Raw genomic sequence first — 55008 nt, 5'->3', positions numbered from 1 at the left:
GCCTGGCTGAGCGCCGAGCGCCGGGCCGGCGACAAGACCGTGTCGGCCTATCGCCGCGACGTTCATGATTTCATTGCCTTTGTCGCTGTCCATCGTGGCGAGCCGCCCAATCTCGCGGCGCTGGCGGGGCTGCGCCAAAGCGATTTCCGCGCCTGGCTGGCGCGCCGCGCACGCGACAAGCTGGCCCGCACGTCGACCGCGCGCGCGCTCTCTTCGGTGCGCGGCTTCTTCCGCTTCCTCGACCGGCGGGGCCTCGCGGCCAATGCCGCCATCGCGCTGGTACGCACACCGAAGCTGCCGAAGTCGGTGCCCAAGGCACTGTCGGTGGGCGACGCACGCGACCTGCTGGCCGAGATCGACGCCGACGCCACCATCGAATGGATCGTCCGCCGCGACAACGCCATCCTGACCTTGCTCTACGGCGCCGGCCTGCGCATCGCCGAGGCACTGTCGCTGACCAAGCGAACGGTCGAAGGCCTGTTGCGCAACCGGACCGCCACGCTGGCGATCACCGGCAAGGGCGGCAAACAGCGGATCGTGCCGCTGCTGCCGGCGGTCACGACGGCGCTGGCCGCCTACCGTGCCACCTGCCCGTTCCTGGTGTCGGCCGAACCCGACGATCAATTCTTTATCGGAGCGCGGGGTGCGCCGCTCGACCCCGGCGTGGTCCAGCGCGCCGTGCGCCGCCTGCGGGTGCAGCTGGGCCTGCCGGAAAGCACCACACCCCATGCGCTGCGCCACTCCTTCGCGACCCACCTGCTGGGCGCCGGCGGCGATTTGCGCACGATCCAGGAGCTGCTGGGGCACGCGTCGCTGTCGACCACGCAGCGCTACACCGATGTCGATGCCGCCCGGCTGGCCGCCATCTATCGCGCCGCTCATCCGCGCGCTCGCAGCGGCGGATAGGCTTGCGGAAATTGCGCAAACCCCGGCAAGCGTCCCCGGGGACAAAATCGCCTCAGCGAAACGCGTGACAACAATGACAACAATGACAACAATTCGGCGACATCACCGTCCACCTCTCGGTCAGCCAGCACCACCGCGGCCCAGATAGGAACGGCCGCGACCGGCGACAACCGGAATGAAACTGTTTTTCGCCGGGATCACACGCCGATGTAGCGATGCACGGTGTCGGCGTCGCGGGTGAGGTCGGCGCTGGTACCGGACCACACGGTACGGCCCTTCTCGAGGATGACATGGTGGTCGGCCAGGCGCTTGAGCACCTGGATGTTCTTGTCGATCAGCAGGATCGACTGACCCTCGGCCTTCAGCCGCTCGATGCAGCGCCAGATCTCGCCGCGCACCACGGGCGAGAGGCCCTCGGTCGCTTCGTCGAGGATCAGCAGCGTGGGGTTGGTCATCAGCGCACGGCCGATGGCCAGCATCTGCTGCTCGCCACCCGACAAGGTCGCGGCGCTGCGCTCGGCATAGCGTTGCAGCGGCGGGAAGAGATCGTAGACGCGCTGCAGGGTCCAGGGCTGCGCGGCGGGGCGCCGGTTGGCCGCCGTCGCCACGAGGTTCTCGCGCACCGTCAGCGTCGGGAAGACATGGCGGCCTTCCGGCACCAGGCCAATGCCGCGACGCGCGATCTTCTCCGGTGCGGTGCCGCCGATCTCGGCGCCATCGAACGTAACAGTCCCGGCGGAGGGGCTCATCAGCCCCATGATGGTGCGCACGGTGGTGGTCTTGCCCATACCGTTGCGGCCCAGCAAGGTGACCACCGCGCCATCGGCGATGTCGAGCGTGACGTCGAACAGAACCTGGCTGCGGCCGTAAGCGGCGGCCAGATGGCGCACCGCCAGCATCAGCTGTCCCCCTCGCCGAGATAGGCCGTGCGCACCTCGGCGTTGTCGCGGATCTGCTCCGCCGTTCCCGTCGCGATGATCCGGCCGTAGACCAGTACGGAGATGCGGTCGGCCAGGGCGAACACGGCATCCATGTCATGCTCGACCAGCAGCATTGCGACCCGGCCTTTGACGGTGCGCAGGACGTCGATCATCTGGCGGCTTTCGCTGTGGCCGAGACCAGCCATCGGCTCGTCGAGCAGCAACAGCTTCGGCTCGGTCGCGAGCGCGATAGCGACCTCCAGCTGTTTCTGCTCGCCGTGCGAGAGGTCCGCTACGGGCACGTCACGACGATCGCCAAGCCCGGCCTGGGTGACGTAGCCAGCCGCCGCCTCGCGCACGCCGACGTCCCGGCGTGCATCGGCCAGGAAACGAAAACTGTGGCCCTGCCGGGCCTGCACCGCCAGCGCCACGTTGTCCAGCACCGTATCGTCCGCCAGCAACTGGGTGATCTGAAACGTCCGCGCCAAGCCGCGACGGACGCGCTTTCCCACTGACAGTGCGTCAAGGACGGTGCCGGCCAGCCGAACGGAGCCGCGGTCGGGCGCCAGTTCGCCGCTCAGCTGGTTGATCAGGGTCGTCTTGCCGGCGCCGTTGGGCCCGATCAGGGCATGGATCTCGCCCGCGTGCACATCGAGATCGACATCGTCCGTGACCACCAGACCACCGAAGCGCTTGGCCAAACCACGGACCTGGAGCAGCGCCGTCATGACGATCGCCGCCCCAGCAGACGCAGCAGCCGATCAAGACCGCCGCGCGTCAGCAGCACGACCACCAGCAGGACGAGGCCGAGGAAGATCTGCCAGTTCTCCGACCAGGCCGCGAGGATCGCCTCCAGCGCCACCAGGGCCGCGGCGCCCAGCCACGGGCCGGACAACGTGCCGACACCGCCCAGGACAACCATCACCATCAGCTCGCCCGACTTGGTCCAGTGCAGCGTGTCCGGACTGACGAAGCGCAGGTGGTTGGCCAGCAGAGCGCCGGCCAGACCGGTGCCCATGCCCGAGACGATGAAGGCCACCAGCTTGTAGATGTAAGGCGTGAAGCCCAGCGCTGCCATGCGGCGCTCGCTCTGGCGTACGCCCGACAGCACGACACCGAAGCGCGACCGCGCGAAGCGCTGGAGCAGCAACCAGCAGACCGCCGCGATCGCCAGGCATACGAAGTAGAATGTCGTGTCGTCCCGGGTATCGAGACCCGGCAGCGCATTGCGGCGGCGGATGATCAGGCCGTCGTCGCCGCCATAGGCCTTCAGGGACACGAAAAGGAAAAACAGCATCTGCGCGAACGCGAGCGTGATCATGATGAACTGCACACCCGACGTGCGCAGCGACAGGGCGCCGATCGCGGCGGCCAGCAGGCCGCACACCAGCATCGCCGCCGGCACGCTCACGATGAGCTGGTTCGTGCCTGCGAACCACCCGAAGACGGGATCGCCGGAAACGAAGTGGTGATAGAGGATGCCGACCACGTAACCGCCGAGGCCGAGAAAGGCGGCATGGCCAAAGCTCACCAGCCCGCCGTAGCCGAGTGCCAGGTTGAGACTGGCGGCAGCGATGCCGTAGATCAGCATGCTGGTGGCCAGGGTCGTGGCGGCGGGCATGCCGATGCCGTCGGCGATGAACGGCAGGGCGATCAGCACGACCGCACCGATGGCCAGCGCGAACAGCTTGAATGCGCTAGGCATGGGCACAGAACCCACTTTCCGAGCTAGCCTTGCCGGGAAGGCGCCCCTCGACCGTTCGTGCATTCCTTACCTTCCCCCGCTTGCGGGGGAAGGTGGCGCGCAGCGCCGGATGGGGGATGCTGCAACGAAAATGGCGTTCGTCATCGGCACCGACCCTGCTGCCACATCCCCCATCCGCCCTTCGGGCACCTTCCCCCGCAAGCGGGGGAAGGTAAACGATGTTGCCGGCAGCCTTCACGCTACTGGCCATGGATGAACAATCCCCGCGGACGCACCAGCAGCACGATCGCCATCAGCAAGTAGACTCCCATGGAGGCCAGGCCGGCGCCCAGCGCATCGGCTTCGGATCCCACCATGACCTGGCGCAGCAGGCTGGGCATGAAGGCGCGCAGCAACGTGTCCACGATGCCCACGATGAGGGCGCCCAAGAAGGCGCCACGGATCGAGCCGACACCACCGATCACGACGACCACGAACGTCATGATCAGGATCTGCTCACCCATGCCGACCTGCACCGCCAGGATCGGCCCCGCCATGACGCCGGCCAGGCCCGCCAACAGCGCGCCGAGGCCGAAGACCAGGGTGCACAGCAGGCGGACGTCGATCCCCAGTGCCCGCACCATGTCGCGATGGGTGGCACCGGCCCGCACCAGCATGCCCACCCGCGTGTGCTGGATCAGGCCATAGAGGCCGACACCCACCAGCAGGCCCACGACGATGATCGCCAGTCGATAGGCGGGATAACGGAAACCCGGTACCAGTTCGATCGAGCCGTTCAGCAGCGGCGGCACGGACACGAAGAGCGGCTGGCGGCCGAACGTGATGGTGATGAGTTCGTTGAAGATCAGAATCAGCGCGAACGTCGCCAGCACCTGATCGAGATGGTCGCGCGCATAGAGGCGACGGATGACCATGGTCTCCATCAGCATGCCCGCTGCGGCCGCCGCCAGCAGTGCCGTGGGAAAGGCGATCAGGAAGGATCCTGTCTTGGCCGCGACCAAGGCGCCGGCGTAGGCGCCGATCATGTAGAGCGAGCCGTGGGCGAGGTTGATCACGCCCATGATGCCGAACACCAGCGTCAGGCCGGCGGCGAGCAGAAACAGCATCACGCCGAGCTGCACGCCGTTGAGCAACTGTTCGAAGACGAGCGTCAATCTTCCCCCACTTCCTCCCCCAGCGTCGCTGGGGGAGGTGGCCGAAGGCCCGGAGGGGGACCCGACGAGATCTTCGTTACTGAGACCACGTTGGCTCCCCTCCGCCCACCGACGTTTCGACGCCAAGCGTCGAAACGTCGTTTCGGGGCACCTCCCCAGCGACGCTGGGGAGGATTTTTCTTCTAACTACAGCTTACACTGCGCGGCGTAGGCGTCGGTGTGGTTGGTCAGGATCTTCTGGACGGTGCGCAGCACCGGCTTGCCGTCGTCGCCCTTCTCGACCTTCAGCATGTACCAGTCCTGGATCGGATGCTGGTTGAGCCCGAACTTGAAGGCGCCGCGGGTCGACTGAAAGTCGGCCTTCGCCAGCGCCGCCCGCATGGCGGCCGTGTCGTTCACCTTGCCGCCGGTGGCCTTCAGCGCCGAGGCGATCAACAGCGCCGTGTCGTAGCCCTGCTGCGAATAGGTCGTGATCGGCCGGCCGTAGGCCTTCTGCCAGGCAGGAACGAACGCCTTGTTGGCGGCGTTGTCGAAGTCGGTGTTCCAGTGGCTGCCCACGTAGATCCCGAGCGCCGCATCACCGAGCGCCGCCAGGATCACGTTATCGATCGACGCTTCGGAGACCACCATTGGGATCTTCCCGAGCAGGCCGGCCTGCTGGTACTGGCGCAGGAAGGCGATGCCCAAACCACCGGGATGGAACTGGAAGACGACGTCCGGATTGGCGGCGCGGATCTGCGCCATCTCCGCCGCGAAATCGGTCTGGTCGAGCCGCGTGAAGATTTCGCCGGCGATGTCGCCCTTGAAGAAGCGGCGGAAGCCGGCCAGCGAATCCTTTCCGGCCTGGTAGTTGGGCGCCAGGATGAAGGCGCGCTTGTAGCCCAGGTTGGTCGCGGCCTGACCAGCAGCCTCGTGGATGTTGTCGTTCTGCCACGACGCGACAAAGTAGTTCTTGTGGCACTCCTTGCCGGCCAGGTTCGACGGTCCGGCGTTGGGGCTGACGTAGATGGCGCCGGCATCGACGACGTCAGGCACCACGGCGCCGGCCACATTGGAGAACACGATGCCGGTGAACAGCTTTACCTTGTCGTTCTTCAACAGCCGATCGGCGATCTGCTTGCCCTGGCCGGGCTTCAGCGCGTCGTCCTCGACCACCAGTTGCACCGGCACGCCGCCCAGCTTGCCGCCCTCCATGTCCATGACGAGCTTGAAGCCGTCGCGGATATCCTGCCCGAGATAACCACCGGGACCGCTGAGCGTCGTGACCATGCCGATCGTCACCGGCGTCTGCGCGAACGCCCGCGTCCCCGTGGCGAGCGCGGCGGCGGAACCCAACAAGATGTCGCGTCTTCTCATGTCGTCATGTCCTCCCCGAGATTTTCGCTTCCTACCTTCCCCCGCTTGCGGGGGAAGGTGCCCCGCAGGGGCGGATGGGGGGTGTTGCAAGGAAGCCAATGCATCGATCATCGACTCTCTTGCAGCATCCCCCATCCGCCCTTTGGGCACCTTCCCCCGCAGGCGGGGGAAGGTAAAGAGATTCACGGCAACCTTACCCAGCCGGCCGGCGGAACGGCGCCGGGATGCACGCTGCCGCAATGCGGGCAGGTGCGCTTCTTGTCGTCGGCATAGAACGCCTGGAACAGCGGCGGCAGGTCGCGCACGATGCTCTGCACGTTGACCTCGACCCGATGCACCAGTTTGCGGCATTCGAAGCAGTGCCACTCGAAGGCATCCTTCTCGCCCGGTGGTCGCTTGGGCTCGATGACCAGGCCGACGGACCCTTCTTCCGGCCGTTGCGGCGAATGGCGCGTGTGCGGCGGCATCAGGAAAATATCGCCGGCGCGCATCGGCACATCATAGAACTCGCCATTTTCGGTGATCTTGATCACCATGTTGCCCGACAGCTGGTAGAAGAATTCCTCGACCGGATCGTCGTGGAAATCCGTACGCTGGTTGGGCCCACCGACCACCGTCACCATCAGGTCGGCATCTTCCCAGATCTGCTGGTTGCCGACCGGCGGCTTCAACCGATCGCGGTGCTCTTCGATCCAGCGCTGGAAGTTGAAGGCCTTGAGCCGTCCCGTGCTAGCCATGGCTGTACCTCCGTGCCGCCGCCGCCGCCGGTGCCGCTTGCAGGCCGCAGGTTTCGAACGCAGCCCGCGTCGCCGCCTTCTCGGCGTCGGTCAGCGGCAGCAACGGCGGCCGGACCGCGCCGCCGACCTGGCCCAGCAGCTCCTGCCAGTATTTCTGGTGGGCGTGCGGCTTCTCCGCCGGCCGCGTGTGGCGCAACGCCTCGCGCACGGGCTCCAGCGTGTTCCACACCGCACGGGCCTTGTCGACCTCGCCGCGCAGGGCGAGATCCGTGTATTGCCGCATGCGCAGATCGCCGGCGGTCTGGATCAGGAACGGCGGCGAGGAGCACAGGTAGAGCTGCCAGCCGAGCTCGACGATGTTGTCGAGCCACTCCTCCTCGGAGGCGGTGCTGACCAGGATGCGATCACCGGCCAGCCGGGTCAGCTCGGCATACATCGGCCGCGGCACGCTGTACTTGATCGCCACCACGGTCTCGATGTCGGCCAGGCGATTGCACAGCTGCGGGCTCATCAGATAGCCGCTGTCGGGATGGCTCCACAGCGCGATGCCGATATCGACCTTGTCGGCGATGGCGCGATAATAGGCGTAGAGAGTCTCGTCCTGCGCCTTGGCGAAGTGCAGCATCGGCGCGTGCACGACGATGTAGTCGGCGCCGGCGCTCTGGGCATGGCGCGCCAGCTCAATGACGGTATCCATGTTCTGATCCGAGCACGACATGATGGTCGCGCAGCGGCCGGCACTGGCCTCGACCGCAAGGTCGAAGGTCCGCTTGCGCTCGGCGACGGGCATCGACGAGAACTCGCCCTGCTTGCCCGAGATGAACAGCCCGTCGATCTGGAGCGCATCGCCCCAGTGGCGGATGTTCTCGCGAAAGCCGTCCTCGTCGATGGCGAACGACGGCGTGAACGGCGTGAGCGCCGCCGCCCAGATGCCTTTCATGTTGGCGCGCGCGTAGGCCTTGGCATCCTTCCTGCTGTATTTCATGGCTCCATCTCCGTTCCGTTTCCCTCCCCCGGCTTCGCGGAGGCAGGTGTTCCTTGCATGGCGCACCAGAGCTTCTCGCTCGTCAGCGGCATGTCCATGTGCCGCACGCCGAACGGCGCGAGAGCATCGACGACGGCGTTGACGATGGCGGCCGGCACGCCGATGCAGCCCGCCTCACCGACTCCCTTGGCGCCGAGCGCATTGGCCGGCGAGGGCGTGGCCATCTTGTGGATGTCCACCGCCGGAACATCGGCGGCCCGCGGCACGGCATAGTCCATCAGGGATCCCGTCAGCAGCTGACCATCGCCATCGTAGATGATCCGCTCGAAGAATGCTTCGCCGATGCCCTGCGCCATGCCGCCGACCAGTTGGCCGTCAACCAGCATCGGGTTCACGACCACACCGGCATCGTCGGTCCAGGTCAACCGTTCGATCGTGGGCGTGCCGGTTTCACGATCGATCCGCACCGCCGCCACGCAGCAGCCGCTGCTCCAGGCTTCACCGTCGGCGTGGAAGACGACCGACTCCGACAGGCCCCCTTCGTTTGCGAGGCTGTCGGCGATCGACTGCCAGGTGAGGCGCCGCGCGTCTCCCTGCAAGGCCACGAAACCGTCGGCCACGGCAACGATACCATCGGGCGGGCATTGCAGCAGTTCGGCCGCGCGCTGGCGCGCCGACGCCGCGAAAGCCTGCGCGGCGCGCAGGATGGCACTGCCGCCGATGGCCGTGCTGCGGCTGGCCAGCGCGCCGATGCCCGTCGGCGTCCGCGCCGTATCGCCGACCGCCACGATCACGTTGTCGAAGGGCACACCCACGGCATCGGCGACGATCTGGGCGTACGCCGTCTCGCGTCCCTGGCCCTGGGCGCTCGAGCCTGTGGCGGCGACGATCCGGCCATCATCGGCGAGGCTGACCTGCGCGCTTTCCCACCCCTCGCCGCACGGCTCGACATAGAGCGCCAAACCAAGACCGACCACCTCGCCCCGGGCACGCCGCTGCCGCTGCTGCTGCCGCACGGCCAGGTAATTCGAGCGTGCGCACGCTGCGGCCAGCAGCGCCGGATAGTCACCGGAGTCCAGGACCGCGCCGCTGGGCGCGCGAAAGGGAAAGACATCCGGCGCCAGGAGATTGCGACGGCGGATCTCGGCCGGGTCCAACGACAGCATGCGCGCCGCTTCATCGACCAGGCGCTCCATCAGCATCGCCGCTTCCGGCCGGCCGGCACCGCGGTAAATCCCGACGGCAGCGGTATGGGCCTGCACCGCCTGCATCGTCACGTCCGTGGCCGGGACTTTGTACGGACCGGGCAGAATGCGGCCGGCATTGCGGCCGGGCGCGGCGGCGCTGAAGGGCAGCCAGTGACCCAGCGGGAAGGCCAGGTCTGCCCGCAGACCCAGCATCCGCCCCTCGGCATCGAGCGCCAACTCGCCCACCGTCGTCGCACCGCGGCCGTGGGTCGCCGACAGCAGTTCGTCTGACCGCGTCGCGCACCACCGGACAGCGCGGCCCAGGCGTACCGCGGCCCACGCGACCATGGCTTCTTCCGGATAGATCGACGCCTTGCCACCGAACGCGCCGCCGACGTCTGCCGCAATGACGCGGATGCGCGCTGCTGCCAGCCCCAGGATCTGCGCCAGGTCAACGCGGGCGCGATGCGGCGTCTGCGTCGAGAGCCAGATCGTCAGGCTTTCGCTGGCGGCATCCCAAACGGCGACCGCCGCCCGCGGCTCGATCGGCGTAGGCGCCAGGCGGGCATGATGAACCTCGATCCGCGCCACCGCCGCGGCGGTGGCGAACGCGGCAGCGACATCGCCTGAGGCCCAACGATGCGCTATCGCCGGCGGCCGAGCCGCAACGGTGTCGCTCGGCGTCGCAGCGACGTCGATCTCGACGCCGTCGAGCGCATCGCGTGCCTGGGCCTGGCTCTGCGCGACGATCGCAACGACCGGCTGGCCGACGGCGTCGATGCGACCCTGTGCCAGGACAGGAAAGCGCGGCACCTTGATATCCGGCAGCAACGCGTTGACGGCGGCATCGCCGAGCGCGGCGACATCAGCGCCGGTGAAGGCAGCGACGACACCATGCGCCGCCAGCGCCTTGGTGACATCAAGCCGAACGATGTCGCCACGGGCGTGCGGGCTGCGCAGAAAGTCCAGGTACAGGCACGAATCGGGCTGGATGTCATCGACGAAGCGGCCGTTGCCGGTCAACAGGCGGGCGTCCTCGACGCGCCGGACGCTGCGGCCACGCCACAGCCCACCCGACACGCGTCGCTTGTCGCTCCACTCCTGCATCGATGCGTCCGCCCTGCTTCCCTTTCGGACAGCGGGCATACCAGCGACTTTGGTTCTATATGACAATTCGCTATTTTCGTATTTATTAATATTGTGTGCTTATAAAAGCGGAACCGCCGATGGACGTCACGCTGAAGCAGATCCAGGCCTTTCTCGCCGTGGCCGAACTCGGCAGCTTCACGCGCGCCGCCGAGCGCCTGCGCGTCGCGCAGCCGGCCCTGTCGCAATATGTGCGCGACCTGGAAGCCGAATTGGGCATCAAGCTGTTCGACCGCACGACCCGCAAGGTCGAGCTGACCGAAGGCGGCATCGAGTTCCGCAGCGCGGCGGCCAAGAGCGTCGAGGACCTCGATCACGCCGTCCGCAATGCGCGCGACCTCGCCAGCCGCCGCCGCGGACGCCTGATCGTCGCCGCGCCGCCGCTGCTGGCCGCCGCCATCCTGCCGCGCGCCATCTCGGATTTCGTGGCCCGCTATCCCGGCGTGCAGATCGTCATTCAGGACGCGCGCACCGATCAGATCGTCGACAAGGTGCGGACGGGACAAGCCGATTGCGGCATCGGCACGTTCGCACCAACCGAAGCCGGCATCGACCGCATCACGCTGGCCCGCGACAGCCTGCTGCTGTTCTGCAATCACGACTCCGCGTTCGTCCAACAGGCGCACGTCCGCTGGAGCGAGTTGCGCGATCAGCCCCTGGTGACGCTGACCCGCGACAGCGGCATCCGCCTGCTGGTCGAACGCGGCTACGACCATGCGCAGCTGCCGATGCGAACGGACTACGAGGTTTCGCATATCGGCACCGCCATGGCGCTGGTCGAGGTCGGCCTGGGCATAGCGGTGTTGCCGACCTACGCCTTCGCCGCCGTCCATCACCTCAAGGTCGTGGCCCGGCCGCTGGTCGAGCCGATCATTGCGCGCAACATCTTCATGATCAGCCCCAGCGGCCGTTCAGCGCCGCCGGCGCTGCCCGCCTTCGCCAGCCTCTTGCGCAAGCACACGCGCGCCCTGGTGCCACGCGGCGTCGGCGGATCGTGATCCGAAGCGTCCTGACTCCGCTTGCCTTGATAATGACACAAGAGAAACCGAGGAAGTGCTCATGCACTTTCTCTCAGGACGATCATGAAAAACGTGCCGGTAATTTGCTATGACCTGGAAACGGTCAGCCGCTTTTTTCGCTCAGCAGCCTTCCTCATCGCGGTTCAGCGGCACACCCACATCGAGTGGGTCACCTACAAGGACAGCGCGGTCCTGAACGCCATCTACGCCGTGATGTTCTGGAAAGAACCTCCCGGCAATGCCCAGGTGAAGGAAGGCAGCCGGGAAGCGATCCAGCGGGTCACCGACGAACAGCACGAGCGGTTCTTGCTGGCGTGGATCGAAAAGCTGCACACGGGCGGTCCGGCCGCCGGCAACGCCTACGTCAACCATGTCGCGGGCCTGCGCGACATGGTGCGGCAGGATCTCAACAACCTCTATCGCGAGGTCAGCCAGATCAACAACGACGTGATCAACCAGACGCAGGACGCGATCGTCACGTTGGCCCGCATCCGGCTGACGGCCGCGGTCGGCGTCGCGGTCATCGGCGGCGTGGCCGGCGTGGCCTTTGCGCTGGGCGCCGTCGGCGGAACGGCGGCGGCGGGCGGCGGGCTCACCATCCTGGGACTGGAGGCCGGTGCATCCGCCACCACCTTCGGCCTGGCGGGTCTGGGTTATTCAACCACCAACACGATCATCAAGACCTGGGAACAAGGCCCCACGGCCAAGGTCGCCGCCATCAGCGTGGATATCGGCAAGTATGCCGCCAGCGAAGTCGGCGGCAAGGTGACCGGGCACCTGGCGGACAAGGCGTTGGCGCAACAGGCACGCTCGAGCCAGATCATCAGCTCCGCCGAAGGCCAGATCCGCAAGTACTCGCAGAAGCTGGCCGAGGAAGGGCTGCGCAAGCGGCAGATCGCCAAGGCCAACAACATCATCGGGCAGTCCCAGCGCCAGGTTGCGAGCGAAGGCGCCAAGTTCGCCAAGGCCGGCACGGCGGCGAAGATGGCGCGCGGCGCCGGCGCCGGCATCCCCGTGGTCTTCGCCGCCTGGGACATCATGGATGCCTGGGGCGACTACCAGGACACGGTGAAGGCGGCACGGTAGCGCAGTCATCCTTTCCCTGGGAGCGCGGGCGTCTCGCCCGCATTGTCGTACGACGCCCGAACATGAGCGGGCGGGACGCCCGCGCTCCCAGGACAAGAACTGTTTTCGTGGCGGCCACCTACGCCGGATGCACCGTCATCGGCAGCGATGCATAGCCGCGCAGGGTGTTGTTGTAGGAAATTTCCGGCGTTCCGACGTCGAAGCGTTCGACGCGGTCGAGCAGCGCCGTCAGCAGGGCCGTGATCTCGAGCCGGGCCAGGTGCATGCCGGCACAGGTGTGAATGCCGAATCCGAAGGCGAGATGGTCGCGCGGATTGCGCGTGATATCGAAGTCGTCCGGCCGCTCCCACTTGCGCTCGTCGCGGTTGGCCGACGCGTAGAGCACCAGCAGACGATCGCCGGCCGGTATGGCGACGTCGTCGAACACGCTCGTCTCGCGCACATAGCGGCTGAAGGAGCGGATGGGCGCCTCCATCCGCAGCGCCTCGTTGATCGCGGCCGCAATCAGCGTGCGATCATCCTTCAGCAGCCGCCATTGGTCCGGATGCTCGCCCAGCAGGCGCAGCAGATGCCCGGTCGCGAAGATCGTCGTGTCGAGGCTGGGTCCGATGTACTCGCGCATCATGCCCGGGCACTGCTCGATCGGGATCTCGCCCCGGCCGGCGGCGTCGTAGATGCGGGCCGCCCATCCGCTCGGTTTCAGCTTGCCCGGCACCGCGTCCTCGCGACAGAAGCGGTGCAGTTCCTGGATCTCGACCAGGGCCTGCTTGCCGAGATCGTTCATCGGGCCCATGGCGTTGAACGTGGCGGCGGCCCAGCGCAGCATCGATTCGCGGCCGTAGGCCGGCAACCCGACCAGCTCGGACACGACCGTCAGCGGCAGGACGTGAGCGACATCGGCCATGCCATCGACACGCCGGCGCGCGCAGATGTCATCGACGACCTTGCGCGCCGTCTCGTGGATGGTGTCCTGGATGTCCTTGAGCGCACCGGGCAGCAGCGGCGCGCCGGTGACACGGCGCATCTTGTCGTGAAACGGCGGATCGCTGGTCAGTGAATTCGCCTTGCCCGGACCGGATGTCGCCGCGTTGACGGCGGGGTCCATCGCCACGCCCTGTGACGTCGTGAAACGGCGATGGTCGCCGAGAACCGCCTTCACATCCTTGTAGCGCGGTACACACCACAGCCCATGCCGCTCCAGCCATACCGCCGGCCCGATATCGCGCAGTTGCCTGTAGAGCGGATAGGGATTGTCGATCCCCGCCCGATCGAACAGCTCGATCCCTGATGACGGCCTGTTGGTTGACATCTCGTTTCCTCACCGCTTCGTCCGCAGGCACACCATCCATCCCGCATCGAAGCCTCGGCAAGGCGGATATTTCTTATGAATGAATAACGGCGCCTTATTGGTTCCCGCACACGGACCACGCCGCGGCGGCATCCTGTCTATCGTTCGGCGCGCAGGTGACGATCGACGAACGCGTCGAGATCCTGCAGGAATTGCGCATAGGCTGCCGCGTTGTAGCCGTAGTGCGCACCGCAGCAATTGTTGGGCTTGCTGCGGTTGCCGGCGGCGGCGAGGTAGGTCACCGGCAAGCCGACGGCATCGAAGCTATGATAGGCACCGGCATAGGTCCGGTGCTCGACGCGATCGCGACCCTCGCCGAGTCGGGCCAGCATCGCCTCGCACTGCCGCACCGGTGTCCAGTCATCGAGCGCCGCCAGCGCCAGCAGCGTGGGCTGTCGCACCGCCAGCGCGGCGGCATCGCTGTCGGGCAGCGCGCAATCGGGGTAGACGGCGATCACGGCGCGCACGGCAAGGGCGCGCCGCAGCGTGCGCATCAGCACGACGCCGCCGCCATAGGAGTAGCCCATCACCGCGATGCGATCGCTGGCAACGAACGGTTGCGACTTCAGCCACGCGACCGCGGCATCGATGTCGCGGGTCCTGTCCTCGGCCTGGGCCACGGTGGGCCAATGGCGGGTGCAGGCATCCTTGATCCGGCGGGCGCCGAAACTGTCCACCAGCAACGCTGCCACGCCGCGGCCCGCCAGGCGCTGCGCCATGCGCGTGACGTTGACACCGACACCGCCGCAGCCGTGGAAGATCGCCACGGCCGGCAGCGGCCCGCGCGTCGATGGCGGCTTGAACAGGGTGGCGGCGAGCGCCGCCGGCGGCTTGCCGTCGACGCTGGGCAATCGGACGGCCTGCTGAGCCTGCGCCGCGGCCGCACAGCCAAGCGTGGCCAGCAGGGCGACTGCGCCCAGGTACCGGCGGCGGATGACCGCTATCGACCCCACCGCAACACCGGTAGCCATCCGATCATGCCGGCGACGGCAACGGTGGCGAACGCCAACGCCCAATCCTGGGTCGAGTCGTGGCCGACCAGGTCCAGCATGACCCCCACGATCCACGGCCCGAGAAACCCGCCGGCAAAACCCAGCGACGTGTGCAGGCCCATCGCGGCCCCGGCGCGGCCTTCGGGCGCGTTGGCCACCAGGCTCGCCGTCATTGCCGGGGAGTCGAGATAAGCCAGCCCCAGGAGCACGACCAGGAACACCGACACCGCGGCATAGCCGAAACTGCCGCCGATCCAGGGCAGGCACAGCGTGCCCAGGCAGGACAAGGCCATGGCGATCAGCACCAGGCGGCGGCGACCCATGCGCACCGCCAGTTCGCCACCCAGGAGCGAGGCTGGAATCGCGGCAAACGCCGCGACGGTGGCGACATCGGTCGGCTTGAGCCATGCCCCGGCGCCACCGGCATCATTGGCGATGTAGACGAGGTAGGCCACCATCCATGACACCAGGGCCAATGCTTCCCAGGTGTGGCCGCACTGGCCGATGATATAGGCCATGGCCGGCTTGTGCCGCAGTACGGGGCGGTAGTCGAACAGGTCACGCAGCTTGGGTACGGTGACGAGCGGCTTGAGGCGGGCGGGCACGAACAGAAAATTCATCGCAAACGCCAGGGCCGCCATCGCCGCCACGAAACCGAACGCCGGGCGCCAGCCGAAGGCCGGCGCGAGCTGGCCGGCAACCAGGATCGACAGCGCAACCCCGGTGCTGAACGACACCAGGTACATTGTCGTGGCGCGCGCCTTGAGCTTGGGATCGTCGATGGCTTCGACCAGGGCCCGCAGCCCCGGCATGTAGGTGGCAGCGAACCCGGCGCCATAGAAGCCGCGGATCAGCAGTGCGCTGGTAAACCCGTCAGCCCAGTAGGCGAAGGCGCAGCAGGTGACCAGGACGAGCGCCGATCCGGCCAACACGACCCGGCGCGGATCGAAGCGGTCCGTCAGGGCGGACAGAAACGGGACCGCCAGCATGAAGCCGAAATACTGGCTGCCGGCAATCCAGCCGGCCTGGGCGTTGGTCAACTGCCATTCACTGCGAAACAACGGCAACAGGGTCGTATAGCCGTTGGCGCCCAGCATGGACAACGTCTGGGCAACGCAAATAACAGCAATCAGGAGACGTTTATCCATCACTCGACAACTAGAACGCGAGTCGATGACTGCGCCGAAGCCGCCCGCGCCAACTGCTGCACACTTGCTCTCCCCCGTATCCCTTCCGTGAATCACGCGCCTGCAGTGCGCGAATTGAAGCTATCCCTATCGGTTTGTCAGTCTTGTGATCGACTGTGACGACGTCCTCCGGCCCAACCGCACTCAGCCACTCGTTGATCGCATACCCTGGCGGCCCGCGAATCACTTCACGAGCACACCGCCTCCCCGGCGCGGAAATACAACCACCAGAAGCATAAGATCGGACAGACGGCGCCCCCATACCATGCTTCCCCGGGGCACGCAAAGCCATCATTGCACAACGTGTGCATTTCGCATCGCCCAGTGAATGCTTCGGGGTGTCGGTGGCTCACCGTGACGGCAGTCTACACGCAGATGGTGAAAATCCTATTTGGCACGCACGCCATCTATGGTGGTACGAATATCGTTGGGATAAAGCGGCTGTCCCGCCGGTGCGCACTGCACCGCCGTGAAGACATTCGCATAGCCGGCGCCCCGGCGCTCGCCCGGCTTACGCAAGGCCACGCAGTTGGCGGCGCCGCTGCGAAACGTCATGAACTCGGCACCGCCGTAGGTCAGCACGGTCGACCAATCGCTGCCAGCCCGGGTGACCGCGTTCAGCTGCAACAATGCCTGGTCAATCGGTGTCGTGATACCGACACTTCCGTCACCCAACGCTTCCTGCATCCATATGTCGGTCTGCCAGCCGCCGACCGCCCCTCCGGCCGTAACGCTGCGGTACCGCTTGTCCGATCCCGGCACGGTGTATTCCTGGGAGGCCTGGCAGCTGAAGCCGGGCGGCGTCCACAACGGCACGGTGGCACAAGACACCGATGTCCATGTGAGTTGGGTCGGGGTCGTGCTCGATGCCGACGTACCCGATGCAGCTGTCCCGGACGCCGATGTGCCTGACGCGGACAGGGCGGCCAATTTGCGGCGCGCGGCGTCGGCGTAGCGGCCGTCGGGATACCGCTGCAAATACGCACGCACGGGTTCGGTGGTTGTCGCGTCCTGCGCCCGGCGCCACAGCGCCTCCTCCTCGCGTCCCTGGGCCTCGCGCCGCTGGGCGGCAGCCAGACGTTCGCGTGCATCGGCTGCGTGTTCACTGCCGGGATACTGGGCGAGGAAGGCCTGGTAGGCCGCCGCCGTATCGGTCTGCAGTGCCTGGCGCCAGGCTTCGGCCTGGGCTTGGCGGGCAGCCGTACCGCCGCCGTCGAGCCACGACCGCACCATCGCCACCGGATCGGAAACAGCGAAAGCGCCGCCCACCACCGCGACCAGGCCCAACCCGACCGCCAGTGCGGCCGTCCGCATACCCCGCCGCGGACGCGGGCCGGCAGCGTCGAGCGCATCCAGCGCCGCCACGTCCCGCATCGACCGCGGCCGGTCGTCGGGATCAGGCGCCAGCATGCGCGCCAGGCCCGGCCGCAGCGACGCCGGTACCTGCGCCAGATCGGGGACCTTCTGACGGGCCTGGATCGCCGCCATCGCCGATATGCCCATGTCGAGCGGACGCCCCAGGCTGGCCGCAACCAGCACCAACGCCAGCGTGTAGATATCGGAGCGCGCATCGGCGACACCGGAGAACATGCCGAACTGCTCAGGCGCGGCGTATTCGATCTTGCCGGCGAAACTCTGGCCGATGACGCTGGTCTTGCCGACGTCGGTGCGCCGCGCGATGCCGAAGTCGATGATCGTGGCCTGGCTCAAATCACCGCCACGCAGAATGATGTTGTCCGGCGACAGGTCACGATGAACCACGTTCTGCTCGTGAGCGGCCTGCAGGCCATCGGCCAGACGCCGGCGCAGGGCTTGCACCTGCGTCGGGGTGAGCGGCTGGTGCGCCACGATCTGGGCCAGCGACGGCCCTTCGACGAAGTCCATGACGAGGTACAGCCGACCCGAGGCATCGGCGCTGGCGCCTTCGTAGGAAACGATCGCCGGGTGGCGGATCTTGCGCAGCGCCGTCGCCTCGCGCAGGAAGAGGTCGCGCATCTGCGTGTCGTCGACCAGCTCGGGGCGAATGACCTTGATCGCCACCTGATCGCCCGTGTGCACGTTGGTGCCGCGATAGACCTCTCCCATGCCGCCGCGGCCCAGCATCCGCTCGACGCGGTAGGTGTTGTTGAGCAGCACGCCAGGCTGCAGCGGCGTGAGTGACTGAATGTCGGCCGTGGTCTCGGCGAAGGGCTGGCGCGACGCCGGCGGCGGCAGGCTGGTGCCATGCGCGTCCGGCACGACTCGGGTCGCCGAATCCAGGGACGGCGCCGACGTCTGCCATCGTGGCGGCGTGCTTCCGCTACCGGACTGCCCGGTGCTCATACGTTGCTGTCCCCGCCGTCATGGCCTCTGTCGTTCCGTGGCCGCAGACTACCACAGCCGCGCTAGCGCGCCTTCAACGTTCCGATCACCAGGGCGATGCGGTCAGCCACCAGCGACTGACCACTGGCGACACAGTGATAGCCGCGCATGACCCAGGCGAGGCCGTCGCCACGGGCCGGGCCGGGCTTGGCGAAGGCGAAGCAGGAGCGGCCATCGACCGCCTTGAACGTGACGTACAGGCTGTCGCCCAGGGCCGCCAGGGACGACCACTCGCGAGCATTGTTGCGGGTGAAGCTGCTGATCTCCAAAAGAAACTCGCTTTCGTCGTCGCGCCGCAACGGCAGATGCACCGAGGCTGCATCGACGGTATCAACCAGCATGACGTAGGTCGCCGTCGTCGCGGCATGCGTGCCGGCGGCCCAGCGCCGGAACTTGCCGCGGCCATCGACGCCGTCGTACTCGGCCGAGGCGGAACAGGTCATGCCCTGTCCGGCCGCAATGCGCGACTGGGCACAGGGGATGTCCGCCCACGACAGGCTGCGTGTCTGATTGGCGCGCTTGTGGCGACGGTCCACGGCCTCCTGTTCAGCCTGGCGACGCGCCGCCTCGGCCGCCGCGGCCTGCTGTCGGGCGGCATCCGCCTCGGCGGCTTTGCGCCGCGCCGCTTCGGCGTCGTCGGCGGCCTGCTTGCGGGCGGCATCGGCTTCGGCGGCCTTGCGCCGCGCGATGGCCTCGGCCTCTTTCCCATCGCCCACCGGGCCGCCACCCGAAAAGGCGAAAATGCCCCAGGCGACGGCACCGCCACCCAGCAGGCCGGCAATGACGGCGGCGGCGATGACAAAACCGCTGATGTGCGCCTTCTTCTCGGCCGTCGCGTGCGGCGCACCGGGCGCGGACGACACATCGGCCCGGGCGATCTGACGCGCACGCGCGCCGGATACGACGCGAAACGCCTCGACCGTGCGCACGATGTTCTTCATCACCGGCCGGCCCAGCCGCTCGAAGCCATACTCGGGCATCTTGGCGCGCGCCTGCCCGGCCACCTCGCCCGAGACCATGACGCCGCCGGGGTCAGCGGCGGCCTGCAGGCGGGCCGCGATGTTGACCCCCTCGCCCAGCAGATCCCCGTTGTCCTGGACGATCACGTCGTCGAGGTGCACACCGATGCGAAACAGCATGCGCTGCGACGGCGGCAGGCTGTTATTGCGGGTGTCGATTCCCGCCTGGACGTCGAGTGCCGAGCGCACTGCCTCTACCGGGCTGCCGAACTCGGCCAGCACGCTGTCGCCGGCGGTGTTGGCGATGCGCCCGCCGTGCCGCCGGATCGACGAATCGATGGCGGTGCGATGCGTGCGCAGCACACGCATCGTGCCTTCCTCGTCCGCCCCCATCATCGCCGAGTAGCTCACGACATCGATGGACATGATCGCGGCGAGGCGCCGTTTGACCGGCGAGCCGTTCATGGATCCCGATATTCCCCTGCGGTTTGTACCGACTGTTTGTATGCCGACAATACACCGGGCTGCCCGGGCGCACCACCATCCAGCCGGACGATGCGGTGGTCCGCATAGCGATGCGGCCAAACGCCCCGCATCGGCAACGCGATTGACGCCACGGGCAGCGTCGGATTTGCTGCCGCGCCCATCGAGTGGAGGAACGGCCATGGCGTACAAAGGCTTCGATCTGACCGGCAAGGTGTCGCTGATCACCGGCGGCAACGGCGGCATCGGGTTCGGCATGGCCGATGCGCTGGCCGAGGCCGGCGCCGGCGTCTGCATCTGGGGGACCAACGCGTCCAAGAACGCGGCTTCTGTCGAGAAGCTCAAGCGTCACGGTGGCAAGGTGCATGCCCAGATCGTCGACGTCGCCGACGAAGCGGCGGTCGAGGCGGCGTTCGCCGAAACCCTGAAGGTGATGGGCAAGGTCGACAACTGCGTGGCCAACTCCGGCGTCTCGGGCCGCGGCAGCAAGGGCTTCGCCGACATTACCGCCGCCGAGTGGCGCCGCGTGCTGTCGGTCAACCTCGACGGCGTGTTCTTCACTTTCCGCGCCGCGGTGCGCCACATGATCGAGCGTGGCGAGGGCGGCTCGCTGGTGGCGATGGCCAGCACGGCCGCCATCGAGGGCGCGGCGCGCAACGAACACTATGCCGCCAGCAAGGGCGGCGTCGTTTCCATGGTGCGGGCGCTGGCCGTCGAACTGGCGCGCTACAAGATCACGGCGAATTCGATCCTGCCGGGCTGGATCGAGACGGCGATGACGGCCAATGCCTTCAACAACGAAAAGTTCGCCGGCAACGTCAAACCGCGCATCCCCGTGCGCCGGTGGGGCGTCGAGGAGGATTTCGGGCCAGTCGCCGTCTACTTGGCCAGCGACGCCACCAAGTACACGACCGGCCAGTCCATCGTGATCGACGGCGGCTATACGCTGTTCTGATCGCGCGCCAAGAGCGCCAGACAAATACGTTGGCGCTCACTCCGAAAAGCGGCACGATACCAGCCGGGCGACAACCGCCCGACTGATTGGGGTATCGCATGCGCACGCCGATCGCCGCGCTTCTTGCCAGCGCGTTCCTTTGTCTGACAGCGGCCGCGGCCCAGGCCCAGGACGACCGCTGCGTCGGCGGCCAGACGCCGGGCGGCGTCATCATCGTGCTGTTCGATCGCGGTCAGTCGATACTGACGCCGCGCGGTCAGCGCGACGTCTCCCGCATCGCGAGCCAGGCCATCGCGCAGAAGGCGAACCAGCTTTGCCTGGAAGGGTTCGCCGATGCCCACCGGGGCAAGGAACGGGACAAGGACATCGAGCTAGCCCGCGCACGGGCCGAGGCCGTGGCCAGCGAACTTGTCGCCAACGGCTACCCGCGCGAGAAGATCGTCGTCCGCCGGATCACTGACCCCATCCGGGTGTTCGGCACGAAGGAAACCGCCAGCGAACGCAAGGTCGAGATCCGCTACGGCCGCTGACGCCCCGGCCCTCAGATTGCCGACATACCGGCATCGATGACCAGCTCGGCACCGGTCATGTAGCGCGACTCGTCGGAGATCAGGAACAGGATGCCGTAGCCGATATCCTCCGGCCGGCCCAGTTCGCGCAACGGGACACGCCGGCGCGCACGCTCGCGAATTTCCTCGGTATTGAACAGCGACTCGCCCATGGCGGTGAGGATGATGCCGGGATGCACCGAATTGCAGCGCACCTTGTAGCCCTTGCGCGCGCACTCGATGGCGACGGTCTTGGTGAACTGCCGCACGGCGCCCTTGCTGGCGCCATAGGCCGACAGTTCCGGCGTGCCGAGGAGGGCCGCCAGCGACGACAGGTTCACGATCGAACCGCCACCGGAGTCGCGAATCGCCGGCACCGCGTGCTTGCAGCCCAGGAACACGCCCTCGACGTTGACGGCGAAGATGCGCCGCCACAGATCGACGTCCTCGGTCTCGAAGGTGCTGGGAGACGGCCCGCTGATGCCGGCGTTGTTGACCAGCCCGTCCAGCCGCCCGTGGCGCGCCAGCACGTCGGCGATCACACGCTGCCATTCCGTGTCCTGGGTAACGTCGTGCGGCAGGAAGCTCGCCGCGCCGCCGATCTGCTGCACGGTCTGCTGGCCGCCGGGGCGATCGACGTCAGTGACCACCACCGTCGCGCCTTCGTTCGCCAACAGCGTTGCCGTCGCGCGGCCGATGCCCGAGCCGCCGCCCGTCACCAGCACAACCTTTCCTGCTACGCGCCCGGCCACCGTTTCCTCCTGTCATCGCCTTGATGCGGCACACGCTAGCCAGCCGCGGCGCATGGGTACAAGCTGCACGCGGCCGCCGAGCCGGCCAGCGATACGGCCTTGCCGCCGCCATGATGATGCGGTTTGTGCTGAAGGTGTCGTTGCTTGAGGATCGCCCATGTCGACCAGACTGCGCCGTGCCGTGATCGCTGCCCTCACCTGCCTGGCCGCGCTGGCGAGCGTCGGTCCCGCAAGCGCTGAAAAGCCCAATGGCCCACCGGGGCAAGCCAAGCGTGGCGGCTCTCCTGCCGCGGCGGCGCCGGTCGGACCTGCCCCTGGCGTCCCCGGGGTCACCATCACCATTTCGCCCCGCGACCAGCTCGCCATCCGCCAGTATTTCGGCCAGCAGTTTCGTTCAGGCCATTGCCCCCCGGGCCTGGCCAAGAAGAACAATGGCTGCCTGCCGCCGGGACAGGCCAAGAAATGGGGGATCGGCCAGCCCCTGCCCGGCGGTCTGCCCTATTATCCGCTGCCCGGCGACCTGCTCGCCCGCCTGCTGCCGCCGCCGGCCGGATACCAATACATCCGTGTCGCCAGCGACGTGCTGCTGATGGCCGTCGGCTCGCGCATGATCATCGACGCCGTACGCGACCTCGGGAGCATGTGAGTCACCAAGAAACACAATAAGTTGTGGTTGAGTCTTGCGGTAAAATACGAAACAGCCGATAGTGCTGTCGTCGAGACGCAGCCGGCACGTACCGCTGCCCGACACAGGTAAAGCCCTCCTGTCCCCCGATGGAGGTCGGTTATGAATCTAGGCGCGTTTTTCGCGACCCTGCTGGCGATCGGCCCGGCCGAGCCCGCAGCGCCGCCACCCCAGGCTGCGGTCCAACCGCCGGCGATCGAGCGCAGTGCGCCGGCCGTCAACCCCATCCAGCTCGCCGCGGTACCGCCCGAGTCCGATCCCGAGGCCGCGCCCCCGGCACCCCCGGTGGTCACGCCCAAGGCACCCCGGCCGGCCGCCAAGGGCGCGACGGGGGCCACCAAGCCGGGCAAGACGACGGCCGCCCGCAAGCCGGCCCAGCACAAGCCGCAGGCGACCACCAAGCCGCGCAACCCCGGCAAGCCGGTGGCGACCAGCTGTCCGGCCGGCAGCGCCAAGAACCCGACGACCGGACGCTGCGCGCCGCGCACGACGGCCACGCCGCGAGTCTGACCGACGCCGCCTGAGCGGCGACCCCAAGTCGGTCGCCGTCAGATCTCCAGGATGGCCTTGCCGACGACCTGGCGTTGCTGAATGACGCCCATCGCCTCGACCACCTGCTCCAGGGCGAAGCGATGGGAGATGTGCGGGCGCATCACGCCCTGGGCTGCCAGTCGCGGCAATTCTCGATCGTAGTCGTCGGCAAACGGCTTGTGATGGCGCGCGTGCTCGCCGGCGCGCACACCGATCACCGACAGGCACTTGATCAGGATGTGATTGCTCTTGAGCGCTGACGGGTTGCCCGACGTGAAGCCGATCACCAGCAACCGGGCGCCGAAGGCGGCGCACCGCAGCGAGCGTTCGAACGTATCGCCGCCGACCGGGTCGTAGACCACATCGGCGCCACGGCCGTCGCTGAGGCTCTTCACCAGCGGCACGAAGTCGGTGCTGCGGTAGTTGATGGTGACGTCGGCGCCCTGCGCGCGCACCACCTCGAGTTTCGCGTCATCGCCACCGGTGGCGATGACCTGGGCACCCAGATGCTTGCCCAGCTGCACCGCCGCCATGCCGACGCCACCCGTGGCACCGTGCACCAGCAGCACCTCGCGTGACTTCAACCCGGCGCGATGAACCAGGCCGTTGTAGGCCGTGGTGGCGCCGACGCGAAACGCGGCGCCCTCGGCAAACGACCAGTTGGCCGGCACCCGCATGGAAAGGGCGCTGACCGGCACCACGACGTACTCGGCGAAGCAGCCCGGCCGCTTGCCGAAGATCACGCGATCGCCGACCGACCAGCCCGCGACGCCGTCGCCCAGCGCGGCGATCTCGCCGGCCGCCTCCATGCCCGGGATGAACGGCAGGGCCGGCTTGTGCTGGTAGCCACCGGCCACCATCAGCACATCGGGGAAATTCAGCGCCGCGGCGCGGGCACGCACCAGGACCTCGCCGGCCTTCGGCTGGGGGACCGGCACGTCAACGATCTTCAGGACCGAGGGCTCGCCCAGGGTCTCGCACAGCACCGCACGCATGGTTCGCCTGCCCGATGTTCAGGCCGACGCTACCCAGGCCACCATGATGCGTCGAGGTCTATCGCGACACATCACACGCAGGGCGAAACCTGCGGCTGGAACGCCCAAGCCTATTTGCCGAATGGACGCACGCGATGGCTCGATCTCCGCTGTCATCCCGAGCGCAGCGAGGGATCTTTCGATGCAGGCGCACCCGTGCGTCACTTGCAGAAGATCCCTCGCTGCGCTCGGGATGACAGTGCGATCGCATTCGACCGAAACAGGTTCTAGTCGAGCTCGAACGTGTCCTTGTAGTCGCGCTTCAGCGACGGGTCCTGCACGTCCTTGCGCAGCACGCAGTTGCCGACCACCAGCACCTCGATCTCGCTGCCCATGAAGCAGCGAAAGGCGTCCTCGGGCGTGCACACGATCGGCTCGCCGCGCACGTTGAAGCTGGTGTTCACGATCACCGGACAGCCGGTGCGGGCCTTGAAGGCCGAGATGAGATCGTAATAGGCCGGGTTGGTTTCGCGGTGCACCGTCTGGATGCGTGCCGAGTAGTCGACATGCGTGACAGCCGGAATGTCGGAGCGCGGCACGTTCAGCTTCTCGATGCCGAACAGCGCCTGCTCGTCCGCCGTCATCGCGCGACGGCGGCGCTCGACCACCGGCGCGACCATCAGCATGTAGGGGCTGTCGGCTTCGATCTCGAACCAGTCGGTGACGTCCTCGCGCAGCACCGACGGCGCAAACGGCCGGAACGATTCGCGGTACTTCACCTTGAGATTGAGCGTCTTCTGCATCGAGGGCGACCGCGGATCGCCGAGGATCGAACGGCCGCCCAGCGCGCGTGGCCCGAACTCCATGCGGCCCTGGAACCAACCGACCGCCTTCTCGTCGGCCAGGGCCTGCGCCGTGGCGTCGATCATGCCTTCGTAGGACAGGACATCGAACTTGGCGCCGGCCGCCGTCAGCCGGGTCTCGATATCGGACTGGGTGTATTGGGGTCCGAGATAGCTGCCGTCCATGCCATCGAGATGGCCATTGACGGTGCGCGGCTGGCGGCAAAAGCCGTGATAGGCGGCAAAGGCGGCGCCGACTGCGCCGCCGGCATCACCTGCCGCCGGCTGCACCCAGATGTTGTCGAACAGCTTCTCGCGCAGCACCTTGCCATTGGCGACGCAGTTCAACGCCACGCCACCGGCCAGGCACAGGTTCTTCACGCCGTTCTCTTTGGCCACCGAGCGGGCCAGCCGCAGCACGATCTCCTCGGTCACCGCCTGGATTGAGGCCGCCAGGTCCATCTCGCGTTGGGTCAGCCGCTCCTCGGCCTTGCGCGGCTTGCCGCCGAACAGCGCGTCGAACTTCTCGTTCGTCATGCGCAGGCCGGTGCAGTAGTCGAAGTACTCAAGGTTGAGCCGGAACGAGCCGTCGTCCTTCAGGTCGACCAGCTTGTCGAGGATCATGGCCTTGAAGCGCGGCTCGCCGTAGGGCGCCAGCCCCATCACCTTGTACTCGCCGGAATTGACCTTGAAGCCGGTGTAGTAGGTGAAGGCCGAGTACAGCAGGCCCAGCGAGTGCGGGAAGTGCAGCTCGCGCACCATCCGCAGCTCACTGCCCTCGCCGATCGCCAGCGACGTCGTCGCCCACTCGCCGACGCCGTCCATGGTCAGCACCGCCGCCTTTTCGAACGGCGACGGAAAGAAGGCGCTGGCGGCATGGCTCTGATGATGCTCGCCGAACAGCAGCTTGTTGTGCCAGTCGAAGTCGGGAACCCAGCGCTTGAACTCGTCGCGCAGCAGGGTCTTCTGCAGCAGCTTTTCCTTGAGCCACACCGGAATGGCCATGCGGAACGATGTGAAGCCGCGCGGCGCGAACGCCAGGTAGGTCTCCAGCAGCCGCTCGAACTTCAGGAACGGCTTGTCGTAGAAAGCGACGAAGTCGACGTCCCTGAAGTCGATGCCGGCGTGCTGCAGGCAGAAGTCGATCGCCTGTTGCGGAAAACCGGCATCGTGCTTTTTGCGCGTGAAGCGCTCTTCTTGCGCCGCCGCGACGAGCTTGCCATCGACCAGCAGCGCCGCCGCACTGTCGTGATAGAACGCCGATATGCCGAGTATGCGCACCACAGCGCTCCACCGCCGCAATCAGAAGATCGTATAGATGAACGGGCCGATCGCGGTCTTGGTCAACACCAGCAGCGCGCCCAGCATCACCATCACCACGATGATCGGCAGCAGCCAGAACTTCTTGCGCACCCGCATGAAGTCCCACAGTTCCTTGATCAGCCACATTGTCTGGTTCCCCTGGCGCGACTCAATACTGGTTGCGCATTGTCTCGGGCGATGGCCCCGGCGGCTGCCGTTCGATCCAGTAGCTGGGCGCGGCAGGATCAAGCTTCAGGCGCAGCAGGTCCTTGCCCCGCCAGCGCATGAGCAGCCCGATCGGCAGCATGACGCCGAAGAACATGATCCCCAGGATGATTGGATTCATGACCTTGCCGATCATCAGGCCGACGCGCATCCAGCCGCGGTTCAGCGGCCCCAGCACACGCGGCGCCGCCAGCGCCAGGACAGCAAAGACCGCGGCCACCGCGAGCAGGTACGGCCAGCTGGCACCGTGATGCCACCATACGTAGGCCGCGATGAGCGCGAACACGCCCGCGAAGACCATCCCGAACGAGCGGTCGGAGCTGCCGCCCGGATGCTCCTCGCGTGTAAAATTTTCGTGTGTTTCCGGGGCCTTAGCCATGCGCCGCGCGTGGTGTCATCGAATGGTTTCCAGGGGTCCAAGTGACGGATTCGCCACGGAAAGTCAATCAACGCTCCCAGGTCCGCCGGCCCGCACCGCGACAAACCGGGATGGCGGCCCGGCCATGATGCGCTATACGGCCCAGCCCACCCGATCATGCCCGTCATTCCAACGGAGCCTGCCATGCCCCGCCCCACCTGGAGATCCCTACTCGCGGTTCCGGAGCCGCTCCTGCTGCCCGTCGCGCACGACGCGCTCTCGGCCCGGCTGATCGAGGTAGCCGGTTTCCGGGCAGCCTCGGTGGGTGGCTTCGCCCTCGTGGGAACGCGTCATGGCATCCCCGACATCGGCCTGGTCGGCCTCAAGGAGATGGCCGAGGGCGTGCGCGACATCCTGGCGGCCACCACACTGCCCCTGATGATCGACGGCGACGACGGCTACGGCGACGTCAAGAACGTGACGCGCACCATGAAGACCTATGAGCGACTGGGCGCGGCAGCGATTTTCATCGAGGACCAGGTCTCGCCCAAGCGCTGCGGCCACATGGCGGGCAAGAGCGTCGTGCCGATCGACGTCATGGAACGCAAGATCAGGGCGGCCGCGGCGGCACGCGACAGCAGGGAAACGTTCCTGCTTGCCCGCACCGATGCGCGGGCCCTGGAAGGGCTGGATGGCGCCTTGCGGCGTGGCGAACGCTATCTCGCGGCCGGTGCCGATGGAATCTTCATCGAGGCGCCGGTGTCGATCGCCGAACTGGAGCGTATCGGGCGCGCGTTCAAGGGCACGCCTCAGCTCGCCAACATGCTGGAAGACGGCGCCACCCCCCTGATGACGCCGCAAGACCTCTACGGCCTCGGCTTCCAGATGGTGGCTTACCCGGTGTCGCTGTTGTTTCGCATCGTGCACACGATGCAGCGCGCCCTGGCCGACATGCAGGCCGGCACGCTTCGCCTTCAGGGCGAAGGCGTCAGCTTTGCCGATTTCAAGCGACTGACCGGCTTTGACGACTGGGCAGCGATCGAGGATCGCTTCAACCGCTGACGGCGGCGCCCGGCGCGCCGCCGCTCCAACGCGATCGTTAGGCCGCCACCACGGAAGAAAGTTCGCGCGACGATGTCGCCTGCATCAGGATGGACCCTACCATCCGGCGCATCGTGGCGGCGGCGGCATCGAGATCCAGTCCGTAGGTCATGCGCAGGCCAAACCACATCTGCCAGTCCGACGCTGCCAGCAGGGCATCGACGGTCTGCTTGCGCTCGGCCTCGGGCATGCGCATCAGTTCGGGTGCGAAAGCGCTCTCGGCACGTTCGCGAGCGAACAATCGGCCGGCGGTCACGCCTGCAGCGATCTTGGGTGAGCGCGGCTGATGCAACGCCACGGCACGCCGGAACGGCAGCAGCGCCTCGTTGATCTGGATCCGCATGCGCATCAGCGCATCCAGACGTTCTTCCCACGGCAGTGTCGACTCGATGGGCTTGGCCAGCGGCATCAGCGACTCGACCACCTGCTGCGCCACCGCAGCGAACAGAGCTTCGGTATCGTCGAAATGCTGGAAAATCGACCGCGTCGAGACACCGGCGGTCCGGGCAATATCAATGACCCGCGGGGTCGACTCGCCGCCACGGATCAGGTCGATCGTGGCATTGACGATGCGTTCCCGCGTCCGAGCTGCGCGTAATACACGGCCGTCGATCTTAGGCCTCGGCCCCCCCGCGATTGCACCCTGCGGCGTGGCGGCTGTTGCGTCACTCATGTTCCAACTCCGGGTTTGCCGACCGTTGAGCGGCCGTGTGTCGGTCCCCCGTTCCCCACAACGGAAAATTCATTCGAAATATTACTATTCAAGCCTTCGCATGCAGATCGACCCGGAATCGTTAATCACCCGCCAACCTCACGTTATTTCACACCGCTGCGCCCATCAGCCCTGTGACAATCTTGTGCCACACACCTTGCGCGTCTTCCGCCGACAAATCGTGGAAGCGGCGCATGTTCATCCACAAATCCCAGTCCAAAGCGGCCCGCAACGCATCGAGCGTCAGGCGCCGGTCGGTGGGCTGAAGGCGGTCGAGTTCGGGGCGGAACGCCCGCTCGATATGCTGGCGCACCAGTGCGCGCGCCACCTTGGCGCGCTCGGCCATCGCCGGCGATGTCGCCTCGACGCTGATGGCGGCGAAACGCACCGGCAGCACCCGCTCGCAAACGGCCGCCCGGTGGGAGACAAAGGCTTCGATCCGCGCCGACAGCGGGCCGGTCGGCTCGATCGGCTGCCACTCGGCCTGCGCCTCGGCGACGATTTCGTCAAAGACGACCAGGAACAGCGATTCGACTTCCTGGAAGTGCTGGAACACCGAGCGCACCGATACGCCGGCGCGCAGGGCGATCTCCGCCACTTTGGGCAGGGCGGACGTCTCTTCCACCAGGGAACGGGTCGCGGCAACGATCTTGCGGCGCGTATGTTCGGCGCGCAGGTTGCGACCATCGATCCGGGTTTCGGGGCCGTCACCGGTGGCGGCGGGGACTGCAAGGGCCAGCGTCGTCATCATAACCTCTTCATCACGAGTGCCCGCCCGGCCTGTGGCCGCACCACAAACCAGACGTCGGGCGACGATTCAGCAGGCTCGGTCAACCGTAAGGGGCCGACCAGCCACCGAGTTTTTGTCCCCCGTAAACTCGCTCACTGCGCGTAGATTCCACATCTGGTCTACGCGTCAGCGATCACCTGAAAGCACCGCCCGCTTTCAACGTGTCTGGTGTACGGACAGCATGTGGCTCTATCAAGGCAACCTTGGTGCGAAAATGGTTCAAGCTGGACGAGACCTGCAGAGGTAGTGAAATATGACGAACGACGTTCAAGCGGTGTTGTGGGACTTTGGCGGCGTGATCCTCAGCAGCCCTTTCGATGCGTTTGCGGCCTACGAACGGGACGCCGGCCTTCCCGAAAATTTCATCCGCGGCCTGAATTCACGCAATCCTGATACCAACGCCTGGGCCCGGATGGAACGAAGCGAAATCAGCACCGACGAATTCGCCACGCTGTTCGAAGCCGAGGCACAGGCGCAGGGCCAGCGAATCGATGGCCATCGGGTGCTGTCGGTGCTCAGCGGGACGATCCGAGAGGAGATGGTCGAGGCTTTGCGGCGGGTGCGCACGCGCTATCGCGTCGCATGCATCACGAACAATGTGAAGACCGGCAGCGGCCCCGGCATGGCGCGCGATCCCGAGCGGGCGCGCCAGATCACCGAGATCATGACCCTGTTCGAGCACGTGGTGGAGTCGAGCCTGCTGGGCCTGCGCAAACCCGACCCCCGCATCTATCACCACACCTGCGACCTGCTGGGCGTGGCGCCCGAACGCTGCATCTACCTCGACGACCTCGGCATCAACCTGAAGCCGGCCCGTGCCATGGGCATGCGCACCATCAAGGTCGTCGATCCGGCGCAGGCCATCGGCGAACTCGAGGCCATGACCGGCATGGCCTTGCGCTGAGCCATGGAAGCCACATTGCCGGGAGCGTGGCCCTGGATGACAATGATCGCATGAGCGTGCCCACGGAACCGGACGTCAGGAGCCAAAGACCGCGGCGCCTGGCCAAACCCATTACCGTGAAGCGCCTGGAGAACGTGGCGGCGGCTTATGTCGCGCGCTACGACGCCTCCTCGGCCCGGCTGCGCACGGTCCTGATGCGCCGTATCGACAAGGCCCGCACCCACGACATGCCGGTCGTCGACAACGCCGAGGCCGTGATCGACTCCATCCTGGCCCGCTACACCAAGGCCGGCGTCATCGACGATGCGCGCTATGCCGAACGCAAGGCCGGCAGCCTGCATCGGCGTGGGACGTCGTCACGCCACATCCGCGAGAAGCTGAAGCTGGCCGGCATCGATCGGGACGATGTCGAGCGGGCCCTCGACGTGGCGCGCGACGAACTGGCCGTCGATGCGACCGGCATGGACCTGCAGGCGGCGCTGGCCTTCGCCCGCCGGCGCCGGCTCGGCCCATTCCGGGCCCCTGCCGATCGCGCGGAGCGGCGCAACCGCGACCTGGCGGCGCTCGGCCGGGCCGGTTTCAGTTTCGACATCGCCCGGCGGGTGATCGACACCGACGATCCCGACGCGCTGGGCAGGGACGGGCCATAGCCATGTTTGGCCGCATCCGCCTGTGGTCCGGCCTGGTGCTGTTCACCTATGCCACGCTGCATCTGCTGAACCACACGCTGTTGCTGGGTCCGTTACGCCTGGCCAACGACGCCTTGGTGCTGGCCGCGTCGATCTGGCAGAGCCTGCCGGGCACGGTATTGCTCTACGGCGCCTTGCTGACGCATGTCGGCCTGGCGCTGTGGTCGTTCTTTCGCCGTCGGCGCCTGCGGCTGATGCCGTCGGAATGGGTCCAGCTCGTGCTGGGCGCCGCGATCCTGCCGGTCGGCATGACGCACGCCGTCGTCCACCGTGCCGGCGCCGGACTCTACGACTTCCCACCCAATTACTTCCTGGTGCTGCAGTCGCTCGGCGACAGCTGGACCTTCGCCCTGCAGCAGATGGGCCTGGTGCTGATCGTCTGGATCCATGGCTGCATCGGGGTCCACGCCTGGCTGCGGCTCAAGCCCGGCTACCGGCGCTGGCTGCCCACCCTGTTCGGTTTCGCCGTCGCCCTGCCGGCGCTGGCCCTGGCCGGCGCAACGGCGGGTGCCCGTCAGGTGGCCGAGATCACCGCCGATCCCGAGCGCGTGGTCGACACGCTGCGGGCGTTGGGCATCACGGCCGAAAGCGTGCGCGACCTCTATCGTCTGAGCGACACGCTGAAGGCGATCGCCGGCGGGTTGCTGGTTGCGGCCATCATCGCACGTCCGCTGCGCGAGTGGTGGGAACGCCGCCGCGGCGTGGTGCGCGCCGTCTACAGCGCCGATCGCGTGATCGTCGTGCCGGCCGGTCCGTCGCTGCTGGAGATCAGCCGCGGCGCCGGAATCCCGCACGCCGCGGTGTGCGGCGGCCGTGGCCGCTGCTCGACCTGCCGCACGCGCGTCAGCGGTCGCGACCGCACCCGTCTGCCCGAACCGAGCGCCGACGAGGCCAAGGTGCTGGCGCGCATCAATGCGCCCATCAACGTGCGCCTGGCATGCCAGGTGCGCCCGCCGCCGGGCGAATATCAGGTGACACCGCTGATGGCGGCCTCGGTCGGTCCCAGCGAAGCCTGGCGCCGTGTGTCCGGCCATGGCAGCGAACGGTTCATCGCCGTGCTGTTCGCCGACATCCGCGGCTTCACCGCCTTGTCGGAGGGGCGGCTGCCGTTCGACGTAGTGTTCGTGGTCAACCGCTATTTCCGCGCCATGGGCGGCGCCATCGAGGCCGCCGGCGGCCATGTCGACAAGTTCATCGGCGATGGCGTCATGGCGCTGTTCGGCGTCACCGGCGATTCGGCCCGCGCGGCACGCCAGGCGCTCGATGCGGCGCGCCGCATGTCGGTGGCGCTGAAGGAGCTCAATGACACACTGAGCGCCGACCTCGAACTGCGCCTGCGCATCGGTATCGGCGTGCATGTCGGGCCGGCCATCGTCGGCGAAATGGGCTACGGCCAGGCGCTGTCGCTGACCGCCATCGGCGACATGGTCAACACGGCCAGCCGGCTGGAGGGCATGACCAAGGAGCTAGCCTGCGAACTGGTGGTGTCACAGGACCTGGTCGAGCGCGCCGGCGTCTCGCTGGACGGCACGCCACGGCATGAGATCGACGTGCGCGGGCGGCGCGGCAAGCTCACCGTGTACGCCATTGCCGACGCCGGCCTGCTGCCGGCGGACGGCGCCTGGCCGGTGCGGCCCGCGCCCCCGGAAGCCGCCGCACCAGCGCCGGCCTAGCCTGGGGGCCGCCGCTCGTCCTACTCTGGCGCCATCACCGGTGGGGAGAATGGGTATGGCCGGCACGTCTGGGGCAGCCGTCACGATCTGGCACAATCCGCGCTGCAGCAAGTCGCGCGACACCTTGGCCCTGCTGCGCGAGCAGGGCGTCGACCCTGTAGTGCGCGAGTATCTCAAGGAGCCGCCGAGCCGCAAGGAAGTCGAGACCTTGCTCGACCTGCTGGGTGGCGAACCACGCGCCCTGCTGCGCGACGGCGAGGCCGAATTCAAGTCTACCGGCAGGAAGGCTGCCGGCATCAGCCGCAAGGACGTCGTCGACCTGATCGCAGCACACCCCGTCCTGCTGCAGCGACCGGTCGTCGTGGCGGGAAAAAAGGCCGCGATCGGCCGCCCGCCCGAGGCGGTGTTGAAGGTGATCGGCTAAAACATCGTTTTGAAGGGAAGGCAAAGCCTTCGGTGGTGTTAAGGCTTCGTGGCTCGACAGGCTGACCATGAAGGCCAGGACCGGCGCATCGATACTGCAACCGCCCGGACCTAGGGCAACAACGGACGCCGCAAGGCGCCATGGCGTTCGCCGTCCGGCGAGCGGGGGGACAAGGAGCGCGCCATGGTGCAGCGCCTGCGCCTGATCTCGGGCATCACGCTGTTCGTCTTCGTGACGACGCATCTGCTGAACCATGCGCTCGGCCTGTTCTCGATCAGCGCCGCCGACCATGGCGTCGCGGTCTTCGCCGCGATCTGGCGCAATCCGGTGGGGACCACCGTGCTGTCGCTGGCGATCCTCACCCATTTCGGGCTGGTGCTGTGGTCGGTGTTCCGCCGCCGCCGGCTGCGCCTGTCGCGCTGGGAATGGATCCAGCTGGCGCTGGGCCTGTGCATCCTGCCGATCGGGCTGGGCCACTTCGTCATGGTGCGCGGCGCGCACGAGATCAACAACGTCACCACGGCCTATTTCTGGGTGCTGTGGCCCATGGTGGCCGATCCCTGGAACGCCGTGCGGCAGTTCGGCCTGATCCTGATCGTCTGGATCCACGGCTGCATCGGCCTGCACTTCTGGCTGCGCCTGAAGCCCTGGTACCGCCGCTCGATCGCGTTCTTCTATGGCGCCGCCCTGATGGTGCCGACCTTGGCGATCTGCGGCGTCGCCGTGGCGCTGCGCGAGGCCGCCGACATCTTTCAGGACACTGACAAGCTGATGGCGCTGGCCCGCGCGCTCAATGCGCCGGCGGACCGTGCCGCCATCGACCGCCTGCGTGACCTGTCCGATATCCTGATCGTGGCGGTGGTCCTCGTCGTCGCGCTGGTCCTGGCGGCGCGGCCCCTGCGCGCCGCGTGGGAGCGCCGCAAGGGCCCGGTGCGCCTGGAGTATCCGGAAGGGCGACTGGTGTCGCTGCCGGCCGGCCTCAGCCTGCTGGAGATGAGCCGGGTCGTGGGCGTGCCGCATGCGTCGGTCTGCGGCGGCCGCGGCCGCTGCTCGACCTGCCGCGTGCGCGTCGCGGGCCCGGACGCCGAGCGCCTGCCGGCCGCCAGCGCCGAGGAAGTGCGCGTGCTGCGCCGCATCGGCGCGCCCGAAGGCGTTCGTCTGGCGTGCCAGACGCGACCACCGCCGGGCATCTATACCGTCACGCCCATGCTGCCGTCGAACGCCGACACGCGCGATGTGCTGCGCGGTGACTCGGCAGCCCACGGCACCGAGCGGGTGATCGCCGTGCTGTTCGCCGACCTGCGCGGCTTCACCGCCATCGCCGAGAAACGCCTGCCGTTCGACATCGTCTTCATCCTCAACCGCTATTTCCGCTCGATGGGCGATGCCGTGCATGCCGCCGGCGGCCACGTCGACAAGTTCATCGGCGATGGCGTGATGGCGGTCTTCGGCCTGCGCACGGACAGCGCCACGGCCGCCCGGCAGGCCCTGGACGCGGCGCGGCGCATGTCCATTGCGCTGGAGATGCTCAACGACTCCCTGACCGGCGAACTCGACCAGCCGCTGCGCATCGGCCTGGGTGTCCATGCCGGCCCGGCCATCGTCGGCGAGATGGGCCATGGCCGCACCACCAGCCTGACCGCCATCGGCGATACGGTGAATACCGCCAGCCGGCTGGAAAGCCTGTCCAAGGATTTCGGCTGCGAGCTGGTCGTCTCGCAGGAGCTGCTCGATATCGCCGGCGTTACCCTGCTGGGCTGGCAGCGCCACGACATCGAGGTGCGTGGCCGCGAGCGTCGCATGGCGGTGCGCGCCGTGGCGCACGCCAACCAGCTGCCGCAATCGTGGTAAGAGCAGGCATCAGGTCCACGCCTGCTTCCGGAGGTCCCATGCGTCGTACCGTTGTCCTTGCGCTCGCCGTCCTGCTGGCCGCCACCAGCGGCGCCCATGCCGCCGGCGGCAGCGATCCGGCGCCGGCCGCCCGGCCCAGCAACCCCGATTACGATGCCGGCAAGGCCGCGGTCGAGAAGGGCGATTTCCCCACCGCCATCACGACGCTCAAGCGTGTGGTCGTCACCGACCCCAAGAACGCCAACGCCTTCAACCTGCTGGGCTTTGCCACCCGCAAGTCTGGTGATCCGCGCGGCTCGCTGCAGTACTACCAGCAGGCGCTCGCCATCGACCCCAAGCACATCGGTGCCCACGAGTATATCGGCGAGGCCTACCTGATGCTGGGCGACGTGGCCCAAGCGCAGCAGCACCTGGCGCGGCTGGACCAGCTCTGTGTTTTCGGCTGCAAGGAACACCGCATGCTGAAGGACGCGATCGCCGCCCACCAGAAAAGCGCCAAGCCGAAGTGATGTTTTCTCCCCCCAGCTTTGTGGCTGTCGGATTCACACATTGTCGCTGCGACTGAACCGCGAGAAACACGATCATTCCTGGGAGCGCGGGCGTCCCGCCCGCTCATGTCGGGCGAGAGCAAGGCTTTCGCCTTGATGCGGGCGGGACGCCCGCGCTCCCAGGGCTCGCCTTGCTCGCAATGACAGCGAAATCGCGATGAGATGTGTGAATGCGACAGCAACTTTGTGGGGCGAGGCTTAAAGCGTCACGCCGCCATCGACGTGGATCACCTGGCCGGTGATGTAGCCTGCCAGCGGTGAGCACAGGAATGCGATGGCGGCCGCGATTTCGGCTGGCCGGGCGAAACGGCCGGCCGGGATGGCACGCTCCCATTCGGCCTTACGGCCCGGCGTCAGGGCGGTGTGCGTACCGGGATCCTTCTCGACGAAACCGGGTGCGACGCAGTTCACGCTGACACCGTAGCTCGCCATCTGCACGGCAAACGCCTTGGCCATCGCCTCGATGCCGGCCTTGGCCGCGGCGGTGGCGGGAAACACCGGCAGGCCGCGCCCCATGGCGTGGGCCACGAAAGATGATACGGCCACCACCCGGCCATCGCTCGACTTCTCGAGCCACGGCCGCACCGCCAACAGCAAGTCGAAGAAGGCGTTCTGCATGGCCGCCATCGACGCTTCGTAGCCAGGCCGGTCGAGTTCGCCGATCGGCCGGCGGTCGGCAAAGCCGGCGTTGCTGACCAGCACGTCGAGCCGCCCGAAATGCGCTGTCGTCGCGGCGACGATCGCCGACGCCGTGCCGGTAACGGAGAGATCACCTTCCACGACCAGTGCCGTGCCGCCAGCCGCCTCGATCTCACCCGCGACCCGGCGCGCGCCATCGAGATTGCGCCGGCCATGCACGGCGATGCCAATCCCGGGTGCCGCCAGCGCCCGGCACGTGGCCGCCCCGATGCCCGAGGACCCACCGGTGATGAGACAAACGCGATTCACATCGGGCATGGGCAATTCCTCTCCGTCTGCCTCTGATTCCGTTGATCGATTCCCAGAAAATCATCTGACGCAATCCGGCCAAACGAGTCTGCATGTTTTTTCTGCAGGCCGGTTCGCGATTGCTAATCACCCCTTGCGAGATGCGGTTTCCTTTTGCCTAGGTCAGCGCATCGACAATGTCTGCCAGATGAGGCGAGGCCGCCGACTCGCATGCAAGCATCCGATGACGATGATTTCATCAGCGACGGCGCGATAATAAAGCCCGCACCGAAACGGCAGGAGGTACGCACAACGAATGTCGTGGCGCACGACAGCGTACATCAGTGGTGTCTGCGCCAGGAGTTGCTCAAGCAGAGAGATGCGGCGAAGAAACGTTTGCCGACCGCGGGAGACTGCTCGGCAAACCAATGGAACGCCGTAGCGATATCCTGTTCCGCCGGCTCGGTGTACGTAACCCGATAGATCACAGAGAAACGCCGAGCTTATCGGCAATCTCCTTGAGTGTTTTTCGGGGCGCATTCGGATTTCGAAGATGCTCTCGGTACCGCTCCTCAAGAAGCACTTCCTGCTCAGGGGTCAGATCAGGCACCACCTGGGCGACCTCGACATCGTCCCAAATGCCGTCGATCAGTTCCAGACGCTCTTCGAGCGTGAGCTTGGCGATTTCTTGGCGTAAACTCGCATTCATCGACATACCGTACCACCCACGTGGTTCGTCACCAATGCCTCCACTGTCGGCCGTTTGCACTTGCGTATTCCGGTATCGATTTCAAGGCGCCTTGACGGCGCCTCGGCGTTCATGTTATTGAGCGATTACTCATTTATGACGCCCCCGTCAAGTACGGACACCCTCAGTTGATCACGCTCTACGATCTCAAGCCGCGATTCCAGGCGCTGTTGCGGCCGCTGGCCGGCGGCCTGGTGCGGGCCGGCATCACGGCCAACCAGGTGACACTGGTGGCGGCGCTGGGTTCGATCGTGGTCGGCGTCATCGTCGTGCTGTGCGCGCCGGCGCGCTGGCCCTTCCTGCTGCTGCCGATCTGGCTGTTCCTGCGCATGGCGCTCAATGCGCTCGATGGCATGCTGGCACGCGAGTTCGGCCAGAAGAGCGCGCTGGGCGCCTACCTCAATGAGATCTGCGACGTCGTTTCCGATGCCGCGCTCTATCTGCCGTTCGCCGTGATCGCGCCGTTCACGCTGCCGATGGCGGGCCTGGTGGTCTTTCTGGCGGCGCTCAGCGAATTTGCCGGCGTGCTGGGCGTCATGGTCGGCGCATCGCGGCGCTACGACGGTCCGATGGGCAAGAGCGACCGCGCCCTGGTCTTCGGCGCGCTGGGCTTATGGATCGGCATCGGTGGCGCCCTGCCGTCCTGGCTGGCATGGTTGCTGCCGCTGGTGGCGGCGCTGATCGCGCTCAACATCGTCAACCGCGTACGCCGCGGTCTGGCTGAAACGACGTCATAACGCCACGAGGGCGACGGGGACTGCATGCGGATTGCCGAGGAAAAGACCTTCACCACGCACGATGGTGAGGACCTGTTCTATCGCTACTGGCCGTCGACCGGCACGCCGCGCGGCGCGGTGGTGCTGTTCCATCGCGGGCACGAGCACTCCGGCCGCATGGCGCACCTGGTCGACGAACTCAACCTGCCCGACTTCGCCTTCTTCGCCTGGGATGCGCGCGGCCATGGGCGCTCGCCCGGCGTGCGCGGATTCAGCCCAAGCTTCGGCACCTCGGTGCGCGACGTGCAGACGTTCGTCGACCATATCGCCGCCACCTACGGCATCGCACCGCAGGACATGGCGGTGGTGGCGCAGAGCGTCGGCGCCGTGCTGGTCTCGACCTGGGCCCACGACTACGCGCCCAAGGTCCGCTGCCTGGTGCTGGCGTCGCCGGCCTTCAAGGTGAAGCTCTACGTGCCGTTCGCACGGCCCGGACTGGCGCTGCTCGAGCGCTTCAAACCCGGCCAGTTCGTCAACAGCTACGTCAAGGCCAAGTTCCTGACGCACGACCCGGAGCGGATCGCCTCCTTCGAGGCCGACCCGCTGATCACGCGTGCGATCTCGGTCAACATCCTCACCGCGCTCTACGACGCCGCCGACCGCGTCGTGGCCGATGCGCGCGCCATCACCATCCCTACCCAGTTGCTGATCTCGGGCGCCGACTGGGTGGTGCACCACGGACCACAGCACCTGTTCTACGAACGGCTGGGTACGCCGTTCAAGGAACGTCACGTGCTGCCGGGCTTCTACCACGACACGCTGGGCGAGCTGGGCCGCCCCGTGGCGGTGGCGCACGCCAAGCGTTTCATCACCGAGCGCTTCGCCGAACCGCTGCAACGGCCGGCGCTGCTGGACGCCCATCGCTGGGGCTACACGCGCGACGAAGCCGACGCGCTGGCAACCCCGCTGCCGCTTGCGTCGGCGCGTGGCCTCTACTGGGCCATGACCCGCGCCTCGATGAAGATCGGCGGCTGGCTGTCGCGCGGCATTGGGCTTGGCCACAAGACCGGCTTCGATTCGGGCTCGACCTTGGACTATGTCTATCGCAACACGGCCGAGGGCCTGGGTCCGATCGGACGCCTGACCGACCGCGCCTACCTCGACTCGATCGGCTGGCGCGGCATCCGCCAGCGCAAGGTCCATGTCGAGGAGCTGATCCGCAGCGCCATGAAGCGCCTGCGCGATAGCGGCCAGAAAGTGCGCATCATGGACATCGCCGCCGGCCACGGCCGCTACGTGCTGGAGGCACTGCAGGCGGACGGCACGGCGCGACCCGACTCGATCCTGTTGCGCGACTACAGCGACCTGAACGTCGAGAGCGGATCCCGGCTGATCGTCGAGAAGGACCTGATCGACATCGCCCGTTTCGTGAAGGGCGACGCCTTCGATCGCGACGACCTGGCCAAGGTCGAACCGCGGCCGACGCTGGGCATCGTGTCGGGCCTCTACGAGCTGTTCCCCGACAACGCCATGGTGCGTCGCTCGCTCGATGGGATGGCCGCCGCCGTGCCACCGGGCGGCTATCTCGTCTATACCGGCCAGCCCTGGCATCCGCAGCTCGAGCTGATCGCGCGCGCGTTGACCAGCCATCGCGGCGGGGCCGCTTGGGTGATGCGCCGCCGCACCCAGGAAGAAATGGATCAGCTCGTTGCCGCCGCCGGTTTCCGCAAGCTCGACCAGCGCGTCGACGAATGGGGCATCTTCACCGTATCGCTCGCCCAGCGCGTCGAGGATGCGTAAATGGGCTGTTTTGGGTTTTCGGACCACGCGCGTCCACGCGCGCCTCGGCGCACTAGCGCCGATACTCTTTCGCTCTTCGCTTCGCTGCGAGCAAATGCGGGCGTGGACGCCCGCGGTCCAAAATTGCCATGACCACCACGACACCTGGTCGGCCGTGGCGGCGGGCGGCGGTGTGGTTGGTCATCCTCGCCGTGTTCTTCTATGCCACGTACGGGTTTGCCAACTGGCTGGCGTCGCAGCGCAGCGATGTCGGCCATGTCGTATTCGGCTGGGAGCGCCACGTCCCCTTCGTCGACTGGACGATCTTCCCCTACTGGTCGATCAACGCGTTCTATGGCCTGTCGCTGTTCGTGTGTCGCACCGAGACGGAACTGAAGGTCCATGTCCGGCGCCTGCTGACGGCGCAGGTGATCGCCGTCGCCTGCTTCCTGCTGTTCCCGCTCACCTTCACTTTCACCAAGCCCGAGACCTCGGGTCTCGCCGGCTTCATGTTCGAGTCGCTGGGTGCCTTCGACAAGCCGTTCAACCAGGCGCCGTCGCTGCACATCGCGCTGACGGTGATCCTGCTGGAATTTTATGTCCGCCACGCTGCGCCGGCCTGGCGCTGGGTGCTGCGGGCATGGTTCATCGGCATCGGCGTCTCGGTGCTGACGACCTACCAGCATCACTTCATCGACATCCCAACCGGCGCGCTGCTGGGCTTCTTCGCCCTGTGGCTCTGGCCGCTGGAGCGGCCGTCCCCCTTGAGCGGGGCCACGCTGAGCGCCGACCCGAAGCGACGGCGGCTGGCCGCAATCTACAGTGTGGGCGCGGTGCTGTGCGGGGCGATCGGCTTCGGCCTGGGCGGCGGGTGGCTCTGGTTCCTGTGGGGCACGGTGGCCCTGGCCATGGTGGCGGCATTCTACGCCCTCTTCGGCGCCGAGGGCTTCCAGAAAGGATCCGACGGACAGCTCAGCCTGGCCGCCCACGCGTTGCTGCTGCCTTACCTTGCCGGGGCCTGGCTGAACTCGCGGCTGTGGACACGCCGGCAACCGGAACCCGACCATGTCGCCGACGGCGTCTGGATCGGGCGCGTGCCGTCGACCCGCGATGCAGCCGCGCAACCGATACGCGCCATCCTCGACCTCAGCGCCGAACTGTCGGCGCCGCGCGGCGTCGCAACCTACCGCAGCTGTCCGACGCTCGACCTGGTGCCGCTGCAGCCGGCGCTGTTGCAGCGCGCCGCCGATACGATCGAAACCCTGCGCCGCGACGGCCCGGTGCTGGTCACCTGCGCGCTGGGCTACGGCCGTAGCGCCGCCGCTATTGCCGCGTGGCTGGTGCGCAGCGGTCGCGCCGCCGATACGACCGAAGCGCTCGCGATGATCCGCAGCGCGCGGCCCCGCATCACGCTCGATACGGCCGCGCTGGCGCGCAGCCTCGGCGACGCTGTCGCGCCGGCACCCCAGGCAGCCCGCGGGGCGCCATGAGCGATCCCACCACAGATGACCGCACCGTTGCCGGCATCGCCACGCACCTGCTGGCCCAGGGCGCGATGGTGCATCGCCTGTCGAGCGCGCTGACAATTGCAAGCCTGCTGGCCGTGCTTCTGCTGGTCCTGTTGCTGCCGCCCGCGCGCCACGCAACCGTGATCCTGGTGGCGCTGGCCGTCGTCGCTGGACTGGCAGAACTGTGGTTTGCCCTGCGCGTCGCTTTCGACGCCCGGGTGTTCAGGCTGCTGTCGCGCGGCGACTCGCCCGATGGCCTCACCCTGTCGGCATTCGATACGGCGATGGGCGCCCTGGGATTGATGCCACAGGACAAGCGCGGGCGTCCCATCGCGGCACGCTTGCAGGGCGCCCTGCGGCTGCTGCGCTGGCAGGTCGCGTTGCTTCTGACACAGGTCGCGATCTTGCTGGTCACCAGCGCGATCTTTGCCGTCCTGGGAGGCTGATCGCATGCTGGAGCGGATCGCGGCCACCGCCATCACCGTCTTCGCACGGCTGGTGACGGGCGTGCGCACCAACTGGCTGGGCTGCCGGCCCGAGCCGGTGCAGCGCATCTACTTCGCCAATCATTCCAGCCATGGCGACTTCGTGCTGATCTGGACGTCGCTGCCGCAAGCGCTACGTACGGTGACGCGACCGGTTGCCGGCGCCGACTACTGGCAGCAATCGGCGGCCCGCCGCTTCATCGGCGAACGCGTGTTTCGCGCCGTGGCCATTCCCCGCGGCGGTGGTGCCCAGCAGGCGCAGGACCTGATGTGTGCCGCCCTCGACGGCGGCGCCTCGCTGATCGTCTTCCCCGAAGGAACGCGCAACACCACCGAGGAGACCCTGCTGCCGTTCCGCAGCGGCCTCTACTGGCTCGCCAAGGCGCGGCCCGATGTCGAGTGCGTGCCGGTCTGGATCGCCAATATCAGTCGCGTGCTGCCCAAGGGTGAGTTCCTGCCCATCCCGCTGCTCTGCACCTTGACCTTCGGCGCGCCGATGAAGGTTGGTGCCGAAGAGGACAAGTCGGCCTTCATCGACCGCGCCCGCACCGCGCTGCTGGCGTTGAGCAGGCCGGATCATGACTAGGGCTACCGCATACGCCCACGCTCCCGGGTCAAGAGGAACAAGAAAATGACAACCCAGGAACACACGCTGGCGCTGTTCGCGGGCATCCTCGGGCTGCTGGTCATCGCCTCGGCGGTCGGTGGCGTCCTGGCGTGGCGCAGCGGCGGCAACAGTCCCACCATCGCCAACCTCAACGCGCGCATCAAGGCGTGGTGGGTGATGGTGGCGCTGATCGCCGTGGCCTTCGTGTTCGGCAAGACCGGTGTCATCGTACTGTTCGGCCTGTCCTCGTTCCTGGCCCTGCGCGAGTTCCTGACGCTGACACGTACGCGACGTGGCGATCACATCGCCATCGCCGGCGCTTTCTTCATCGTGCTGCCAGCCCAGTACATATTGATCGGCATCGACTGGTACGGCCTCTACTCGATCTTCATCCCGGTCTATGCCTTCCTGGTGATGCCCATCGTGGCGGCGCTGCGCGGCGATACCCAGAATTTCCTGGCGCGCATCGCCGAGGTGCAGTGGGGCCTGATGGTCTCGGTCTTCTGCGTCTCGCACGTACCGGCGCTGATGACGCTCGATATCCCCGGCTACGAGGGCCGCCAACTGCTGCTGATCGCCTTCCTGGTGCTGGTAGTACAGTCGAGTGACGTGCTGCAGTACGTCTGGGGCAAGCTGTTCGGCCGCCACAAGATCGCGCCGCTGCTGTCGCCGTCGAAGACCGTCGAAGGCTTTGTCGGCGGCGTGCTCAGCGCCTCGGCATTGGGCGCCGCCCTGTGGTGGATCACGCCGTTCTCGCCCGTGCATGCCTTCGGCATCGCCCTGCTGATCACCCTGATGGGCTTCTTCGGTGGCCTGGTGATGTCGGCCATCAAGCGCGACCTCAACGTCAAGGACTGGGGCCACATGATCGAAGGCCATGGCGGCATGCTCGATCGCCTGGATTCGGTGATCTTCGCGGCACCCATCTTCTTCCACGTCGTGCGCTTCTGGTGGACGCCGTAGCGGCCTCCTGACCCTCTCACGTTCCATTAAACTTATTGGTTGACTATTTCCTGTTCTCCCCTATATTAAACCATATGGTTGAACAATATCTCACCGCCGTCTTTCACGCGCTGTCTGACCCGACCCGGCGCATGATGCTGCGGCGTCTCGCCGGCGAGGATCGCAGCATCGGCGAACTGGCAGCGCCCCTGCGCATGTCGTTCGCCGGGGCGTCCAAGCATGTGCGCGTGCTGGAGGGCGCCGGCCTTCTGCGTCGCCTGGTGTGCGGACGATCGCACATCTGTCACCTGCAGCCAGGGCCACTGGCGCTGGCCGACGATTGGCTGCGCGACTACGAGCGTTTCTGGACCGACCGGCTCGATGAGCTCGAGCAGGCGTTGCGTAAAGGCGAACCGAAACCGAAGAAAAGGAGCAAACGATGAGCGAGTATGGCGTTCACACTGAAGCTGGCGCCGTCCGGCTCGAACGCGTTCTGCCCGGCCCGATCGAGCGGGTCTGGGCCTATCTCACCGAAAGCGACAAGCGCCGGCAGTGGCTGGCCAGCGGATCGATGGACCTGCGTGTCGGCGGCCCGGTGGAACTGCATTTCAATCACGCCGAACTGTCGGCCAAGAAGGAACCGACGCCGGAGCGCTATAAGAAGTACGAAGGCGGTCACACCAATCGCGGCCGGGTCACGCAATGCGAGCCGCCACGGCTGCTGAGCTTCATCTGGGGTACGACGCCCGACGACGACTCCGAGGTGACGTTCGAGCTGAGCCCGCAGGGCGACAAGGTGCTGCTGGTCGTGACGCACCGCCGCCTGCGCGACCGGGCCGGCAAAGTCAGTGTCGCGGGCGGCTGGCATGTCCATCTGGACGTGTTGGTCGACATCCTGTCCGGCAACGCGCCGCGCCCGTTCTGGTCAGCCCTCGCCGTGGTCGACGACGAGTACGAACGGCGGTTTCCGGCAACGTAGCCCTGTTACCGAGACCACGTCGGGTCCCCCTCCGCCTTAGGTACTTCGACGCAAAGCGTCGAAGTACCGAAACGCGCACCTCCCCCACGTTGTGGGGGAGGATGAGGTTGACTGCGGGACGCAACCCGGAGACCCTGCGCGCCGCGGCGTACGGTGCCGGAAAGCCAGAGGTCTCATGCCCAGCGCAAGCAGCAAACGCGGAACCACCGGCGCGATCCGGGTCGGCATTGGCGGTTGGACGTTCGAGCCCTGGCGCGGCACCTTCTACCCGGACGGCCTGGCGCAGAAACGCGAGTTGGAATACGCCAGCCAGCACGTGACATCGATCGAAATCAACGGCACGTACTACGGCTCGCAGAAGCCGGAGAGTTTCGCGCGCTGGCGCGAGGAAACACCCGACGGCTTCGTGTTCTCGGTCAAGGGCACGCGCTTCACGACCAACCGCCGCGTGCTGGCCGAGGCCGGTCAATCGATCGAGCGCTTCTTCGCCAGCGGCGTGATGGAACTGAAGGAGAAGCTGGGGCCGATCAACTGGCAGCTCCTGCCCACCAAGCAGTTCGACCCCGCCGACTTCGAGGCCTTCCTGAAACTGCTGCCCACCAACGTCGGCGGGCGTGACGTGCGGCATGTCGTGGAAGTGCGTCACGACAGCTTTCGCGTGCCGGCGTTCATCGAGTTGCTGCGCGCCTACAATGTCGCCACGGTACTGACCGACAAGGAAAGCTTCCCGGAAATCCCCGACGTCACCGCGCCCTTCGTCTATGCCCGCCTGCAGCGGTCGTCGGAGAAGGAAAAGACCGGTTATACCGGCAAGGCGCTCGATACCTGGGCCGGCCGGGCACGGGCCTGGGCATCGGGCGGCGCACCGGATGACCTCGACCGGATCGCCGGTGCCGAAAAGCGCCCGCCGAAATCCCGCGACGTCTTCGTCTACATGATCAACGGCTTCAAGCCCAAGGCGCCGGCTGCCGCAATGGCGTTGATCGAACGGCTCGCCAAGGCCTGACAGTTGCCCATCGGCTGACATGGCCGGCCCGGCAATCCCGGAAAGACTCGTCTGGACCATCGATCAGCTCGACGTCCGCCCGACCGATCGTCTGCTCGAAATCGGCTGCGGCCGCGGCATCGCCGTGTCGTTGATCTGCGATCGGCTGACGACCGGCAGCATCACCGCCATCGATCGCTCCCCGGTGGCGATCAAGGCAGCCCAGGCGCGGAACCGCGATCACATCGCGGCCGGGCGGGCGGCGTTCCATGCGCTTGCTCTGGCCGACACCAACTTCGCCAAAAGCGGCTTCGACAAGATCTTCGCCGTGAACGTCAACGTATTCTGGACGGATGGCACCCGCGCGCTGGCAGCGGTGAGAAACATGCTGGCCCCGCCCGGCGTGCTGCATCTGGTTTATCAGCCACCGACGGCCCGACAACTCACCACGCTAACCGGGAAACTGGCACCCGCGCTCGCGCGGTCCGGCTTTTCCGTCGACGAGCCGCTTGTGGTGGAGGGTGGGACACCGTTGCTCTGCATCTCGGGACGCATTCCGATGACCGCGCCGGATCGACGGCAGACATGAGGAAAGCGGGTTTGTCTTTTACGACCGATTGGTCCATATATAGATGGCATGACACGACAAGCTTCACCGCGGATGCCGCGCGGCCGGCCCCGAGAGTTCGACATGGACGCAGCGATAGAGCGCGCCATGGATGCTTTCTGGTCGTCCGGCTATTACGGCACATCGCTGCCGGATCTACTTGACGCGACGAATCTTTCGCGCGGAAGCCTCTATGCAGCCTTTGGCGACAAGCACGGCCTCTTTCTGTGCGCCCTCGACCGGTATATCGCCGAGGCCTTGACGCGCCTCGATGCCGAGCTTGATCCACGAAGAAATGCCTTGGCGGGTTTACGAGCCTGTCTTGCCGGGTATGTCGAGCGGACCAGCGGGGCTGCCGGCAAGCGCGGGTGCCTGGTGGTCGCGACCGCCATGGAACTGGCCGGCCATGACACCGAGGTAGAACAGCGTATCCGGCGGTTCTTCAAGACGATGGAAACCCGGCTGGCCGCGGCACTGGCGCGCGCGCAGGCCGAGGGGGACCTGGTCGATGGCGTCGAGCCCGCGACCGCCGCCCGCTTGCTTCTCTGTCTGCTCGAAGGCATGCGTGTCGTCGGCAAGACAAGCTCGGACCGGAGCATGTCGCAAGCCGTCGTCCAGACCCTGATCGACCGCTTCGCAAAGTAGATCATCGCACGGCCAGAGCATCGATCAGGCACGCTGATATATAGACCATTCGGTCGTAAAAGGAAATTCCATGACCCCGATCCAGATCGCGTGCGCCGTGCTTGTGGCCTTGCTATGGGGCTTCCAATTCGTCGTCATCAAAGTCGGCCTGACCGCGTTTCCACCCTTGTTTTTTGTCGGTTTGCGCTTTGCCGTCGTCGCGGCCCTCCTACTTCCCTTCGTCGGATGGCCGACCAAGCGCGAACTCGGGCGGATCATCGTCATCTCGATCTTCGTCGGCGGTCTGAATTTCGGATTGGTCTTCATCGGACTCGCCCATGGACCAGCCAGTGTAGCGGGCATTGCCATTCAGCTTACGACACCGTTCACGCTGATCCTCGCCTGGCCGCTGCTTGGCGAGCGGCTCTCGGTACGGATCATCTTCGGTGTCGTTCTCGCCTTCGGTGGCGTCGCCCTGATCGTGGTCGAACCTAGCGTATCGGTGAAGATCGTCCCGACACTCTTCGTGATCGGCTCGGGATTCGCCATGGCAGCCGGAAGCGTGCTGACCAAGCGCTACGGCCCGTTCGAGCCGCTGAAGCTCATGGCCTGGATGTCGCTCTTCACCGTGCCACAAGTTCTGGCCGCGTCTCTTGTGCTTGAACATGGGCAGATCGCTTCGTTCCACGCCGCCAGTCTCATGTCGTGGATGGCCTTCATGTACACCGTGCTGCTCGGCGCGATTCTCGGCTTTGGCCTATGGTTCTGGCTGATTGGGCGATGCTCGATGACGCGCGTCGCGCCCTTCGGGTTGCTGCAGCCGGTCTTCGCGATCATCGCAGGGGTGATCTTCCTGCACGAGCCCCTGACGGCGGCGCTCGTCACAGGCGCCGTCATTTGCATCGCCGGTGTGGCCATCACTCAGCGCCAATCCCTTCCCACCGAACTTCGCATATGGCGGCGGTTCATCTCGAACACCTCTCCCCGCGAGAGCGGGGAGAGGTGAAGTAGCGGCGGAACGGTACGCGGGCTTACACCGCCTTCGCCCTTATGCCCCGATCACGTGCGCGCGGCTGGCGGTCCAGTCGAAAGCGCACTGGGCACCCCGCGGCAGATCCGGCATGTCGATGCTGGGCACGCGAATGCGGATGTCGCGGCCGCCGCTCTTGCCCAGCACCAGGAAGCTGTCGCCGTAGTTCACCGTCTCTTCGATGGTCAACAGACGGCGTTCGCCCGACGCCGCTGGTGTCTGCGCCGAGATCCGGATCGTCTCGGGACGCACCAGGACACTCACGGTCTGTCCCGGCGCGAGATCCCGGCGGCCGGTCGCGATCGGGCCCAATGGTCCCAGGTCGACCACACCATCGGATCCGGTGCGGCCATCGAACAGATTGCTGTCGCCGATAAAGGAGGCCACGAAGCGCGTGCGGGGCGCGAAATAGACCTCGGCCGGCGTGCCGACCTGCTCGATGTGGCCATGGTTGAAGACGGCGATGCGGTCCGACATCGCCATGGCTTCGGTCTGGTCGTGCGTGACGTAGATCATGGTCACGCCCAGTTCGCGATGGATGCGCTTCAGCTCGACCTGCATCTGCTCGCGCAAGGTCTTGTCGAGTGCGCCCAGCGGCTCGTCGAGTAGCACCAGATCGGGTTCGAATACCAGGGCGCGGGCCAGTGCCACGCGCTGTTGCTGACCACCGGACAACGCCTTGGGCGCGCGGCCAGCGAAGTCGGCCAGGCCGACCATGGCCAGCACCGCAGCGATCTTGCGGTCGGCCTCGGCGCGTGCCGTGCGGCGCATGCGCAGGGGGAACCCGACATTCTGGGCCACGCTCATGTGCGGGAAGAGCGCGTAGTTCTGGAACACCATGCCGATGTTGCGGTCGTAGGGTGCGACCGCATCGATCTGGCGGCCGGCGATGCTGATCTCGCCTGCCGTCGGCTGCTCAAAGCCGGCGATCATCATCAGGGTCGTGGTCTTGCCGGAGCCGGAAGGGCCGAGAAAGGAGATGAACTCGCCGGGCCGGATATCGAGGTCGATGCCGTCGACGGCATTCTGGCCCGGCATGTAGCTCTTGGACAGCGACCGCAGGCACAACGATCGAGCGGTTGTCATGACGATGCTCCGATAGGCTTCGACCTGGCCTTCACCAGTGCCGCCGCCCAGCGCGTGCCGATGACCGCCAGCACGGCGGCGAGCAGCAGCGAGGAGGCGGCGGAAATCGCCGGATCGGCTTCCATTTGGAAGCTGTTGTACATCTGGCGCGGCAGGGTGGCGCTGTCGCGCCCGGAGATGAAAATCGCGATCACCGTCTCATCGAACGAATGGATGAAGGCGAACAGCGCTGCGACAAGGAAGGCAGGCCGCAAGATCGGAAACGTGACCAATCGGAACGTGGTCAGCGGCCGCGCACCCAGGTTGGCGGCGGCCTGCTCGACGCGGCGATCGAAATTGGCCAGCGCCGACGTCACCGTCAGGACCACGACCGGAATCGAGAGGCAGGCATGGGCGAGAATCACGCCCGGCATGCTCTGCACCAGGCCCAGGGTGCCGAAGTACGTGTAGTAGCCCAGCGCCATCACGATATGCGGCACGATCAGCGGCATCAGCACGATGATGCGGAAGGCGGCGCGCAGGCGGAACTGGTAGCGTGCCAATGCGAAGGACGCCGGCACGCCCAGCAGCATCGACAGCACCATCGTGCCGAGACCGATCAGGAAGCTGTTGATGATCGGTCCCGTCCAGTTGGGATCGGAGAAGACGCGGCGGTAATAGCCCAGCCAGTAACCCGGTGGCGGGAACTCCAGCGACGGCGCCGTACTGAACGACATCGGCACGACGATGAACATCGGTCCCGTCAGCAGCACGACGACCAGGACGGCCAGGATCAGTGTCGAGCGCGACATCGTCACCGCCACATCCGCTCGATGCCGAAGAACCGGTCATAGAGGGCGAACAGCGCCAGCGCCGCCGCCAGCAGGATCATGGATGTGGCGGACGCGGCGCCGAACTCCAGCAGTTGTTCCATTTCCTGGCCGATGCGGCCGGCGATCATCTTGTCCTGCGGGCTGCCGATCAGCGTCGGCGTGACGTAGAAGCCCAGGCACGTGATGAACACCAGCGTGGCGCCGTTGAGAACGCCCGGCAGGCTCTGCGGCAGGTAGACGGTGGCGAATGCGCGCCATGGCCGGGCGCCCAGGCTGGCGGCGGCGCGCATGTGGGTCTCATCGATCCGGCGCATCACGGCGTAGAGCGCCAGCACCATGAAGGGCACCAGCATGTGTGCCATCGCGAACGTGGCGGCAAACGTCGTGAACAGCAACTGCGGCGCCGGCTCGACACCCAGCGCCACCAGCAGGCCCACGACCGGCCCACGCGCGCCCATGATCACCATCCAGGCATAGGTGCGCACCAGGAAGCTGGTCCAGAAGCTGAGTGCCACGACACCCAGGAGAAAGGCGCCGATCGTGCCGCCCTTGCGGGCGGCGACATAGGCCACCGGATAGGCAAAGACCAAGCTCACCAGCGTCACGATCAAGGCGGTGCGGAACGTGCGCGCCAGCACGCCGAGGTCGTATGTCGAGGCAAAAAACTCGGCGTAGTTGCCAAGGCCCAGCTCGGGCTCACTGATGCTGGTCCAGACGACGAGGCCCAGCGGCACCAGAAAGAACACGGCCAGAAACAGCGCCGCGGGCGCGTAGAGGATGAACGGGGCGCGGACAAGCCAAGTCCACCCGCCGGGCACCCGCCGTGGCGCGGCTGTAGCCGGTGCCGTCGTGTCCGTCAGCTGGAGAGCCATTGCTCGAACCGCTTCGCCATCGCGGCGAGCTGCGGCGCCAGTTTCTCCGCATCCAGAATCGCCGCCTTGGGCAGGTTCTCCGGCGAGGTCGGCATGCGGCTTACGACGTCGGCCGACAACCCCTTGAACGAGGCGGGATTCATCGGTCCGTAGTTGTTGCGCAGCGCGAACTGGGCCAGCCGCTCGGGCGCCACGGCGAACTCGATGAAGCGCCAGGCGTTCTTGGCCCGGGGCGTCCCGCGCGCCACCACCCAGGCCGCCACGTCGATCACCGCCTGATTGAACGTCAGCGCGATCGGCAGCTTCTGGTCGATCATCACCTGCGCGCTGGTGTTCCACATGCCGATCAGCGAGACCTCGCCATCGCGCAACAGCTGTTGCGACTGCGGACTCTGGCTCCACCAGATGCGGACGTCCTTCTTGATCCGATCCAGCGACTTGAACGCGCGATCCAGATCGTAGGGAAACAGCTTGGCCGGCTCGACTCCATCGGCCATCAGCGCGAAGGCCAGCACCCGCGCCGGGTAGTTCTGCAGGCTGCGCGGGCCGGGATACTTCCTGGTGTCCCAGAAATCGGCCCAGGTCTGCGGGCCATCGGCCAGCTTGTCCTTGCGCCACGCGATGATGTTGGCGAACGCATGCGAGCTCACGCCGTTGAGCGTCACCGCGCCGGGCCACAGCGACGACGGCGCAATCTTGCTCTCGTCGTACTTGTCGATGAGGTTGGCCTGATTGGCCCGGCCGAGCTCGGCCACGCCGAGCGTGGTCACATCGAACTCATAGACGTTGGTGCGCACCTGCGCTGCAAGCTTGGCAAAGGACACCGGCGCGATGGTGCGGATTTCGATGCCCGTGGCCTCGGTAAACGGGTTGAAGAGGATGGCTCGCGCTGCCTCTTCCCAGGGGCCGCCCCAGGTGTTCACGTAAAGCACCTCGGCAGCCCTGGCACCGCGCACGAACGGCATTGCCAGGGCGCCGGCCGCCACCGCGGACACGACGTGCCGCCGTGTCGGCCGCGACAGCGACATTGCTTCCCGAGCCATGGTCGTTCTCCCTGTGTTATCAGCCGATGGTGGCGCGATAGACGCGCAACCAGTTGCCGGCCGTGATCTTCTCGACTTCGTCGGCGTTGAAGCCGATTCGCGCCAGCGCTGGCGCCACGCTCGCAAGTCCGCTGATGGTCTTCAGCCAGGCCGGCTTCTCGCTCGGCCCGGGCTTGGCGGCGGAGCCGGCGCCGTACTGGACCGTGCGCGTCCACCGTCCCGAGCGCATCCAGTCGAGATACGCCTGGTTGGAATGGTGACTAAAATCGGTGCCGATGCCGACATGATCGATACCGGCGATGTCGACCGTGCGCGCCACCATCTGGGCCCAGGCATCGACGCTGTCGCAGGCCGGTTCCGGCGTGATGTTGCGATAGGCCGCGCACCCGATGATGCCGCCCTTGGCGGCCAGCGCCTTGATGATGGCGTCGTTCTTGTTGCGCTTGTGCGGGAACACCGATGCCGGGTTGGCGTGGGTGATCGCGACCGGCTTCTGCGACCATTCGATGGCATCGAGCGTCGTCTTGTCACCGACATGCGAGAGATCGATCAGCATGCCGCACTGGTTCATCTCGCGCACCACCTCGCGGCCGAAGCGCGCCAGGCCAGGATCGACCGTCTCGTAGCAGCTTGAGCCCAGCTCGTTCTGATTGTTGTATGTGAGCTGCAAGACGCGCACGCCCAGCTCGGCGAAGAGCTCGACATAGCGGATGCGGCCGTCGAGCAGATTCGTGTTCTGGTAACCCAGCAGCAGCGCGATCCGGCCGGCCTTGTGCGCTGCCAGAATGTCGTCGGTCGAGCGTACGATGCTGACCACGTCGGCATGCGCCCGGGCAAGATCTCGCCACTCGCCGATCGCGTCGAGGGACTCGATCGCGCCCTCCCAGAAGCCAAGCGTGGGCGTGACGCAGGTGAACCCACCGGCCCTCAGGTCCTCGAATACGCCGCGGTCGAACGATCCGCATTGCAAGCCATCGATCAGCATCGCCGAACCTCAGGAAGTGGAAGAAACAGGATCGGCACGCAGCCGCGCCGGATCGGCGGCCAGCATGGCAAGGTCGGTCTCGTCTTCGTCGTTGCGACCGACGATGCGGCCATCGGCTTCGACGCGGACAGTGCCGGCGTGCCGCCGGCTCTCGAACGAGTCCGGCGCCAGCGCGGCATGGGAGGCGTGATAGAGCGGCCACCACGTCGCAGCCGCGACCACAAAACCGTTCCGCCGCACATGGTCCAACCGTGTCGGCGTCGCCGCCGGCCGCGGTGCGATGCGCACGCGCGCGCCGGCGCCTTCGAACTCGACAGAGGCCGCAAGCGCGTGCCGCTCGGCCTGGCCCTGGATCGCTCGCAGCTCGGCGGACTGGGCAACGCCTGTCACCTTCACCTCACCTTGCCCGGTCAGGCGGAACTGTGCGATCGCCACGTCCAACACGGCGTCGGCAACCAACCATGCATGCTGCCCGCTGCCGTCAATGACCGGCAGAGTGCCTTGGTCATCCAGCACCAGCGGATGCGGCACTGACGCCTTCAGATGGGCGATCTGCCTTTCGATACCGTCGAACCCGGACACCGGCAGGATCGCGGCATAGACAGCGGCATCGCGCACCGAGGGCAGCAGGCCGTCCGGCACGCCGGCGGCCTGCACCAGCCGCTCGAGGACCATCCGGATCTCGCGCAGCGAGAGGCACAGGCTGCTCATGCCGAAGGCTCCGGTGGATAGAACCAGTAGGGATCCGCGGTGCCGCCGGCCAGGTCAGCCGGCGTCGGTGCGCCATGGAAGATGACGCCGCGCAGGTTGCGATTGAGAAAGTCGCGGGCCTTGTCGATGCCATGGATGCCGACATTGAGCAGGCGCGTGATGTGCGCCGGCACGAAGTCCTCGCTCATGATGTCGGCATGCGGCGAGTGATAGGGCAGCTGGGCCAGCGCCTGCACGCGCGTGACGACCAGGCGGTGCAGCGGGTGCGCCAGCAGGAAGCGCGCGACGCTCAGGCGGGGATCGGCCGCCGCCAGGTCGCGATCCAGTGACACGATCAGGCGCGGCAGGTCGAGGCCAAGATTATGGGCTTCGCCGACCTCCTCGCGCGGGCCGCGACGCGGCTCTTCCGCGGTGCGCGACTTGTACCAGACATAGCGCTGCGAGCGCTCCGATGTGAGGTCGAGGTCGAAAGCCCAACGGTAGTCGGCGCGCACCAGGTCGCGCAGGCGCCCGATCGACATTTCGGGCTGTCCGACCAGTTCCTCGTCGATCACCAAGGTGCTGCACAGCTGGTCCGCGACATCGGGAACCAGCTCGATCAGCAGCGACAGCAGCGTCTCGTGCGCTTCGGGGTGAATGCGACCTTCCAGCGACGCGGTGAAGTTGACCAATGGCGTCGCACCCTCGCAGCCTGCCGCGACACGCGCGATCAGGGCAGACAGCTCACGGCGGATGACCGCAAGGTCGCCTGCAATCACCGTGCTGGGCGCAAAGGCCTCGTACTCCGCGCGATCCTGGCGGCGCGCCACGATCGCCTTGTCGAGCAGACGCGCCAGCAGGTGCAGCGGCGCGCCGGCGCGATCGATCGGCAGCAGCCGCGCCTGCACGATCGCCGTCTCACGGATGGTGAGCCACCGATTGATCAGGCGCGGATGGTTGTTGACGAAGAACATCAGGCCCAGCGCCGAGCCGTTGCCCACGCCGAGGAAACGCGCCAGATCAGGCGCCATGTCGGCTGCCGACGCACCGCCCTTCAACTGCACGAGGTGCCGCACCAGGTCGCCGGCGAACACCCGCATCATGTATGCCGTCAGCATCTGGGCCTGCAGCGACGCCCGCAGGGGATGGTCGGCCTCGTAGGCCAGGAACGACTTGGTGCCGAACGTCCCGTTGCCGTCGATCCCGGTGTTGCGCATCAGGTAGCAGGTACGACCCAGTTCCGGGATCGGCGGCTGGCGGCCGGCGGCGAGGCTGTTGACGGCGCAGTCGAACAGGCGGCCCGAGCGGTTGGAGCGCGCCCAGGTCAGGGTCTGCGGCGTGGCCCGGCCTTCGTAGAGGCGCGGCAGTTGCTGTGCGAGCGCGTCGAGGCCGGCGGCGGAGACCGGACCTTCGATCAGCGCACCCATCATGTCCCAGGCGCGACCGATGATGCGGCCGGTGCGCTGTCGCGCCGACGGCTCGAAGGACAGAACCGGAAAGGTAAAGCGCCAGCCCGCGGCCTCGATGGCGTAGCGGGCGGTCCCCCTGCCGCGCTCGTCGATATCGAAGTGCTCGCGCTCTATGGTCCAGCGTTGCTGTGTGGCGCGGGCCATCAGCCAGCGCGACGCGCTGATGCGCGAGGGCTGGATGGCCGCCAACCGTTGCGGCCGCATCAAGTCCGCCGGGGCACGCATCAGCGCTCCCGACATCACAGGCAACGTATCAGGCATGACCGAACTGAGCGCTGAACCGGCGCGCGGCCGCGACGGCGATCGGGCCGCAGCGGTCGTGGTCGAACCGGGTTGTGGGACCGGAGATGGCAATCACGGCAACGCATTGGCCGGCGGCATCCAGAACGGGTGCGGCGACCGCGGAGACGAGCTGTGGATCGGTGGGTGCGAAGATGGCGAAACCGCGTTCACGCACCTCGGCGAGGTGAGCATCATCGGACAGGACGATGCCCTGCTCGCGCAGCCGTGCCCTCATCTCAGGTGATCCATAGGCGACCAGGACCGAGCCCGACGCGCTGCCGCCCAGCGCCATGCGGGCGCCAACCCGCAGATCGGCGCGCAGTACCTGGCGCGACTCGACGCGATTGATGATCACGGCGTGATAGCCGTCGAGCACGGATATGGTGGCCGTCTCGCCGCTCTCGCTGACGATTTCCTGCAGCAGCTCGCTGGAGCGA

The 55008-nt window shown here is 66.8% G+C and carries 56 protein-coding genes (2 of these 56 cut by a window edge); 26 read left to right on the top strand and 30 right to left on the bottom strand.

Going from position 1 to position 55008, the window contains the following annotated elements:
- Positions 1 to 906 carry the 3' portion of a tyrosine recombinase XerC gene (locus tag FQU96_RS05460; RefSeq protein ID WP_146539791.1) on the top strand. 93 nt of this gene lie to the left of the window's left edge, so the window shows 906 of its 999 coding nt (coding positions 94–999); its start codon lies beyond the left edge, outside the window; its stop codon occupies positions 904 to 906.
- A 197-nt stretch (positions 907 to 1103) separates the two neighbouring features.
- Here FQU96_RS05460 and FQU96_RS05455 read toward each other — a convergent pair whose 3' ends face one another.
- The 8 genes from FQU96_RS05455 to FQU96_RS05420 form a co-directional block, all read right to left on the bottom strand.
- Entirely contained in the window at positions 1104 to 1805 is a 702-nt protein-coding gene (locus FQU96_RS05455) for an ABC transporter ATP-binding protein (RefSeq protein ID WP_146539790.1), read from the bottom strand.
- Positions 1805 to 2554 carry an ABC transporter ATP-binding protein gene (locus FQU96_RS05450; protein ID WP_146539789.1) on the bottom strand — a complete coding sequence of 250 codons (750 nt, stop codon included), beginning with the start codon at positions 2552 to 2554 and terminating at the stop codon, positions 1805 to 1807. The genes FQU96_RS05455 and FQU96_RS05450 overlap by 1 nt, the downstream gene beginning before the upstream one ends.
- Positions 2551 to 3531, bottom strand: a complete 981-nt coding sequence (locus FQU96_RS05445; RefSeq protein ID WP_146539788.1) for a branched-chain amino acid ABC transporter permease — start codon at positions 3529 to 3531, stop codon at positions 2551 to 2553. Before FQU96_RS05445 ends, FQU96_RS05450 begins: the two co-directional genes overlap by 4 nt.
- A gap of 239 nt (positions 3532 to 3770) precedes the next feature.
- A complete protein-coding gene (locus FQU96_RS05440; RefSeq protein WP_146539787.1) occupies positions 3771 to 4685 on the bottom strand; it encodes a branched-chain amino acid ABC transporter permease in 915 nt (304 codons plus the stop codon).
- Positions 4686 to 4871: 186 nt separating this feature from the next.
- Positions 4872 to 6041, bottom strand: coding sequence for an ABC transporter substrate-binding protein (locus FQU96_RS05435; protein WP_146539786.1), 1170 nt, complete (start codon positions 6039 to 6041; stop codon positions 4872 to 4874).
- 182 nt (positions 6042 to 6223) lie between these two features.
- Positions 6224 to 6778, bottom strand: coding sequence for a 3-hydroxyanthranilate 3,4-dioxygenase (locus FQU96_RS05430; protein ID WP_146539785.1), 555 nt, complete (start codon positions 6776 to 6778; stop codon positions 6224 to 6226).
- Positions 6771 to 7763, bottom strand: coding sequence for a dihydrodipicolinate synthase family protein (locus FQU96_RS05425; RefSeq protein WP_146539784.1), 993 nt, complete (start codon positions 7761 to 7763; stop codon positions 6771 to 6773). Before FQU96_RS05425 ends, FQU96_RS05430 begins: the two co-directional genes overlap by 8 nt.
- Complete coding sequence (locus tag FQU96_RS05420) at positions 7760 to 10057, bottom strand: xanthine dehydrogenase family protein molybdopterin-binding subunit (RefSeq protein WP_146539783.1); 2298 nt, start codon at positions 10055 to 10057, stop codon at positions 7760 to 7762. Before FQU96_RS05420 ends, FQU96_RS05425 begins: the two co-directional genes overlap by 4 nt.
- Before the next feature lie 119 nt (positions 10058 to 10176).
- On the opposite strand from FQU96_RS05420, the gene FQU96_RS05415 reads away from it, so the two are divergent.
- Positions 10177 to 11094 carry a LysR family transcriptional regulator gene (locus tag FQU96_RS05415; RefSeq protein ID WP_146539782.1) on the top strand — a complete coding sequence of 306 codons (918 nt, stop codon included), beginning with the start codon at positions 10177 to 10179 and terminating at the stop codon, positions 11092 to 11094.
- 84 nt (positions 11095 to 11178) lie between these two features.
- Positions 11179 to 12201, top strand: a complete 1023-nt coding sequence (locus FQU96_RS05410) for a hypothetical protein (RefSeq protein WP_146539781.1) — start codon at positions 11179 to 11181, stop codon at positions 12199 to 12201.
- A 118-nt stretch (positions 12202 to 12319) separates the two neighbouring features.
- Here the strand turns inward: FQU96_RS05410 and FQU96_RS05405 are convergent, their stop codons facing one another.
- The 5 genes from FQU96_RS05405 to FQU96_RS05385 form a co-directional block, all read right to left on the bottom strand.
- Positions 12320 to 13510, bottom strand: coding sequence for a cytochrome P450 (locus tag FQU96_RS05405; protein WP_146539780.1), 1191 nt, complete (start codon positions 13508 to 13510; stop codon positions 12320 to 12322).
- Positions 13511 to 13647: 137 nt separating this feature from the next.
- Complete coding sequence (locus tag FQU96_RS05400; RefSeq protein ID WP_146539779.1) at positions 13648 to 14520, bottom strand: dienelactone hydrolase family protein; 873 nt, start codon at positions 14518 to 14520, stop codon at positions 13648 to 13650.
- A complete protein-coding gene (locus FQU96_RS05395; protein ID WP_146539778.1) occupies positions 14490 to 15689 on the bottom strand; it encodes a nitrate/nitrite transporter in 1200 nt (399 codons plus the stop codon). The genes FQU96_RS05400 and FQU96_RS05395 overlap by 31 nt, the downstream gene beginning before the upstream one ends.
- A gap of 426 nt (positions 15690 to 16115) precedes the next feature.
- Positions 16116 to 18050, bottom strand: coding sequence for a protein kinase (locus FQU96_RS05390; protein WP_146539777.1), 1935 nt, complete (start codon positions 18048 to 18050; stop codon positions 16116 to 16118).
- Positions 18051 to 18112: 62 nt separating this feature from the next.
- On the bottom strand, positions 18113 to 19513 hold the full coding sequence (locus FQU96_RS05385) for an adenylate/guanylate cyclase domain-containing protein (protein WP_178130316.1): 1401 nt from the start codon (positions 19511 to 19513) through the stop codon (positions 18113 to 18115).
- Positions 19514 to 19712: 199 nt separating this feature from the next.
- Here FQU96_RS05385 and FQU96_RS05380 point away from each other — a divergent pair, with 199 nt between their 5' ends.
- Together FQU96_RS05380 and FQU96_RS05375 are read left to right on the top strand one after the other, a co-directional pair.
- On the top strand, positions 19713 to 20486 hold the full coding sequence (locus tag FQU96_RS05380; RefSeq protein WP_146539775.1) for an SDR family NAD(P)-dependent oxidoreductase: 774 nt from the start codon (positions 19713 to 19715) through the stop codon (positions 20484 to 20486).
- Between the two features lie 98 nt (positions 20487 to 20584).
- Positions 20585 to 21016 carry an OmpA family protein gene (locus FQU96_RS05375; RefSeq protein WP_146539774.1) on the top strand — a complete coding sequence of 144 codons (432 nt, stop codon included), beginning with the start codon at positions 20585 to 20587 and terminating at the stop codon, positions 21014 to 21016.
- 11 nt (positions 21017 to 21027) lie between these two features.
- On the opposite strand, the gene FQU96_RS05370 is transcribed toward FQU96_RS05375, so the two are convergent.
- Entirely contained in the window at positions 21028 to 21786 is a 759-nt protein-coding gene (locus FQU96_RS05370) for a glucose 1-dehydrogenase (RefSeq protein WP_146539773.1), read from the bottom strand.
- 157 nt (positions 21787 to 21943) lie between these two features.
- On the opposite strand from FQU96_RS05370, the gene FQU96_RS05365 reads away from it, so the two are divergent.
- Complete coding sequence (locus tag FQU96_RS05365) at positions 21944 to 22432, top strand: RcnB family protein (RefSeq protein ID WP_146539772.1); 489 nt, start codon at positions 21944 to 21946, stop codon at positions 22430 to 22432.
- 141 nt (positions 22433 to 22573) lie between these two features.
- Positions 22574 to 22981, top strand: coding sequence for a hypothetical protein (locus FQU96_RS05360; RefSeq protein ID WP_146539771.1), 408 nt, complete (start codon positions 22574 to 22576; stop codon positions 22979 to 22981).
- 38 nt (positions 22982 to 23019) lie between these two features.
- Here the strand turns inward: FQU96_RS05360 and FQU96_RS05355 are convergent, their stop codons facing one another.
- The 4 genes from FQU96_RS05355 to FQU96_RS05345 form a co-directional block, all read right to left on the bottom strand.
- Complete coding sequence (locus FQU96_RS05355) at positions 23020 to 23997, bottom strand: NADPH:quinone oxidoreductase family protein (protein WP_146539770.1); 978 nt, start codon at positions 23995 to 23997, stop codon at positions 23020 to 23022.
- Between the two features lie 266 nt (positions 23998 to 24263).
- Positions 24264 to 26099 (bottom strand): carbamoyltransferase, encoded by a 1836-nt coding sequence (locus FQU96_RS05350; RefSeq protein ID WP_146539769.1) that lies wholly within the window; start codon positions 26097 to 26099, stop codon positions 24264 to 24266.
- 21 nt (positions 26100 to 26120) lie between these two features.
- On the bottom strand, positions 26121 to 26267 hold the full coding sequence (locus tag FQU96_RS42110; RefSeq protein WP_178130315.1) for a DUF5989 family protein: 147 nt from the start codon (positions 26265 to 26267) through the stop codon (positions 26121 to 26123).
- A 22-nt stretch (positions 26268 to 26289) separates the two neighbouring features.
- Positions 26290 to 26724, bottom strand: a complete 435-nt coding sequence (locus FQU96_RS05345) for an SxtJ family membrane protein (RefSeq protein WP_146539768.1) — start codon at positions 26722 to 26724, stop codon at positions 26290 to 26292.
- A 183-nt stretch (positions 26725 to 26907) separates the two neighbouring features.
- On the opposite strand from FQU96_RS05345, the gene FQU96_RS05340 reads away from it, so the two are divergent.
- Positions 26908 to 27765 (top strand): oxaloacetate decarboxylase, encoded by an 858-nt coding sequence (locus FQU96_RS05340; protein WP_178130314.1) that lies wholly within the window; start codon positions 26908 to 26910, stop codon positions 27763 to 27765.
- A 37-nt stretch (positions 27766 to 27802) separates the two neighbouring features.
- On the opposite strand, the gene FQU96_RS05335 is transcribed toward FQU96_RS05340, so the two are convergent.
- Positions 27803 to 28477, bottom strand: a complete 675-nt coding sequence (locus FQU96_RS05335; protein ID WP_146539766.1) for a TetR/AcrR family transcriptional regulator — start codon at positions 28475 to 28477, stop codon at positions 27803 to 27805.
- 148 nt (positions 28478 to 28625) lie between these two features.
- A complete protein-coding gene (locus tag FQU96_RS05330; RefSeq protein ID WP_146539765.1) occupies positions 28626 to 29264 on the bottom strand; it encodes a TetR/AcrR family transcriptional regulator in 639 nt (212 codons plus the stop codon).
- A gap of 295 nt (positions 29265 to 29559) precedes the next feature.
- Between FQU96_RS05330 and FQU96_RS05325 the strand changes: the two genes are divergently transcribed.
- From FQU96_RS05325 to FQU96_RS05300, 6 genes are all read left to right on the top strand, one after another.
- A complete protein-coding gene (locus tag FQU96_RS05325; protein ID WP_146539764.1) occupies positions 29560 to 30210 on the top strand; it encodes an HAD-IA family hydrolase in 651 nt (216 codons plus the stop codon).
- Between the two features lie 50 nt (positions 30211 to 30260).
- Entirely contained in the window at positions 30261 to 30860 is a 600-nt protein-coding gene (locus FQU96_RS05320) for a regulatory protein RecX (RefSeq protein ID WP_146539763.1), read from the top strand.
- A gap of 2 nt (positions 30861 to 30862) precedes the next feature.
- On the top strand, positions 30863 to 32572 hold the full coding sequence (locus tag FQU96_RS05315; protein WP_146539762.1) for an adenylate/guanylate cyclase domain-containing protein: 1710 nt from the start codon (positions 30863 to 30865) through the stop codon (positions 32570 to 32572).
- A gap of 55 nt (positions 32573 to 32627) precedes the next feature.
- Positions 32628 to 32996, top strand: a complete 369-nt coding sequence (gene arsC, locus FQU96_RS05310; RefSeq protein ID WP_146539761.1) for an arsenate reductase (glutaredoxin) — start codon at positions 32628 to 32630, stop codon at positions 32994 to 32996.
- A gap of 183 nt (positions 32997 to 33179) precedes the next feature.
- Positions 33180 to 34847, top strand: coding sequence for an adenylate/guanylate cyclase domain-containing protein (locus FQU96_RS05305; RefSeq protein WP_146539760.1), 1668 nt, complete (start codon positions 33180 to 33182; stop codon positions 34845 to 34847).
- Between the two features lie 38 nt (positions 34848 to 34885).
- Positions 34886 to 35356: a tetratricopeptide repeat protein gene (locus FQU96_RS05300; RefSeq protein WP_146539759.1), complete on the top strand. Its 471-nt coding sequence runs from the start codon at positions 34886 to 34888 to the stop codon at positions 35354 to 35356.
- Between the two features lie 237 nt (positions 35357 to 35593).
- On the opposite strand, the gene FQU96_RS05295 is transcribed toward FQU96_RS05300, so the two are convergent.
- Positions 35594 to 36352 carry an SDR family NAD(P)-dependent oxidoreductase gene (locus FQU96_RS05295; RefSeq protein WP_146539758.1) on the bottom strand — a complete coding sequence of 253 codons (759 nt, stop codon included), beginning with the start codon at positions 36350 to 36352 and terminating at the stop codon, positions 35594 to 35596.
- Positions 36353 to 36806: 454 nt separating this feature from the next.
- Complete coding sequence (locus tag FQU96_RS05290) at positions 36807 to 37037, bottom strand: addiction module protein (RefSeq protein WP_146539757.1); 231 nt, start codon at positions 37035 to 37037, stop codon at positions 36807 to 36809.
- 164 nt (positions 37038 to 37201) lie between these two features.
- On the opposite strand from FQU96_RS05290, the gene FQU96_RS05285 reads away from it, so the two are divergent.
- The 12 genes from FQU96_RS05285 (at position 37202) to FQU96_RS05230 (ending at position 47308) form a co-directional block, all read left to right on the top strand.
- Positions 37202 to 37807, top strand: coding sequence for a CDP-alcohol phosphatidyltransferase family protein (locus FQU96_RS05285; RefSeq protein ID WP_146539985.1), 606 nt, complete (start codon positions 37202 to 37204; stop codon positions 37805 to 37807).
- A gap of 24 nt (positions 37808 to 37831) precedes the next feature.
- Positions 37832 to 39586: a bifunctional alpha/beta hydrolase/class I SAM-dependent methyltransferase gene (locus FQU96_RS05280; protein WP_146539756.1), complete on the top strand. Its 1755-nt coding sequence runs from the start codon at positions 37832 to 37834 to the stop codon at positions 39584 to 39586.
- A gap of 128 nt (positions 39587 to 39714) precedes the next feature.
- A complete protein-coding gene (locus tag FQU96_RS05275; protein ID WP_146539755.1) occupies positions 39715 to 41055 on the top strand; it encodes a phosphatase PAP2/dual specificity phosphatase family protein in 1341 nt (446 codons plus the stop codon).
- Positions 41052 to 41519: a hypothetical protein gene (locus FQU96_RS05270; RefSeq protein WP_146539754.1), complete on the top strand. Its 468-nt coding sequence runs from the start codon at positions 41052 to 41054 to the stop codon at positions 41517 to 41519. The genes FQU96_RS05275 and FQU96_RS05270 overlap by 4 nt, the downstream gene beginning before the upstream one ends.
- 4 nt (positions 41520 to 41523) lie before the next feature.
- Complete coding sequence (locus FQU96_RS05265; RefSeq protein ID WP_146539753.1) at positions 41524 to 42144, top strand: 1-acyl-sn-glycerol-3-phosphate acyltransferase; 621 nt, start codon at positions 41524 to 41526, stop codon at positions 42142 to 42144.
- 45 nt (positions 42145 to 42189) lie between these two features.
- Positions 42190 to 43128: a phosphatidate cytidylyltransferase gene (locus tag FQU96_RS05260; RefSeq protein WP_146539752.1), complete on the top strand. Its 939-nt coding sequence runs from the start codon at positions 42190 to 42192 to the stop codon at positions 43126 to 43128.
- A 35-nt stretch (positions 43129 to 43163) separates the two neighbouring features.
- Complete coding sequence (locus tag FQU96_RS05255; RefSeq protein ID WP_370461341.1) at positions 43164 to 43550, top strand: ArsR/SmtB family transcription factor; 387 nt, start codon at positions 43164 to 43166, stop codon at positions 43548 to 43550.
- Entirely contained in the window at positions 43547 to 44086 is a 540-nt protein-coding gene (locus tag FQU96_RS05250; protein ID WP_146539751.1) for an SRPBCC family protein, read from the top strand. Before FQU96_RS05255 ends, FQU96_RS05250 begins: the two co-directional genes overlap by 4 nt.
- A gap of 175 nt (positions 44087 to 44261) precedes the next feature.
- Positions 44262 to 45092 carry a DUF72 domain-containing protein gene (locus FQU96_RS05245; protein ID WP_146539750.1) on the top strand — a complete coding sequence of 277 codons (831 nt, stop codon included), beginning with the start codon at positions 44262 to 44264 and terminating at the stop codon, positions 45090 to 45092.
- Between the two features lie 19 nt (positions 45093 to 45111).
- Positions 45112 to 45660: a class I SAM-dependent methyltransferase gene (locus FQU96_RS05240; protein ID WP_146539749.1), complete on the top strand. Its 549-nt coding sequence runs from the start codon at positions 45112 to 45114 to the stop codon at positions 45658 to 45660.
- Positions 45661 to 45762: 102 nt separating this feature from the next.
- Positions 45763 to 46323: a TetR/AcrR family transcriptional regulator gene (locus tag FQU96_RS05235; protein WP_146539748.1), complete on the top strand. Its 561-nt coding sequence runs from the start codon at positions 45763 to 45765 to the stop codon at positions 46321 to 46323.
- 70 nt (positions 46324 to 46393) lie between these two features.
- Complete coding sequence (locus FQU96_RS05230) at positions 46394 to 47308, top strand: DMT family transporter (RefSeq protein WP_146539747.1); 915 nt, start codon at positions 46394 to 46396, stop codon at positions 47306 to 47308.
- A 42-nt stretch (positions 47309 to 47350) separates the two neighbouring features.
- On the opposite strand, the gene FQU96_RS05225 is transcribed toward FQU96_RS05230, so the two are convergent.
- The 8 genes in view from FQU96_RS05225 to FQU96_RS05190 are tightly spaced (at most 28 nt apart) and all read right to left on the bottom strand, a layout consistent with a single transcriptional unit that may run on beyond the window.
- A complete protein-coding gene (locus FQU96_RS05225; RefSeq protein ID WP_146539746.1) occupies positions 47351 to 48418 on the bottom strand; it encodes an ABC transporter ATP-binding protein in 1068 nt (355 codons plus the stop codon).
- Entirely contained in the window at positions 48415 to 49209 is a 795-nt protein-coding gene (locus FQU96_RS05220) for an ABC transporter permease (RefSeq protein ID WP_146539745.1), read from the bottom strand. The genes FQU96_RS05225 and FQU96_RS05220 overlap by 4 nt, the downstream gene beginning before the upstream one ends.
- 2 nt (positions 49210 to 49211) lie before the next feature.
- Positions 49212 to 50102: an ABC transporter permease gene (locus FQU96_RS05215; protein WP_146539744.1), complete on the bottom strand. Its 891-nt coding sequence runs from the start codon at positions 50100 to 50102 to the stop codon at positions 49212 to 49214.
- On the bottom strand, positions 50087 to 51145 hold the full coding sequence (locus tag FQU96_RS05210) for an ABC transporter substrate-binding protein (RefSeq protein ID WP_146539743.1): 1059 nt from the start codon (positions 51143 to 51145) through the stop codon (positions 50087 to 50089). Before FQU96_RS05210 ends, FQU96_RS05215 begins: the two co-directional genes overlap by 16 nt.
- Before the next feature lie 19 nt (positions 51146 to 51164).
- Entirely contained in the window at positions 51165 to 52130 is a 966-nt protein-coding gene (locus tag FQU96_RS05205; protein ID WP_146539742.1) for a dipeptidase, read from the bottom strand.
- Between the two features lie 9 nt (positions 52131 to 52139).
- Complete coding sequence (locus FQU96_RS05200; RefSeq protein WP_146539741.1) at positions 52140 to 52841, bottom strand: hypothetical protein; 702 nt, start codon at positions 52839 to 52841, stop codon at positions 52140 to 52142.
- Positions 52838 to 54514, bottom strand: coding sequence for a hypothetical protein (locus FQU96_RS05195; RefSeq protein WP_255467854.1), 1677 nt, complete (start codon positions 54512 to 54514; stop codon positions 52838 to 52840). The genes FQU96_RS05200 and FQU96_RS05195 overlap by 4 nt, the downstream gene beginning before the upstream one ends.
- A gap of 28 nt (positions 54515 to 54542) precedes the next feature.
- On the bottom strand, positions 54543 to 55008 hold the 3' portion of the coding sequence (locus FQU96_RS05190) for an IclR family transcriptional regulator (protein WP_146539739.1). Its footprint extends 251 nt past the window's final position; the window shows 466 of its 717 coding nt (coding positions 252–717); its start codon lies off the right edge, out of view; it ends in the stop codon at positions 54543 to 54545.

The sequence above is a fragment of the Reyranella sp. CPCC 100927 genome, from assembly GCF_007859315.1.
Taxonomy (GTDB): domain Bacteria; phylum Pseudomonadota; class Alphaproteobacteria; order Reyranellales; family Reyranellaceae; genus Vineibacter.
Note: the sequence above shows the minus strand (reverse complement) of the source record. Positions and strands in the feature narration are given on the sequence as shown.

What these genes read in the sequence shown, in the direction of transcription:
- FQU96_RS05235 (WP_146539748.1), top strand. Translation starts at nt 45,763, where the DNA reads ATGGACGCAGCGATAGAGCGCGCCATGGATGCTTTCTGGTCGTCCGGC.
- FQU96_RS05300 (WP_146539759.1), top strand. Translation starts at nt 34,886, where the DNA reads ATGCGTCGTACCGTTGTCCTTGCGCTCGCCGTCCTGCTGGCCGCCACC.
- FQU96_RS05355 (WP_146539770.1), bottom strand. Translation starts at nt 23,997, where the DNA reads ATGCGTGCGGTGCTGTGCGAGACCCTGGGCGAGCCCTCGGTCCTGAAG.
- FQU96_RS05365 (WP_146539772.1), top strand. Translation starts at nt 21,944, where the DNA reads ATGTCGACCAGACTGCGCCGTGCCGTGATCGCTGCCCTCACCTGCCTG.
- FQU96_RS05375 (WP_146539774.1), top strand. Translation starts at nt 20,585, where the DNA reads ATGCGCACGCCGATCGCCGCGCTTCTTGCCAGCGCGTTCCTTTGTCTG.
- FQU96_RS05415 (WP_146539782.1), top strand. Translation starts at nt 10,177, where the DNA reads ATGGACGTCACGCTGAAGCAGATCCAGGCCTTTCTCGCCGTGGCCGAA.
- FQU96_RS05360 (WP_146539771.1), top strand. Translation starts at nt 22,574, where the DNA reads ATGAATCTAGGCGCGTTTTTCGCGACCCTGCTGGCGATCGGCCCGGCC.
- FQU96_RS05405 (WP_146539780.1), bottom strand. Translation starts at nt 13,510, where the DNA reads ATGTCAACCAACAGGCCGTCATCAGGGATCGAGCTGTTCGATCGGGCG.
- FQU96_RS05250 (WP_146539751.1), top strand. Translation starts at nt 43,547, where the DNA reads ATGAGCGAGTATGGCGTTCACACTGAAGCTGGCGCCGTCCGGCTCGAA.
- FQU96_RS05425 (WP_146539784.1), bottom strand. Translation starts at nt 7,763, where the DNA reads ATGAAATACAGCAGGAAGGATGCCAAGGCCTACGCGCGCGCCAACATG.
- FQU96_RS05320 (WP_146539763.1), top strand. Translation starts at nt 30,261, where the DNA reads ATGAGCGTGCCCACGGAACCGGACGTCAGGAGCCAAAGACCGCGGCGC.
- FQU96_RS05275 (WP_146539755.1), top strand. Translation starts at nt 39,715, where the DNA reads ATGACCACCACGACACCTGGTCGGCCGTGGCGGCGGGCGGCGGTGTGG.
- FQU96_RS05410 (WP_146539781.1), top strand. Translation starts at nt 11,179, where the DNA reads ATGAAAAACGTGCCGGTAATTTGCTATGACCTGGAAACGGTCAGCCGC.
- FQU96_RS05205 (WP_146539742.1), bottom strand. Translation starts at nt 52,130, where the DNA reads ATGCTGATCGATGGCTTGCAATGCGGATCGTTCGACCGCGGCGTATTC.
- FQU96_RS05200 (WP_146539741.1), bottom strand. Translation starts at nt 52,841, where the DNA reads ATGAGCAGCCTGTGCCTCTCGCTGCGCGAGATCCGGATGGTCCTCGAG.
- FQU96_RS05230 (WP_146539747.1), top strand. Translation starts at nt 46,394, where the DNA reads ATGACCCCGATCCAGATCGCGTGCGCCGTGCTTGTGGCCTTGCTATGG.
- FQU96_RS05400 (WP_146539779.1), bottom strand. Translation starts at nt 14,520, where the DNA reads ATGGCTACCGGTGTTGCGGTGGGGTCGATAGCGGTCATCCGCCGCCGG.
- FQU96_RS05430 (WP_146539785.1), bottom strand. Translation starts at nt 6,778, where the DNA reads ATGGCTAGCACGGGACGGCTCAAGGCCTTCAACTTCCAGCGCTGGATC.
- FQU96_RS05290 (WP_146539757.1), bottom strand. Translation starts at nt 37,037, where the DNA reads ATGTCGATGAATGCGAGTTTACGCCAAGAAATCGCCAAGCTCACGCTC.
- FQU96_RS05435 (WP_146539786.1), bottom strand. Translation starts at nt 6,041, where the DNA reads ATGAGAAGACGCGACATCTTGTTGGGTTCCGCCGCCGCGCTCGCCACG.
- FQU96_RS05270 (WP_146539754.1), top strand. Translation starts at nt 41,052, where the DNA reads ATGAGCGATCCCACCACAGATGACCGCACCGTTGCCGGCATCGCCACG.
- arsC (WP_146539761.1), top strand. Translation starts at nt 32,628, where the DNA reads ATGGCCGGCACGTCTGGGGCAGCCGTCACGATCTGGCACAATCCGCGC.
- FQU96_RS05455 (WP_146539790.1), bottom strand. Translation starts at nt 1,805, where the DNA reads ATGCTGGCGGTGCGCCATCTGGCCGCCGCTTACGGCCGCAGCCAGGTT.
- FQU96_RS05195 (WP_255467854.1), bottom strand. Translation starts at nt 54,514, where the DNA reads ATGCGTGCCCCGGCGGACTTGATGCGGCCGCAACGGTTGGCGGCCATC.
- FQU96_RS42110 (WP_178130315.1), bottom strand. Translation starts at nt 26,267, where the DNA reads ATGTGGCTGATCAAGGAACTGTGGGACTTCATGCGGGTGCGCAAGAAG.
- FQU96_RS05225 (WP_146539746.1), bottom strand. Translation starts at nt 48,418, where the DNA reads ATGACAACCGCTCGATCGTTGTGCCTGCGGTCGCTGTCCAAGAGCTAC.
- FQU96_RS05335 (WP_146539766.1), bottom strand. Translation starts at nt 28,477, where the DNA reads ATGAGTGACGCAACAGCCGCCACGCCGCAGGGTGCAATCGCGGGGGGG.
- FQU96_RS05380 (WP_146539775.1), top strand. Translation starts at nt 19,713, where the DNA reads ATGGCGTACAAAGGCTTCGATCTGACCGGCAAGGTGTCGCTGATCACC.
- FQU96_RS05215 (WP_146539744.1), bottom strand. Translation starts at nt 50,102, where the DNA reads ATGGCTCTCCAGCTGACGGACACGACGGCACCGGCTACAGCCGCGCCA.
- FQU96_RS05280 (WP_146539756.1), top strand. Translation starts at nt 37,832, where the DNA reads ATGCGGATTGCCGAGGAAAAGACCTTCACCACGCACGATGGTGAGGAC.
- FQU96_RS05210 (WP_146539743.1), bottom strand. Translation starts at nt 51,145, where the DNA reads ATGGCTCGGGAAGCAATGTCGCTGTCGCGGCCGACACGGCGGCACGTC.
- FQU96_RS05390 (WP_146539777.1), bottom strand. Translation starts at nt 18,050, where the DNA reads ATGAGCACCGGGCAGTCCGGTAGCGGAAGCACGCCGCCACGATGGCAG.
- FQU96_RS05265 (WP_146539753.1), top strand. Translation starts at nt 41,524, where the DNA reads ATGCTGGAGCGGATCGCGGCCACCGCCATCACCGTCTTCGCACGGCTG.
- FQU96_RS05240 (WP_146539749.1), top strand. Translation starts at nt 45,112, where the DNA reads ATGGCCGGCCCGGCAATCCCGGAAAGACTCGTCTGGACCATCGATCAG.
- FQU96_RS05345 (WP_146539768.1), bottom strand. Translation starts at nt 26,724, where the DNA reads ATGGCTAAGGCCCCGGAAACACACGAAAATTTTACACGCGAGGAGCAT.
- FQU96_RS05305 (WP_146539760.1), top strand. Translation starts at nt 33,180, where the DNA reads ATGGTGCAGCGCCTGCGCCTGATCTCGGGCATCACGCTGTTCGTCTTC.
- FQU96_RS05395 (WP_146539778.1), bottom strand. Translation starts at nt 15,689, where the DNA reads ATGGATAAACGTCTCCTGATTGCTGTTATTTGCGTTGCCCAGACGTTG.
- FQU96_RS05245 (WP_146539750.1), top strand. Translation starts at nt 44,262, where the DNA reads ATGCCCAGCGCAAGCAGCAAACGCGGAACCACCGGCGCGATCCGGGTC.
- FQU96_RS05325 (WP_146539764.1), top strand. Translation starts at nt 29,560, where the DNA reads ATGACGAACGACGTTCAAGCGGTGTTGTGGGACTTTGGCGGCGTGATC.
- FQU96_RS05340 (WP_178130314.1), top strand. Translation starts at nt 26,908, where the DNA reads ATGCCCCGCCCCACCTGGAGATCCCTACTCGCGGTTCCGGAGCCGCTC.
- FQU96_RS05295 (WP_146539758.1), bottom strand. Translation starts at nt 36,352, where the DNA reads ATGCCCGATGTGAATCGCGTTTGTCTCATCACCGGTGGGTCCTCGGGC.
- FQU96_RS05420 (WP_146539783.1), bottom strand. Translation starts at nt 10,057, where the DNA reads ATGCAGGAGTGGAGCGACAAGCGACGCGTGTCGGGTGGGCTGTGGCGT.
- FQU96_RS05450 (WP_146539789.1), bottom strand. Translation starts at nt 2,554, where the DNA reads ATGACGGCGCTGCTCCAGGTCCGTGGTTTGGCCAAGCGCTTCGGTGGT.
- FQU96_RS05385 (WP_178130316.1), bottom strand. Translation starts at nt 19,513, where the DNA reads ATGAACGGCTCGCCGGTCAAACGGCGCCTCGCCGCGATCATGTCCATC.
- FQU96_RS05445 (WP_146539788.1), bottom strand. Translation starts at nt 3,531, where the DNA reads ATGCCTAGCGCATTCAAGCTGTTCGCGCTGGCCATCGGTGCGGTCGTG.
- FQU96_RS05220 (WP_146539745.1), bottom strand. Translation starts at nt 49,209, where the DNA reads ATGTCGCGCTCGACACTGATCCTGGCCGTCCTGGTCGTCGTGCTGCTG.
- FQU96_RS05315 (WP_146539762.1), top strand. Translation starts at nt 30,863, where the DNA reads ATGTTTGGCCGCATCCGCCTGTGGTCCGGCCTGGTGCTGTTCACCTAT.
- FQU96_RS05330 (WP_146539765.1), bottom strand. Translation starts at nt 29,264, where the DNA reads ATGACGACGCTGGCCCTTGCAGTCCCCGCCGCCACCGGTGACGGCCCC.
- FQU96_RS05260 (WP_146539752.1), top strand. Translation starts at nt 42,190, where the DNA reads ATGACAACCCAGGAACACACGCTGGCGCTGTTCGCGGGCATCCTCGGG.